This window comes from Streptomyces sp. NPDC059828 (genome assembly GCF_042731955.1).
GTDB lineage: Bacteria > Actinomycetota > Actinomycetes > Streptomycetales > Streptomycetaceae > Streptomyces.
This window is the reverse complement of sequence record NZ_JBHWIW010000009.1, coordinates 57,672-113,542: the sequence shown is the minus strand read 5'-3', so window position 1 is coordinate 113,542 and position 55,871 is coordinate 57,672. Positions and strand designations below refer to the sequence as shown.

Sequence of the window (55,871 nt, the reverse complement as noted above, 5' to 3'; positions counted from 1 at the left end):
CGGCTGGTCCGCGCGATAGACCCGGCGACGCTGCCGGATCCGCGCTGCGACGGCTTTGTGGAGCGGGCCAGGGCATTGGTGCGGGCCGCCGCCGCGCTGCGCGGCTGGCTGCTCGCGCCGAGCGCGGAGGCGGACGAGGTGTACGACCCGTACGGCGCGCCGATCACGTTCTTCCGCTCGATCGGTGACGAGATCAACCAGGCGCTGGACCCGGTGGTGACGGCGCTCACCGGCGTGCCCGCAGGCCGCTGACGGGCGTGCCGCGCGGCTGCCGTCCGGGGGAACGCCCCCCCCCGCGGAGCCGCTGAGAGGCGGCGCCCGACGTCCTGGAGGCGTCCAGGGGCCCCGTCCGTCGGGACCCGGCCTTGAGGGCTGTCCCGCAATCCGCAGCCGGCGCACGACGTCGGCTACGGCACCCCCTCTGGCTTCGCCCACGCTGCGATGTCGGGTCGCCAGGACATGCCCGGCACGAGGACGGCCTCCCTCCTCGTCCCTTCGGTGGGAGGGCCTCACCGCCTTGCGACGGTCCGGCCCCCGGAGGGCCGGGGGACCCCGTGCACCCGACGCCGCGCACTGATCCACTCGGGATGACGGGACCGCCCTCGGTCCGGACCGAAATCGCGGAACGGGCGCGCAGCCGGGCTCGTACCGGCCTACATTGGATCGCACGAGCCCTTCTGATGCCCGGAGCACACGATGCCGGTCAGCAGCACTGAAGCATCAGCCGCGTCGCACGCCTCAGCCGTGTCGCACGCGCCGGCCCCGTCGCACGGGTCGGCCTCCGCCGCCCGCTCGCCCGAGCTCGAGGCACTGCGCCGGCAGGATCCGGAGATAGCCGAGGTCATCCGTGGCGAGTCGGTGAGGCAGTCGGACAGCCTGCAGCTCATCGCCGCCGAGAACTTCGCCTCGCCCGCCGTGCTCGCCGCACTCGGCTCACGGCTCGCCAACAAGTACGCCGAGGGCTACCCGGGCACGCGCTACCACGGAGGCTGCGAGCTCGTCGACACCGCCGAGCGCATCGCCGTCGACCGTGCGAAGGCCCTGTTCGGCGCGGAGCACGCGAACGTACAGCCGCACTCCGGCTCGTCCGCGGTGCTCGCTGCCTACGCCGCCCTGCTGCGCCCCGGGGACACGGTGCTGGCGATGGGCCTGGCCTTCGGCGGACACCTGACCCATGGCTCCCCGGCCAACTTCTCCGGTCGTTGGTTCGACTTCGTCCCGTACGGCGTCGACGCCGAGTCCGGTCTGATCGACTACGAGCAGATCCGCGGGCTGGCCCGGGAGCACCGGCCCAAGGCTGTCGTCTGCGGGTCGATCTCCTATCCACGGCACCCCGACTACGCGGCGTTCCGCGAGATCGCCGACGAGGTGGGCGCGTATCTCATCGTGGACTCGGCCCATCCGATGGGCCTGATCGCCGGGGGAGTGGCGCCGAATCCCGTCCCGTACGCGGATGTCGTGTGCGCCACGACCCACAAGGTGCTGCGCGGCCCACGCGGCGGGATGGTCCTGTGCGGAAGCCATCTCGGCGAGCGCATCGACCGGGCCGTCTTCCCGTTCACCCAGGGCGGCGCCCAGATGCACACCATCGCCGCCAAGGCGGTCGGCTTCGGCGAGGCGGCCACGCCTGCCTTCGCGGAGTACGCCCGCAAGGTCGTGGCCAACGCCCAGGTGCTCGCCGGGGCCTTGGCCGAGGAGGGCTTCGCCGTCACCACGGGGGGCACGGACACGCATCTGATCACGGCGGATCCCGCGCCCCTGGATCTGGACGGGCGCATGGTCCGAGGCCGGCTCGCCGCCGCCGGGATGGTCCTGGACACGTGTGCGCTTCCTTACGGTGACGGCCGAGGGATCCGGCTGGGCACCGCGGCCGTCACCACCCAGGGCATGGGCGAGGCGGAGATGGCCCGGATAGCGATGCTTTTCGGCCTGGCGCTTCGGGCACCGGGAGGCGGCGATGATGCACGCCGCATACGCGAAGAGGTGCGGGAACTGGCCGGAGGTTTCCCGCCCTACTGAACCCTGGCCGAGCCTGGTTCGGGCCCCTGCCGAGCTGAGGTTCGAGCAAGAATCGAGCCTGGTGCAACCGACCTCACCATCCGGAAGTCCTCACTCACAGGGCCAACAAAGCTAGGGTGTGGGGCTTAGATGGCCAGCGATACCTGTGGGGCAGCCCGTGCGTGATTACCTGCTGACGCTCTGTGTCACGGCCGCGGTGACCTACCTGCTCACCGGTCCGGTGCGGAAGTTCGCCATCGCGACCGGAGCGATGCCGGAGATCCGCGCCCGCGACGTACACCGAGAACCGACTCCGCGGCTCGGTGGCATCGCCATGTTCTTCGGCCTGTGCGCGGGGCTGCTGGTCGCGGACCACCTGTCCAACCTCAACAGCGTCTTCGAGCTCTCCAACGAGCCGCGCGCTCTGCTCTCGGGCGCCGCGCTGATCTGGCTGATCGGTGTGCTTGACGACAAGTTCGAGATCGACGCGCTGATCAAGCTGGGTGCCCAGATGATCGCCGCCGGCGTGATGGTCGTCCAGGGCCTGACGATCCTGTGGCTGCCGATCCCGGGCATCGGCACGGTCGCACTCACACAGTGGCAGGGCACCCTGCTCACGGTCGCCCTGGTGGTCATCACCATCAACGCCGTGAACTTCGTGGACGGCCTCGACGGCCTCGCGGCGGGCATGGTGTGCATCGCCACCGCCGCGTTCTTCCTGTACGCGTACCGCATCTGGTACGGCTACACCATCGAGGCCGCCGCTCCCGCGACCTTGTTCGCCGCGATCCTGATGGGCATGTGCCTGGGCTTCCTCCCGCACAACATGCATCCCGCGCGGATCTTCATGGGCGACTCGGGATCCATGCTGATCGGACTGGTGCTGGCGGCGTCCGCGATCTCGGTGACGGGCCAGGTGGACCCGGACGCGCTGAAGCTCTTCGAGGGCGGTACGCGAGAGGCCACGCACGCGGCGCTGCCGGTCTTCATCCCGCTGCTGCTGCCGCTGACCATCATCGCGATCCCGCTCGCCGATCTGCTGCTGGCGATCGTCCGCCGTACCTGGAACGGGAAGTCGCCGTTCGCCGCCGACCGCGGCCACCTGCACCACCGGCTGCTCGAGATCGGGCACTCGCACAGCCGTGCCGTCCTGATCATGTACTTCTGGTCGGCGCTGATCGCCTTCGGTGTGGTGCTGTACTCGGTGCACAGCGCCTCGATGTGGATCGTGTTCGCGATCGTGGTGCTGAGCGCTCTCGGACTCGTCCTGTTGCTGCTGCCACGCTTCACTCCGCGGGCGCCGCGATGGGCTGAAGCCTTCGTACCGCCGCGCTACCGCCGTCGCCGCCCCGGGAGGGTGCGGTCCGCGACCGCGCCGCCGTACGAGGAACTGGACGGGATCACGGCGGCTCTGCTCGACGCGGAGGGCGCGAAAGACTCGGAGGAACGGGTTCCGGTTCCTGCGGGGATCAACGGGGCAACGGCCATCGGCGCCCGTTCGCGGTTCACGGATCGGCGTAAGGCCGGAACGCCAAGTTGACGGAAGGGCCGCGCGGCCGGCCCGCGCGGCCCGCAAGAGCGCGACTGCGCGGACTCGCGCAGCACATTCGCGGCTAATACCAGACAAACAACCCTTCTGTCGTGCACACACGCGCGCGGTCACTCTCATGTGTGAGAGTTGGCACATCTCTGGGTAAAGACCTATTCAAATAGTTTGTGATACGGTTCACGAGAACCGGATACAGAGCCGAAGGACCGTAGTGCGACGGTTCCCTTGGCCCCGAGACTCGCCTCGGACCGGCTCTACGCTCGTCCATGACGACACCACTGCCCCCACCACTCAGCGGAGCTGCCGCCATGCTGTCCAACGACGCCCGCACAGTCCTCCAGGCCGCCGTACCCACCACCGCCGTCGGCGTGATCGCGACGGTTGTGAGCGGGGTGGTCGCCGGGGGAAAGGGTGCCGTCGGAGCGGTCGTCGGCACCGTGGTGGTCATCGCCTTCATGGGTGCCGGGATGCTGGTGCTCCAGCGCACCGCCAAGCAATTCCCGCACCTGTTCCAGGCGATGGGGCTGCTGCTCTACACAGCCCAACTGCTGCTGCTGTTCGTGTTCATGGCGGCCTTCCGGGGCACCACGCTGTTCGACTCGAAGGCCATGGCCTTCACCCTGCTCGCGACGACCATCGTCTGGGTCGCCGCGCAGGCCCGCGCCTACATGAAGGCCAAGATCCTTTACGTCGACCCCGAGTCCTCGACGGCCGAAAGGCCCGAGAAGACTGGGTCGACGGCATGAGGGGTAGGGGCGGGATAAATGCCCGTTCACGATCCTGCTATCGTCCGGTGCCAACTGCGGCACTGCGGGCGCGGGCATCACAGCTGACGCCTGTCCCAGCGCGAGGCATGATGCCGAACTGCCGCCCCCTTACCTGCAAGACCAGTCCAGTGCCGACCCGCGGCTGTGTGCCGCGCCGACACAACGAGGTTGCCGTACCTATGCGCCACGCTGAAGGAGCCCGCGGTGAGTGCTGACCAGACGCTTGCCTTTGACGCGAGCTGCCACATCTTCTCCGGATGTGGATTCCCTGCTCCGGGCCTGCACACCTTCCTGTACGAGCCCATCTTCACCGTGGGTGGCTTCGAGTTCAGCAAGCCGATGCTGCTCGCGCTGCTGAGCTCGATCGTGGTCGTCGCGTTCTTCTGGGCCGCCTTCGGCAAGCCCAAGGTCGTCCCGGGCAAGCTCCAGATGGTCGGCGAGTCCGGATACGACTTCGTACGCCGGGGCATCGTCTACGAGATCATCGGCAAGAAGGACGGCGAGAAGTACGTCCCCTTCATGGTCTCGCTGTTCTTCTTCGTATGGATCATGAACCTCTGGTCCATCATCCCGCTCGCCCAGTTCCCCGTGACCTCGCTGATCGCCTTCCCGGCCGGTCTGGCCCTGATGGTCTACGTGCTCTGGGTCTCCCTGACCTTCAAGAAGCACGGCTTCGTGGGCGGCTGGAAGAACATCCTGGGCTACGACAAGTCGCTCGGCGCGATCCTGCCGCTGATCATGGTCCTCGAGTTCTTCTCGAACCTGATCATCCGGCCCTTCACGCACGCGGTCCGACTGTTCGCGAACATGTTCGCCGGTCACCTGCTGATCGTGATGTTCACTCTGGCCACCTGGTACCTGATGAACGGCCTCGGCTTCGTCTACGCCGGCGCCTCGTTCGTCATGGTCATCGTGATGACCGCCTTCGAGCTCTTCATCCAGGCCGTCCAGGCGTACGTCTTCGTGCTCCTGGCCTCCAGCTACGTCCAGGGCGCGCTCGCCGAGCACCACTGAGCCAGCCCGCTCACCCCGATACCAGCAATCATCGGTGGCCAACCCCCACCGGTTCGTGAAAGAGAAGGAAGTAACGGCATGTCCGCTGCTCTCGAGATGGTCAACCTCGCCGCCGGTGCCAGGGAGAACGTCGTCGGCAACGTCGCCTCCATCGGTTACGGCCTCGCCGCGATCGGCCCCGGCGTCGGCGTCGGCATCATCTTCGGTAACGGCACCCAGGCCCTCGCCCGTCAGCCCGAGGCCGCTGGTCTGATCCGCACCAACCAGATCATGGGCTTCGCTTTCTGTGAGGCGCTCGCCCTCATCGGCATCGTCATGGGCTTCGTCTACCAGTAAGCCGGACCGACAGCCCAACCCCCTTCACGGAAGGCACTGATGTGAAAGCTCTGCTTCTTGCGCAGGCTGAGGAAGCGCAGAATCCTCTGCTCCCGCATCTCGACGAGCTCGTCATCGGCCTGATCGCCTTCGCCATCGTCTTCGGCTTCCTCGCCAAGAAGCTCCTCCCGAACATCAACAAGGTTCTGGACGAGCGTCGCGAGGCCATTGAGGGCGGCATCGAGAAGGCCGAATCGGCCCAGATCGAGGCCCAGAGTGTCCTCGAGCAGTACAAGGCTCAGCTGGCTGAGGCCCGTCACGAGGCCGCTCGTCTGCGCCAGGAGGCGACAGAGCAGGGCGCCGCGATCATCACCGAGATGCGCGCGGAAGGCCAGCGGCAGCGCGAGGAGATCGTCGCCGCCGGTCACGCCCAGATCGAGGCCGACCGCAAGGCCGCGGCCACCGCGCTGCGCCAGGACGTCGGCAGGCTCGCCACCAACCTGGCCGGCAAGCTGGTGGGTGAGTCCCTCGAGGACCACGCCCGCCAGAGCCGCACCATCGACCGCTTCCTCGACGAGCTCGAGGACAAGGCGGAGTCGACTGGGGCCGCCCGATGAACGGAGCGAGCCGCGAGGCACTGGCTGCTGCGCGTGAGCGTCTCGACGCGCTGACCGACAACACGTCGGTCGACGCTGCGAAGCTCGCCGAGGAGCTGGCCGCCGTCACCGCTCTGCTCGACCGCGAGGTGTCGCTGCGTCGGGTCCTGACCGACCCGGCGCAGGCCGGCGAGGCCAAGGCCGAGCTGGCCGCGCGACTGCTGAGCGGTCAGGTGGACGGCGAGACCGTCGACCTGGTCTCCGGCATGGTCCGCTCCCGCTGGTCCCGGTCCCGGGACCTGGTGGACGCGATCGAGGAGCTGGCGAACTCCGCCGACCTCATCGCTGCCCAGCGGGCCGGGGCACTGGACGACGTCGAGGACGAGCTGTTCCGGTTCGGCCGGATCGTCGCCTCCAGCCCCGAGCTGCGGGCCGCGCTGACCGACCGGTCCGCCACGGCGGCCGCCAAGGGCGACCTGCTGCGCAGGCTGCTGGGTGGCAAGGCCAACCCGGTCACCGCGCGCCTGGTCATCCGTCTGGTGACCGCGCCCCGGGGACGTAGCCTGGAACAGGGACTCGAGTCCCTCTCCAAGCTCGCCGCGTCGCGCCGCAACCGCGTGGTCGCCGTCGTCACCTCCGCGGTGCCGCTGAGCGACCAGCAGAAGCAGCGCCTCGGAGCCGTGCTGGCGAAGCTGTACGGCCGCGAGATGCACCTGAACCTGGACGTGGACCCCGAGGTCCTCGGCGGGATCTCGGTGCAGGTCGGCGACGAGGTCATCGACGGCACGATCTCTGACCGGATCGCCGAGGCGCAGCGCCGTATCAGCGGCTGACCGGTCACCACAGGCGACCAGGCCACAACAGAAACACGCATGGCACAGCGGCCCGGTTGGGCCGCAGAGGATTCCTGGGGGTCCCGCGGCGAAGCCGCTGAGGGATACAGCCCCAGACCCCCAAAGAAACTTCGGGCCCAACAAGGAGAGCAGGGAACCCAGATGGCGGAGCTCACGATCCGGCCGGAGGAGATCCGGGACGCGCTGGAGAACTTTGTCCAGGCGTACAAGCCGGACGCGGCCTCGCGCGAGGAGGTCGGTTCGGTCAGCCTTGCCGGCGACGGCATCGCGAAGATCGAGGGTCTTCCCTCGACCATGGCCAACGAACTGCTGCGGTTCGAGGACGGCACACTCGGTCTCGCCCTCAACCTCGAGGAGCGCGAGATCGGTGCCATCGTTCTCGGCGAGTTCAGCGGTGTCGAGGAGGGCCAGCCGGTCCAGCGCACCGGCGAGGTGCTGTCCGTCGCCGTCGGCGAGGGCTACCTCGGCCGTGTGGTCGACCCGCTCGGCAACCCGATCGACGGCCTCGGCGAGATCGAGACCTCGGGCCGCCGCGCCCTTGAACTGCAGGCCCCCACGGTCATGCAGCGCAAGTCGGTGCACGAGCCCATGGAGACCGGCTACAAGGCCGTCGACGCGATGACCCCGGTCGGCCGTGGTCAGCGTCAGCTGATCATCGGTGACCGTCAGACCGGCAAGACCGCTCTGGCCATCGACACGATCATCAACCAGCGCGACAACTGGCGCTCCGGCGACGTGAACAAGCAGGTCCGCTGCATCTACGTCGCCATCGGCCAGAAGGGCTCCACCATCGCGTCCGTGCGCGGTGCCCTGGAGGAGGCCGGCGCCCTCGAGTACACGACCATCGTCGCCGCCCCGGCGTCCGACCCGGCCGGCTTCAAGTACCTGGCGCCGTACACCGGTTCGGCCATCGGCCAGCACTGGATGTACGAGGGCAAGCACGTCCTCATCATCTTCGACGACCTGTCGAAGCAGGCCGACGCCTACCGCGCCGTGTCGCTGCTGCTGCGCCGCCCGCCGGGCCGTGAGGCCTACCCGGGTGACGTCTTCTACCTGCACTCCCGTCTGCTGGAGCGCTGCGCCAAGCTCTCCGACGACATGGGTGCCGGTTCGATGACCGGTCTGCCGATCGTCGAGACCAAGGCCAACGACGTCTCGGCGTTCATCCCGACCAACGTCATCTCCATCACCGACGGCCAGTGCTTCCTGGAGTCCGACCTGTTCAACGCCGGCCAGCGCCCGGCCCTGAACGTCGGTATCTCGGTTTCCCGTGTCGGTGGCTCCGCCCAGCACAAGGCCATGAAGCAGGTCTCCGGCCGGCTCCGTGTGGACCTCGCCCAGTACCGCGAGCTGGAGGCGTTCGCCGCCTTCGGTTCCGACCTGGACGCCGCGTCCAAGTCCGCCCTGGAGCGCGGTAAGCGCATGGTCGAGCTGCTGAAGCAGGCGCAGTACGCCCCGTACTCCACCGAGGACCAGGTCGTCTCGATCTGGGCCGGCACCACCGGCAAGATGGACGATGTTCCGGTCGAGGACATCCGCCGCTTCGAGCGCGAGCTGCTGGACTACCTGCACCGCGAGCACGGTTCGCTGATGACCAGCATCCGTGAGGGCGGGAAGATGTCCGACGACACTCTCGAGAAGGTCGCGGAGGAGATCGCCGCCTTCAAGAATCAGTTCGAGACGTCGGACGGCAAGCTGCTCGGTGAGGAAGCCCCGGCCGCCGTCAACGTCTCGAAGTGACGACGGAAGGGACCTGACTCATGGGAGCCCAGCTCCGGGTCTACAAGCGTCGCATCAAGTCGGTTACTGCGACGAAGAAGATCACCAAGGCAATGGAGATGATCTCCGCCTCGCGCATCGTCAAGGCGCAGCGCAAGGTGGCGGCCTCCACGCCGTACGCGACCGAGCTGACCCGCGCGGTCACGGCGGTGGCGACCGGGTCGAACACCAAGCACCCGCTCACCACGGAGGCCGAGTCCCCGGCTCGTTCCGCGGTCCTGCTCATCACGAGCGACCGCGGTCTGGCCGGCGGCTACTCCTCCAACGCCATCAAGGCGGCTGCCCGGCTCACCGAGCGGCTGCGCGCGGAGGGCAAGGAGGTCGACACGTTCATCGTCGGGCGCAAGGGCGTGGCCTACTACGGGTTCCGTGAGCTGAAGGTCGCGGACTCGTGGACCGGATTCACCGACAACCCGTCGTACGCGAACGCCAAGGCGGTCGCGGCGCCCCTGATCGAGGCGATCGAGAAGGACACGGCCGAGGGCGGTGTGGACGAGCTCCACATCGTGTTCACCGAGTTCGTCTCGATGCTGACGCAGACCCCGGTGGACAACCGGCTGCTGCCGCTCAGCCTCGACGGGAACGGCGAAGCCGAGACGGAGGGCGGGAAGAGCGAGATCCTCCCGCTGTTCGACTTCGAGCCGTCGGCGGAGGACGTCCTCGACGCCCTTCTCCCGCGCTACGTCGAGAGCCGTATCTACAACGCCCTGCTTCAGGCCGCCGCGTCCGAGCACGCGTCCCGGCGCAAGGCGATGAAGTCGGCCACCGACAACGCCGGTGACCTGATCAACACGTACACCCGACTTGCCAATGCGGCCCGCCAGGCCGACATCACCCAGGAAATCAGCGAGATCGTCGGTGGCGCGAGCGCCCTGGCCGACGCGACCGCGGGGAGTGACTACTAATGACCACCACTGTTGAGCCGACCGCCGTGGCCACTGGCCGCGTCGCCCGGGTCATCGGCCCGGTCGTCGACGTGGAGTTCCCCGTCGACGCGATGCCGGAGATCTACAACGCCCTGAACGTCGACGTGCCGGACCCGGCGAACCCGGGCACCACCAAGACGCTCACGCTCGAGGTCGCCCAGCACCTCGGCGAGGGCGTGGTCCGCACCATCTCGATGCAGCCCACCGACGGTCTGGTCCGCCAGGCCGCGGTGACCGACACGGGCGCGGGCATCACCGTCCCGGTCGGCGACTTCACCAAGGGCAAGGTGTTCAACACCCTCGGTGAGGTGCTGAACGAGCCCGAGGCGAACGGCCAGGAGACCGAGCGCTGGGCGATCCACCGCAAGGCTCCGAAGTTCGAGGACCTCGAGTCGAAGACCGAGATGTTCGAGACCGGCCTGAAGGTCGTCGACCTTCTCACCCCGTACGTCAAGGGTGGAAAGATCGGCCTGTTCGGTGGCGCGGGTGTGGGCAAGACCGTCCTCATCCAGGAAATGATCATGCGTGTGGCCAAGCTGCACGAGGGTGTTTCCGTGTTCGCCGGTGTCGGTGAGCGCACCCGTGAGGGCAACGACCTCATCGCGGAGATGGAGGAGTCCGGCGTTCTCGACAAGACCGCGCTGGTCTTCGGTCAGATGGACGAGCCCCCGGGCACCCGTCTGCGCGTCGCCCTGGCCGGTCTGACCATGGCGGAGTACTTCCGCGATGTGCAGAAGCAGGACGTGCTGTTCTTCATCGACAACATCTTCCGCTTCACCCAGGCCGGTTCCGAGGTGTCCACCCTGCTCGGCCGTATGCCGTCCGCGGTGGGTTACCAGCCGAACCTCGCCGACGAGATGGGCCTCCTCCAGGAGCGCATCACCTCGACCCGCGGTCACTCGATCACCTCGATGCAGGCGATCTACGTCCCCGCCGACGACCTGACCGACCCGGCGCCGGCCACCACCTTCGCCCACCTCGACGCGACGACGGTTCTGTCCCGTCCGATCTCCGAGAAGGGCATCTACCCCGCGGTGGACCCGCTGGACTCCACGTCCCGCATCCTGGACCCGCGCTACATCTCGCAGGACCACTACTCCGCCGCCATGCGCGTCAAGGGGATCCTGCAGAAGTACAAGGACCTCCAGGACATCATCGCGATCCTCGGTATCGACGAGCTCGGCGAAGAGGACAAGCTCGTCGTGCACCGCGCCCGTCGTGTCGAGCGCTTCCTGTCCCAGAACACCCACGCGGCGAAGCAGTTCACCGGCGTGGACGGTTCGGACGTGCCGCTGGACGAGTCGATCGCCGCGTTCAACGCGATCTGCGACGGCGAGTTCGACCACTTCCCGGAGCAGGCGTTCTTCATGTGCGGTGGCCTCGAGGACCTCAAGGCCAACGCGAAGGACCTCGGCGTCTCCTGAGTACGCTGACGTAACGGTGAGCTGACTCTTGAAGGGGGGCGGGTGCCGTCCCGCCCCCCTTCGCACACGCCCGGGCGTTTCCCGCGCCCGAGCCCTACTAGACTTATGACCCAACACCCGGCGGAACCGCTGGGTGGTGACCCGAGGAGCCACCCTTGGCTGCTGAGCTGCACGTCGAGATGGTCGCCGCCGACCGCAAGGTCTGGTCCGGCGAGGCCACCCTGGTCGTCGCGCGCACCACGTCCGGCGACATCGGCGTCATGCCCGGCCACCAGCCGCTGCTCGGTGTGCTGGAGTCGGGCCCGGTGACCATCCGTACCAGCGAGGGAACGGTCGTCGCCGCTGTACACGGCGGCTTCATCTCCTTCGCCGACAACAAGCTGTCGCTGCTCGCGGAAATCGCCGAGCTGGCGGACGAGATCGACCAGCAGCGCGCGGAGCGTGCGCTGGAGCGCGCCAAGGCGGACGACGACGCTGCTGCCGAGCGGCGCGCCGAGGTCCGGCTGCGCGCGGTCGCGGTGCACTAGCGCTCCGAGACCATGTACCACCCTCAGCCGCGGCCAGGCTGGACTTCTCCAGACCGGGTCGCGGCTGAGGCAATGCACGTGCAGGTGTAGGGCGCAGGTCTGATACCGAATACCGCTACGGGACGAAACGAGGAGGTCGGTGGAGATGGTCCTCGCTCTGCTCGTCAGCGGTCTGGTGGTCGCGCTGGTGCTGGTCGGGCTGTTTGTCTTCGGTCTGCGCCGCAGGCTGATCCAGCGCTCGGGCGGCACCTTCGACTGCAGCCTGCGCTGGAACGTGCCGGAGAAGGACGACCACTCCGGTAAGGGCTGGGTATACGGGGTCGCCCGCTACAGCGGGGACCGGATCGAGTGGTTTCGGGTGTTCTCGTACGCACCCCGCCCCCGCCGCGTGCTGGAACGCGCCGCGATCGAGGTGCTGGCGCGCCGGCTGCCGGCGGGCGAAGAGGAGCTGGCGCTGCTCTCCGACGCCGTGATCCTGGCCTGTCTGCACCGGGGGACCCGGCTGGAGCTGGCGATGAGCGAGGATGCGCTCACCGGTTTCCTCGCCTGGCTGGAGGCGGCGCCTCCCGGCCAGCGAGTCAACGTTGCGTGAGGTTTCTGGGATGACCGCTGACATCGCGCCGGTCGGGCCGGGGGAGTGCCATGTCTGGTCCGCCGAGGCGCGCTGGGCGCCCGGACTCCTCGATCTGCTCGACGACGACGAGCGGGAACGCTGTGCCCAGTTCCGCGTGGACGGGGCGCGTGCGCTCTATCTGACCGCGCATGTGCTGGCCCGCCAGGTGGTCGGCGCGCAGCTGTCCCTCGACCCGCGTGAGGTCGTCGTCGTCCCCGTGTGCAAGCACTGCACCGATCCCGGAGACCGACCGCACGGGAAGCCGACCCTGCCGGGGACCTCGCTGGAGCTCTCGCTCTCCCACTCGGGACAGCGGGTCATGGTCGCCCTCACGGCAGCCGGTCCGGTCGGTGTCGACGTCGAGGAGATCACCGATGGCCGGGACCTGCCCCTGGACGTGCTCTCCGTACCCGAGCGGGCCGAGCTGGAGCTGCTGGCCCCGGAGGAGCGCCCCGCCGCCTTCATCCGCTACTGGGCGCGCAAAGAGGCCGTGCTCAAGGCCACCGGCGACGGACTGATGGTGGAACCCTCGGCACTGACGGTCACCGGTCCGGGCGCTCCCGCCAGGCTGCTGGAGTGGCGCGAACGCCCCGAGCCGCACCTTCCGGTGCGGCTCGAGGACCTCGACGCCGGTGCGGGCTACCGGGCGGCGGTCGCCGTCGTGGGGGACGACGACCGCGTCGATGTGGTGCACCACCCGCTGGTACGGGTCGGCTGACGCAGGAGCGCTCAGCCGAGGCCGCTGTTGATGGCGCTGACCAGTTCGCCGTTCGTGGTGTCACCGGAGAACTCCCAGAAGAACGCTCCTCCCAGGTTCTGGCCCTTCGCCCAGCTCATCTTGCCGTTGATCGTGGACGGGGTGTCGTAGCTCCACCAGTTCGAGCCGCAGTGGGCGTACGCGGTGCCCGCGATCGTGCCGTTCGCCGGGCAGGAGGCCTTGAGCACCTTGTAGTCCTCGATGCCCTGCTCGTAGGTGCCCGGCGCGGGGCCGGTCGCCGTGCCGCCGGGTGCGGACTGGGAGACGCCCGTCCAGCCGCGCCCGTAGAAGCCGATGCCGAGCAGCAGCTTCCCGGCCGGGACGCCCTGGGCCTTCAGCTTGGCGATGGCGTCGGCCGAGTTGAATCCCGCCTGCGGGATCCCGGAGTACGAGGTGAGCGGCGAGTGCGGTGCGGTGGGCCCGTCCGCGTCGAAGGCGCCGAAGAAGTCGTACGTCATCACGTTGTACCAGTCGGAGTAGGCAGAGGCGCCCGCGTAGTCGGTCTTGTCGATCTTGCCTCCGCTGCTCGCGTCAGCCGTGATGGCAGCCGTGACCAGGTTGTTCGTACCGAACTTGGCCCGCATGGCCTGCATCATCGTCTTGAACGCGGCCGGTCCGCTGCTGTCGCAGGACAGACCGCAGGCGTTCGGGTACTCCCAGTCGAGGTCGATGCCGTCGAAGACATCGGCCCAGCGTGGGTCCTCGACGAGCTGGTAGCAGGACTCGGCGAACGCGGCCGGGTTCTGGACCGCCTGCGGGAAGCCACCGGACCAGGTCCAGCCGCCGAAGGACCAGAGCACCTTGATGTGGGGGTACGCCTTCTTCAGCTTGCGGAGCTGGTTGAAGTTGCCGCGCAGCGGCTGGTCCCAGGTGTCGGCGACGCCGTCGACCGACTGGTCGGCGCCGTAGGCCTTGTCGTAGTCCGCGTAGGAGTCGCCGATGGTGCAGCGGCCGTTCTGGACGTTGCCGAAGGCGTAGTTGATGTGGGTGATCTTCGCCGCGCTACCGGAGGTCACCAGGTTCTTGACGTGGTAATTGCGCTGGTAGACGCCCCAGTTGGTGAAGTAGCCGAGCTTCACCTTGCCACCGGGGCCTGGGTCGGGTCCCGGATCCGTGCCGCCGCCCGTGGTACGCACGGCGCGGGAGCCGCTGACCGGGCCCGTCTGGTCGGCGGTGTCACGGGCCCGGACGGTGTACGAGTAGTCCGTTCCGGCCGTGAGCCCGGTGTTGGTGTACGTGAGCCCGGTGACGGTGGCGATCTTCGTACCGCCGCGGAGCACGTCGTAGTTCTTGACGCCCTTGTCGTCGGTGGCCGCGGTCCAGCTCAGTGTCACGGAGGTGTCGGTGACGGCGGTCGCCGACGGGGTGCCGGGCGCGGACGGCGGACTGTCGCCGGGGACGCTGCCGCCGTCACAGGAGCCGCCGTTGACACGGCAGTTGGACGGAGCGCCCGGTCCGGCGCCGTTGAAGCCGAAGGAGACGGACGCGCCGGGGGCGAGGCTGCCGTTCCAGCTCTTGTTCCTGGCCGTCCAGTGGGTGCCCGAGCCGGTGACATCGGCGTCCCAGGCGGTGGTCACGGAGGTGCCGGAGGGGAAGTCCCACTCGACCGCCCATGAGGTGATCGCCGTGGTGCCGGTGTTCTTCACCGTCCACTTGCCCTCGAAGCCGCTGCCCCAGTCCTGGGTCTTGGCGTAGGTGGCGGTGGTGGAGGTGGCCGCCTCGGCGGGGGTGGCGAGCCCGACCAGCGCGGCGAACGGGAGCAGCAGGGCGGTGATTCCCGCCGTGGCCCTCGATAGACACCGTGCTCGGAAGCCGCTTCTGCTGGGGGTGCCGCGCGTGCTGCGCGTTCTGCGGGGGGAACTCGTGCTCAAGGGATGCTCCTCGAGTGTGCGGACGGACCGGGGGAGGTGGTGCTCGTGTCCGTGCGGGCACACCGCGAGGCTCACGCGATGTGCGCTGTGCGGTGAGAGTAGGAAGGTCTGGACCAATCGTCAATAGGTCCAGACCACGGCCCGGAGTGGTTCCGTCCGCCCGGACGGGGCTCGGACGGGCCCGGGCGGGGCTCAGCTGGTCAGATCCCCAACTCCTGAGCCAGCACGGCGGCTTGGACCCTGCTGCGCAGCTCCAGCTTCCCCAGCAGACGGCTCACATGGGTCTTCGCGGTGGCCTCCGCCATATCGAGCCGACCGGCGATCTCGGCGTTCGACAGCCCCTGTCCGATGCAGGACAGCACCTCGCGCTCGCGCCGGGTCAGGGCGTCGAGCACCGAGGGATCGGGCGCGTCAGGCGACCGTACGGGAGTGGGGGCGCCGAACTCGGCGATCAGCCGCCGGGTGACCGCGGGGGCGATCAGCCCCTCGCCGCGCGCCACCGTCCGTACCGCCGCCAGTAGTTCACCGGCCTCTGCGTTCTTCAGGAGGAAACCCGCGGCCCCGGCCCGCAGCGCCCCGAAGACGTATTCGTCGAGGTCGAACGTGGTCAGTACCAGCACGTCCGCGAGGCGCTCCGAGACCACCTGACGGGTCGCCGACACCCCGTCGAGCCGGGGCATCTGCACATCCATCAGCACCACGTCCGGACGCAGCTCCCGGGCCAGACGTACCGCCTCCTCCCCGTCCGGGGCCTCCGCGACCACCTCGATATCGGCGGCGCTGCCGAGGATCAGGACCAGCCCGGCACGTACGGCGCTCTGGTCCTCAGCGACGACGACACGGATCACGGTGTTCACGCCGACGGCTCCTTGTCCTTCTCCATGGGCAGCAGCGCCCTCACCCGCCAGACCTTCGTTTCACCGTCGGCCGGGCCTTCGACCGGCCCCGCCTCGAATTCCCCGCCCAGCAGCGCCACCCGCTCGCGCATCCCCACCAGGCCCGCACCCGAACCAGGCGCCCGCGGCCCCGGGCGCAGCCCGAAGGGGCTGTCCACGATCACCGTCAGCGCATCCCCCGGCGCCCCCGCGAGATACACCGTGACCTCTCCGGCGCCGGCGTGCTTCAGCGCGTTGGTCAGCGACTCCTGAACGATCCGGTACGCCGCGAGCTCCACCGGCGCGGGCAGCGCCGCGTCCCCGTCGCGCTCGTCGTGCAGCGTGAACCGCAGCCCGCTCGCCTCGCCGTTCGCACCCGCCTGGGCGATCAGCGTGTCCATGGCCCCCAGGGTGGGGGCGGCGGCTGGTTCCGCGCCGCCGCTGCTGTCACGTAGCAGCCCGATCAGGCGGCGCATCTCGGCGAGCCCCGCCACGCTGTTCTCCCGGATGACCGTGAGGGCCTGCCGGGTGGTCTCCGGCCTGTCCAGGGAGAGCGCGGCGGTGGAGTGGATGGCGATCGCCGAGAGGTGGTTGGCCACCAGATCGTGCAGCTCCCGGGCCATGCGGGCCCGCTCGGCGTTCACCGCCTGTGTACGGTCCATCTCGGCGAGCAGCGCGGTCTGCTCGGCGCGCAGCCGGGCGGCATCGGCCGCATCACGGTGGTTGCGCACCAGGGCGCCGGTGGCCGCCGGGCCGAACGTCACCAGCCCGATGATCAGTCCGAGGATCAGGGCGTACGGCTCCCGGTACCAGGCGAGCAGCCCGATGGTCGCGGCGATCGCGACCAGGGCCGTCGCGTAGGGCAGTCGCCTGGCCGTCGAGGGCGATCCGTAGACGACCGCCGCGTAGACGAGGTCCGTGAACATCAGCAGAGTCACGAGGTTGCCGGGTGTGAGCAGTTCCAGGACCAGCGCGAGTGTGCCCACTGTGAGGGCCGTCCGCGGCCTGGTCCGGCGCAACAGCTCCATACCGGCCATGGTCACGAGCGGGACCAGCGTGATCCAGGCCCCGTTGAGGAGTCCGACCCCGGCGGAGTTGTGCAGCCCGAACGTCCACAACAGCAGCCCGCCGGCGAGGCCGCTCACGGCGATGAGGACGTCATCGCGGTGGGGCCGGGGGAATGCGGGCAGGCACATGGACCCATCTCAGCACGTAGAGCCTGGGGCGCGCACAGGCTGTGCCCGCGGCGCCGGAATCATGCCCCCAGCCTAGGGAGCGGGTACGGGCTGGGCCTCCGCCCGTCGGACGAAGCACGGGCCTGCCCCGGTACATCGAAGGGTGCAGCCGGGATTCCTCCAGCACGCCGACGAGACGGTCCGCCCCGGAGCCGACGATGGAACGGAGCCGAGGAGAGGGAGCACTGCCGTGGTCGTCACGTTGATCGTGATCTGTGAGGTCGGATTCTGGGTGCTGCTGGCAGCGGGCCTGGCGGCGCGTTATCTGCTGAAGCTGCCGAGGACCGGCCTCGCGATCCTGATGTGCGAGCCGGCGCTTGAGCTCCTGCTCTTCGTCGTCGCCGCGCTCGACCTCAGGAACGGTGCCGACCCGAGCCTCAAGCACGGGATCGCCGCGCTCTACATCGGCTACACCGTGGGCCACGGCCACCGCACCATCAAGTGGCTCGACGGGCACGCCGCACACCGCCTCGCCGGTGGCCCGCCGCCCGTGAAGCCGCCCCGTCACGGAATGGCGCGGGCCAGGTACGAAGGCAGGCTGTGGCTGGGCACCCTGATCGGTGCTGCCGTCGCCACCGCGTTGCTGCTGCTCGCCATCTGGTACGTCGGCGACCCGGCCAGGACCACGTCGCTGCAGCAGTGCATGTACGGCGCGTGGCGGGCGGCGGGCATCCACGGGCTGATCGCGCTGAGCTACGCGTTCTGGCCCAAGAAGGCCCCGGACAGCGGGCGTTCCCGGGGCGAGGCGGTGCGGGACGCCTCGTAGGGACCGGATGCGTACGAGCAGCGGCCCCGGAACGCACAGCCGGCACCACGGCTGTGAGGTCCGGGGCCTTTCTCTTTCCGTCGCTTCTGTTGTCCCGCTCTGTCAGCGTGCTTCAGTGCCGAAACCATCCGAACCAGCGCGCACGCGCCTTCGGCTGGGGCTGCGGTGCGGGCAGGGGCGGGGGCGGCGGAGGAACGGCGGCGGGGAGGGCGGGCCCGACGACCGAGGCGGGCGCCGCGGCCTGACGGGTCGGCTTCAGCGGGGTGAACCGGACGGGCAGGCTGGTCAGGCCCCGGGTCATCCAGCTGCCGACCACGGTGAGCTGGTCCTCGGTCACGGCGAGTTCGAGGTCGGGAAGGCGGGTCAGCAGCCGGTCGATCCCGGTGTCGGCGATGGCACGGCCGATGTCCATGCCGGGGCACTGGTGCGGTCCCGCGCCGAAGGCCAGGTGGGAGCGGTTGCCGTGCACGGACATGCTCAGGTCGGGACGGATCTCGGGGTCGACGTTGCCCGCGGCGATGCCGAGCATCACCATGTCGCCGGCCCGGATCTGCTTGCCGGCCAGGGTGGTGTCGCGCACCGCCCAGCGGGTCGGCACCACGGCCAGCGGCGGGTCGTCCCACAGGACCTGGTCCAGCGCGTCCGGCAGGGTCATGGTCCCGCCGGAGAGGTTGCCACGGAACCTGCGGTCGGTGAGCACCTTGCGCAGCGTGCCCGCGACCAGGTTGACCGTGCTCATCGCCGCCACCAGGGCCTGGCGCAGGTGCTCGGCCACCTCCTGCGGGCTGAGCCCGGAGGGATGCTTGAGCAGCCAGCTCGCGAAATCCTCCGCGGGATGCTCCATCTTGCGAGCGACCAGCTCCCGCATGGCTTCCTCGACGATCAGATTGCTCTCGAACGCCGTCGTGCTGCCGCTGATCATGTCGCGGACGGCCGTGCCGAGCCGCAGCGCCTCCTGCTCGGGTATCCCGAAGCGCTGGCACACGACCATCGCCGGGAGTATCTGGGCGAAGTCGCTCATCAGATCCGCCTGGCCCCTGTGACCGAACGAGTCGATCAACTGGTCGGCATAGCGCGTGATGTAACGGCGTGTGCCATGAGCGCTGATCTTTTCCAGGCTCTCCGTGACGGCGCTGCGCAGGCGCGCGTGCTCCGGACCGTCGGTGAAGGCCACCAGGGGCTGCCACGCGGTCAGCGGCAGCAGCGGGGAGTCCTCCGCCAACCGCCCCTCGGCGCTCACCCGCCAGTATCGGGAGTCCGATGAGAACCGCTGCGGCGACCCCATGACCTCCAGGTTCTCCCAGTGCCCCAGTACCAGCCAGGCCGGCACGTCGCCGGGGAGCAGCACGGGGGCCACCGGCCCGTATTCCGTGCGGAGTTGCCGGTACAGCGCGTACGGCTCCTCCACCTCGGGCCCGTACAGCCTGCGCAGCCCGTCCCACCCGCTGGCGTGGGCCGGGCATCCGGGTGGCGGGCTGGTGGTAGTGCCGTCGTGGTGTGGGGTGGTCACGGGGCCTCCGAAAGCAGCGGCGGGTACCGAAGTGGACTGTCGTCTATCGTCTTCAGGGGACTGTCGCCTTCGCACACAGTGACGAGTCGGCAGCGACCCGCAGCATACTTCCCGCTGCTCCCCGGCCCTCGCGGGGCCGGTGCCCGCGGTAACTGGTCTACGCTCGCGCGCACTTGGGTAGAGACGATTCCTGTCCGACCGGGTGGCGCGTGCCACCGCGGTGCCCACCACCCCCACGTACCGCCCAGGTACACCCTGTAGAGAGGACCCCCCCCGTGTCAGTTGGGCTGCGATCGGCAGAGTCAGCGGTGTCATCGGCGTCGTCAGTTCCCCGTGTTCCCGGGGCGGTTCCGCTGCTCGGGCACGCCTTGAAGCTGTGGCGCGACCCCTTCGGCTTTCTGATGTCGCTGCGTTCGCACGGGGAACTGGTGAGGGTGGACCTCGGGACGATGCCGATGTACGTGGTCACCTCGGCCGAGCTCGCTCACGAGGTGATGGTGGGCAAGGCGCGCAGCTTCGAGAAGGGACGTTTCTTCGATCGGTTGAGGCCGCTCGCGGGCAACGGCCTGGCCAACTCCGACGGTGAGGTGCACCGCAAGCACCGCAGGCTGATGCAACCGATGTTCTCGCAGGAGCGCATCACCGGGTACTCCGAGATCATGACCCGGCACGCGCAGGCCATGGCCGACTCCTGGACCCCCGGTCAGGAGATCGAAGTGGAGCACGAGATGGCCGAGTTCACCGTGGGGACCCTGGCCTCCACCCTGTTCTCCACGGACATCGGTCTGCCCGCCGTCGAGGCCGTACGGCGCGACCTGCCCGTCCTTTTGAAGAACCTGCTGATACGGGCGGCGTCACCGGCGTTCCTCGACCGGTTCCCGATCCGGGCGAACCGTGACTTCGACACGGCGGCGGCCAACCTCCGCAGTGTCATCGACGACGTGGTCGCCACCGCACGCCGCACCGGCCACAGCGAAGGCGACCTCCTGTCGCTGCTGCTCGCCGCCCAGGACGCGGAGAGCAGCGAGGGCATGACGGACACGGAGGTCCGCGACGAGCTCAGCACGATCCTGTTCGCCGGAGCCGAGACCACCACGGCCATGCTGTCCTGGACCTTCCACGAGCTCGCGGCCAGTCCCGAAACGGAGCAGCGACTCGCTGCGGAGGTACGGGAGGTCGTCGGGGACCGTCCCGTCACGATCGCGGACGTGCCGCGGCTCAGCGGTGTACGGCGTGCGCTGGAAGAGGCGTTCCGGCTGCACGGCGTCACCCTGCTGATGCGCCGTGCCACCGAGCCCGTCGAGCTGGCCGGGGTCACGTTCCCGGCGGGCACCGAGGTCGCTTTCAGCCTCTACGCCCTCAACCGCGACCCGGAGCTGTTCGCGGACCCCGACCGCTTCGACCCCGACCGGTGGCTGCCCGAGCGCCAGCGGGAGTCGGAGGTGGGCCGCAAGACGTACTTCCCGTTCGGTGCCGGGAACCGCAAGTGCATCGGCGACGCCTTCGTGTGGGCGGAGGCGGTCATCGCCGTCGCGACCGTCATCGCCAAGTGGCAGCTGGTGCCCGTGCCCGGCCACAGCCCCAAGCAGGTGCCCTCGGCGGTCCCGAAGGCCGACCGCATCCCCATGACCGTGCGACCCCGCGACTGATGCGACCGGCACACCGGTGGGGGTGGCGTGGGCCGCCCCCACCGGTGTGACGGGTCAGCGCTCGCCGCCCGGGACCCAGAGGATGTCGCCGATCTCCTTGTTCGCCGTCCGGGCGAGGATGAACAGGAGGTCCGAGAGCCGGTTGAGATACGTCGCCGTCAGCACGTTCATCGTTTCGCCGTGCACCTCCAGCGCGGCCCAGGTCGAGCGCTCGGCCCGCCGTACCACCGTGCACGCCTGGTGCAGCAGCGCCGCGCCGGGAGTGCCGCTTGGCAGGATGAACGAGCGGAGCTTCTCCAGGTCCGCGAGGAAGCGGTCGCAGTCCGCCTCCAGTTTGTCGACATAGGACTGCTCCACGCGCAGCGGCGGGTACTCGGGGTTCTCCACGACCGGCGTCGACAGGTCGGCGCCGACGTCGAAGAGATCGTTCTGGACCCGGACCAGGACCTTGACGACCTCCTCCGGAAGCTGCCCGAGCGCGATCGCCGTGCCGATGACCGCGTTGGCCTCGTTGGCGTCGGCGTACGCCGAGATCCGCAGGTCCGTCTTGGCGGTACGGCTCATGTCGCCGAGCGCCGTCGTGCCCTTGTCACCGGTGCGGGTGTAGATACGCGTCAGATTGACCATGGGGCCAGCCTAGGCCGTGTTCGCGAGAACCCGCCTGGCTCGCGAAACGCACCGCGCCTGCTCAGCCGCCCGTTCTGCGGAACACCGCGGTCCCGGCCGTCAGCGCGAGGGCCGCGAAGCCGGCCGCGACGAGCAACCCGTACAGCATCGACGCGGAGGTGTACGTGCCCACATACGCGTCGCGCATCGCGTCCACGAGATAGCGCAGCGGCATCACGTGGGACAGGGCGTCGAGCCACCCCGGCGCGAGCGCCATCGGCAGCATCAGCCCCGACAGCAGCATGGACGGCATGGCGATGGCGTTGATCACCGGTCCGAACTCCTGGGGAGTGGACAGCTTCATCGCCAGCGCGTACGAGAGGGACGCGAGCGACACGGTCAACAGCGCCACGAAGCCGAAGCCGATGAGCACGCCACCGAGCGGCGCGCGCAACCCCAGGGCCACCGCCACCAGCACCAGCAGCACCGCCTGGAAGACGAAGACCGCGGTGTCCCGCAGGGCCCGGCCGAGCAGGAGTGCCAGTCGGCTCACAGGGGTCACGCGCATGCGCTCCACCACCCCCGACTGCTTCTCGATGATCACCGCGAATCCGGCGAACGAGGCTCCGAAGAGGCTGAGTTGCAGCAGGAGTCCGGGGACCAGCACCTGCCAGGAGTCACCCGGGGAGCCGAGCGGCAGACCGGTCAGCAGCGGACCGAAGAACAGGAGGTAGAGCAGGGGCATCAGCATGCCGAAGAGCATCTGGAAGCGGGAGCGAAGGGTCTGGCGGGCATAGCGCCCGAAGACCAGCAGGATGTCATGGACGAGCATGGCGACTCCGTGAAGGGTGATCCGTGCGGGGCGTGCGGTGGGAGGCGTGCGGTGTCGACCGTGCGGTGCCGTGGGGGCCGTGCGCGGTGGGGTCCGAGGTGGCGGCTATACGGCGACGGGCGTGACGTCGGCGGGAGTGGCACCGCGCCCGGTGATGGCGAGGAAGGTGTCCTGGAGCGAGGCGTGCGCCGAGCCCGTGTGGCGCTCCTTGAGCGCAGCCGGTGTGCCCTCCGCGGCCACGACGCCCCGGTCGACGATCACCAGCCGGTCGGACAGCTCGTCCGCCTCGTCCAGGTAGTGCGTGGTGAGGAAGACCGTGGTGCCGTGGTCGTCGCGCAGCCGCCGGACCAGCCGCCACAGGGCGGCCCGGGCGCCCGGATCGAGTCCGGTGGTCGGTTCGTCGAGGAAGAGCACATCGGGCCGGTGGGTCAGTGCCATGGCGATGTCGAGCCGTCGCCGCTGCCCACCGGACAGTGCCCCGCAGGGCCGGTCCAGTAGTGCGGTCAGCTCCAGCTCGTGCGCGACTTCCTCGACGCGGGCGGCGGCCTGCGCCTTCGGCAGTCGGTACAGCCGCGCCTGGGTGACCAGTTCCTCGTGTACGCGGATCTGCGGATCGGTACCCGAGGACTGGGCGACGTAGCCGATCCTGCGCCGCACCCCGGCCGGATCACGGACGAGGTCGCAGCCGGCGACGGTGGCGGCCCCGCCGGTCGGCGGCAGCAGCGTGGTGAGCATGCGGAGCGTGGTCGTCTTCCCCGCGCCGTTGGGACCGAGGAAGCCGAGTATCTCGCCGGGCGCTACACACAGGTCGATCCCGCGTACCGCCTCCACAGGGCCGTTCGAGGTCTGGAAGGTCCGGGCGAGCCCGGCCGCACTGATGATTGCCATGACCCCAGAAAAACAGAATCCCTGCAACTTTGCAATGACCCCAAGTTTTAAGTGGGTGCAGCGAAGTTACGATGGGTGCATGGCAGAAGGGCTCAGGGAGCGCAAGAAGCGGCAGACCAGGCAGCACATCTCGGACATGGCCACCGGGCTCTTCCTGGAGCGCGGATTCGACGCCGTGACCATCGCGGAGATCGCGGAGGCTGCCGATGTGTCCGTGAACACCGTCTACAACTACTTCCCCGCCAAGGAAGACCTGTTCTTCGACCGCAGCGCGGGTGTCGTCGACCGCCTCTCGCGGTATGTGCGGGGCCGCCACAAGGGGGAGTCGGCCGGTGCCGCGGTGCTGCGCGAACTGCGCGAGGTGGTCGAGGCCGTGTCGCCGACCGTCGGGCTCTTCGAGGGGTACACCGCGTTCATGCGGGTGATCAACAACGCCCCCGCCCTGCGCTCCCGGCTCTGGCGGATCCAGCAGGAGGAGCTGGAGAAGCTGACGGAGACCCTCCGGGAGGACGCCGGCGCCACTTCTGGCGACCAGCTGCCCGGCCTGGTCGCCGGTCAGCTCGCGTGGATCCACAGCACGTTGATGGGGTGGATCGGACGCGAGATGTGCGCCGGGCGGGACGCCGTCACCGTCTCGCGCGAAGCCCTCGGCCTCCTCGACGACATGGAGGAACTGCTGGGGCGGAAGGTGCTGGAGTACGCGGTACGCCCGTTGGAGTGACCCTGTCCGATGTGATGTCCGTCATCTGAGACGTGACGCGCATCTCTTCGCGGCCACATGGCCCCTCACGAGCGCTAACCTCCGGCCGAGAGCCGAAAAATACACGTGTGTTAAGGGGTGTGGCAGTGGCCAGGAAGCTCGCCGTCATCGGGGCCGGACTCATGGGGTCCGGGATCGCGCAGGTATCCGCCCAGGCGGGCTGGGAGGTCGTGCTGCGCGATGTCACCGACGAGGCGCTGACCCGTGGCACCGACGGCATCAAGGCGTCGTTCGACCGTTTTGTCGCCAAGGGCAGGCTTGACGCGGCGGAAGCCGAAGCGGCGCTTGCGCGCATCACCACGACCACCGACCTGGACGCGGTCTCCGACGTGGACATCGTCGTGGAGGCGGTCTTCGAGAAGCTCGAGGTCAAGCACGAGATCTTCCGGGCGCTCGACAAGCTCGTACGGGACGACGCCGTGCTCGCCTCGAACACCTCCGCGATTCCGATCACGAAGATCGCCGCGGTGACGGAGCGTCCGGAGCGGGTCGTCGGTGCGCACTTCTTCTCGCCGGTGCCGATGATGCAGCTCTGCGAGCTCGTGCGCGGCTACAAGACCAGTGACGAAACCCTCGCCACCGCTCGTGAGTTCGCCGAGTCCGTGGGCAAGACCTGCATCGTCGTGAACCGGGACGTCGCCGGTTTTGTCACCACCCGACTGATTTCGGCACTCGTGGTCGAGGCTGCGAAGCTGCAGGAATCGGGCGTGGCGACCGCCGAGGACATCGACATCGCCTGCAAGCTCGGCTTCGGCCACGCCATGGGCCCGCTGGCGACCGCCGACCTGACGGGCATCGACATCCTGATGCACGCGACCAGCAACATCTACACCGAGTGCCAGGACGAGAAGTTCGCGCCGCCGGAGCAGATGCGCCGGATGGTGGACGCGGGTGACATCGGCCGCAAGAGCGGGCAAGGCTTCTACACGTACTGATCGGGCGACCGACCGCACGGTCCTGTGCGCCTTCACCCTCCTGGGTGAATTGGGTATCGGTTCGCTTACAGACGGCAACTACTCTGCCTGTACGGCAGTCAGTTATTGCAAAACAAAATCCGTGGACGGTCACTCGGCGGTCCTGCGGACGGCGACACGGCACAGGACCGTGCGGACGGCGCAGCAGCCACCGCGCGGCACGGCACAGGACAGCAGAGAGATCTGACGGACCCACGCACTCTCGGGGAGCGCATATGCACATCAGGGGCGACCATGCCGAGCTGGTCGTCGGGGGCCGCCTCGACGTCCGCAGCGCGGCGGACGCCCGTACGGTCCTGCACGCGGCGGTCGACCGCGGAGTCGGTGACCTCGTGCTCGACCTGAGCGATCTCGAATCCTGGGACGCCACCGGCCTCGGGGTCATCATGGGCGCGCACAGACGGGCGGGCCGCTGCGGCCGGCGGCTCGTGCTGCGCGGTGTGCCCCCGCAGATGCAGCGGCTTCTCGTCGCCACCCGGTTGCACCGGATCCTGGCCATCGAGGGCGGAATCGCCGCGGAGTCCCTGCCTCGCGTCTGAGCCGGTCCGGTTTCCCGCCGCCACGCGGAGCGGGGACGCACAATCCTCACTAGACCGTGACCTCCCGGCGTCCTGCGGACGTCGCTGTTCCGCGATAATTTCCGACGGTCTTGGGTTCGGCCGGCTGCCGGCGCGCAACCCCTGCGACATGTGCCGTGACCCTTCCGGGCACGGCACAAGGCACCGACAGGCACCGAACCGGAAACGAGCGGAGCACGTGCAGACAGACCGTTAGGGACTTCCGCACGAGACGCCATCTGGGGGGCTTGAACCGTGGACCCGATACACCAGAGGTCGCAGGAGCACGGCCAGCGCATCAACAGCGCCGGCAATACCGGGGACACCAGCAATCCCGACAACGCGGACAGCGGCAATCCCGACTACGCGGACAGCGTCGGCACCGACCATGTCGGCACCGGCGACGGCGGCCACGGGACCGCCGCCCCGCAGCGGCCCCCGCGCGACGCGATCGCCCCCGAGCTCGCCCAGAAGGCACCCGCCCCCGTACGGACCGTCCAGCTCGTCGCCGGCGACCTCCTGCTCACCGTCAATCCCCTCGACGGCAGCGAAATCGAACCCTGCCCACCCGGGGACCAGACCTCCCTCTCCGCCGGCTTCCACCGCGCCCCCCGGCGCAGCGACGCTGCACGCGAAGAGCAGCGCCGCGCCGCGCAGCCCCCGGAGCCCGCGGGACCCCCTGCCCCGGCCGTACCGCTGCTCGAACGCGACGAACCGCGCGAGCGGCTCGTACGACTGCTCGGCCGGGGCCGTTCGGTACGGCTCACCGGACCGGCGGGATCCGGCCGGTCCACGCTCATCGATCAGGTCGCCGAGGACTGCGCGAACCTCGCCCCCGACGGTGTCGTCCGGCTCTCCGGCCACGGCCGGACACCCACCGAGCTGCTCCATGAACTCTTCGCCGTGGTCCACGACGCGCCATTGCGCCGCCCCGACCGGACGCGACTGCTCGAACTGGTCCGCGAGATAGGCGCCGTCGTCGTCATCGACGACCTCGAATTCGGCGGCAGCGCGCTCGACGAACTGCTCGACGCCACACCCGAATGCGCCTACCTGGTCGCCGTGACACCCGAGGTCCCCGCGCCCTCGGCCGAATCGGCGCTCGAAGAGGTCTTCCTCCCGGGACTCGGCCGCGGCACCGCGCTCGAGCTGCTGGAGCGCATGGTGGAGCGTCCGCTCACCGACGAGGAGGCCAACTGGGCGGGTGACCTCTGGTTCGAGGCAGAAGGCAGGCCGCTGCGATTCGTCCAGGCCGGGGCACTGCTTCGGCAACGGGACGCCCAGAGCGTCCCCGGCCCCGACCTGGAGGACGCGGACGGCGAGGACGGCGTCAGCGACGACGACAACGTGTTCGCCGCCGTCCACCCCACCCCGCTGCCGGGCCTGGGCGACGCAGCCGCCCCCGCCCCGCTGCTCGCCTCCCGGCTCAGCGAATCCGCGCGCGAGACCCTGCGCTTCGCCGTCGCTCTCGGCGGAGAGGTGCCGCACCAGGCCCATCTGCCGGCGCTCGTCGGCGACACCCACGCGGACGCCGCCATCGGCGAACTGAAGCACTGCGGACTGCTGACACCCGTCGGCCCGCGCTACCGGCTGGCAGCGGGCGTCATCGCCCAGTTGGAGGCCGCCGGTTACGCCGAGGGCGCGGTGGACCGGGCCCGTACCGCGGCGCAGCACTATGCCTGGTGGGCCGCCCACCCCTCCGTCGTACCCGACCGGGTGGTGGCCGAAGCCGACGCCATCCTGGTGTCGATGACCCTCCTGGTGCAGCAGGGCGACGAGGCAGACGCGGCGGTGGCGGTGCTCGCCGCCCGCAGCGCCTCACCGGCCTTCGCCGCGGGGCTGCACTGGGCAGCCTGGGAACGGTCCCTGCGGGCCGGCCAGGAAGCGGCCCGTATCGCGGGCGAGGTCGCGCAAGAGGCGTACTTCCACCATGAGCTGGGTGTGCTCGCCCTCTGCTCGGGCAGTCTGGAGCGGGCACGCGCCGCACTCGAAGCGTCCATCGGGCTGCGCGGCGCGCTCGCCGACAAGAGCGGGACGGTGGCCGGGCGCCGCGCGCTGGCCCTGGTCTCGGACCGCGCCCGCAGCGCCGCGCACACGGCGGACGAGGAGACCCCCCACGCGCGTGAGGGCGAGTCCGCGGCCCCGAACCGATCCGTGGCCCTGCTGAAGCCGGGCAAGGGACAGCCGTCGGCGCCGTCGACGGAGGCGCTGGTCACCCACAGGGACCAGGCCCCCTCGGGAGCTGCCGCGGGGCGCCGCACGATTCTGTCCGGTGCCCGCCGCAACGCGCTCGCCGCGGGTGCGGGCGCGCTGCTGGTCGCGGTGCTCGGCACGGCCGTCACCCTTACCGCGGCCTCCGACGGCGACCAGCCCGCGAACCGGGTGACCAACGAGCAGCCGGCCACCGGTGACGGCACGGACGGCACCATTGAGGGTCTGATCGGGGATCAGCCGGCCGGCGACGCCACACCGAGCCCGAGCGGCACCGACGACGCGGCACAGCCGGCCGAACCCGAGCCGTCGCCGGAGACTCGCCCAGGCGGGGGTGCCTCGCCCGGCCCTACGTCGACACGGGGCAGGGAGCCCTCGTCGTCCGACGGCGGTACGACCTCGGGCGGCGGTGGCTCGACGTCGGGCGGTGGGCACACGTCCGGAGGCACGTCCGGTTCGCCGTCACCTTCGGCCACGGGCGGCAGCGGTTCGCCCTCGCCGTCCGGGAGCACGTCCGGTTCGCCGTCCCCGTCGACCGGTGGCACCGGTTCGCCGTCCCCGTCGACCGCGGGCACGACATCCGGATCGCAGTCGACGGGCGGCGTGACCACCGGCACGACCGCCGGTACGGCGAACGGGGGCTCGGCCAGTGGCGACTCCGGGAGCGACGGGGCGGCCGAGGGCTCCGCGGAGACCCCGGCCGCGTAGGACGCGGCACAGCTCCCGCGGATCGCTCCGCCTGGTTCGCCTGTTGCCAGGCCCTGTTCTCAGAACAGGCGGAGCTTGTCGTCCTCGATGCCGCGCATGGCGTTGTAGTCCAGCACCACGCACCCGATGCCCCGGTCGGTGGCGAGCACCCGGGCCTGGGGCTTGATCTCCTGGGCCGCGAAGACACCGCGGACCGGGGCCAGATGAGGGTCGCGGTTGAGCAGCTCCAGATAGCGCGTCAGCTGCTCGACCCCGTCGATCTCACCGCGCCGCTTGATCTCGACCGCCACGGTGGTGCCGTCCGAGTCGCGGCAGAGGATGTCCACCGGGCCGATGGCCGTGGGGTACTCGCGGCGGATCAGGCTGTAACCCTCGCCGAGCGTCTCGATGCGGTCGGCGAGGAGCTCCTGGAGATGCGCTTCCACGCCGTCCTTGATGAGCCCCGGGTCCACACCGAGTTCATGGGACGAGTCATGGAGGATCTCCTCCATGGTGATGATCAGTTTCTCGCCCGTTTTGTTCACCACGGTCCAGACGTGCTCCGAGCCCTCGGAGCCCTCCTTCAACGAGCAGGGAGGGGACATCCAGTTCAGCGGTTTGTACGCGCGGTCGTCGGCGTGGATGGAGACGCTGCCGTCGGCTTTGATCAGGATCAGCCGGGGTGCGGAGGGCAGATGGGCGGTGAGCCGGCCGGCGTAGTCCACGGAGCAGCGGGCGATGACGAGACGCATGGTCGGCAACGCTACTCGACGTACCGGCCCCCGCGCGATTCCGCCCCCGGGCGCCCCGGCCTCTCCGGTTTCCCCCAGCGGCCCGCCTTCCGGGTCCCGCGCCGGCCGTCCCCGGTACGCCGGAGATTTCTCTCCGGTCCTCCTCCGCTTTCGCTCCGGCCGCGCACGGTCCTCCCTGCGGCCGCCCTCTGGCCTCCCCTGAGTCACGTTCGTGCGAGTCCCTACGGGGCGCCCCTCTTGTCCCCTTACGTTATTGGCCGGTTGTGTTCCCATTCTCCTGGTGCGGACCAGGCAGCACGCCTAACGTGGAAGCAGGAGGTTGTCGGCCGCGCACTCTGCGTCGTCATGATCGGCCACATGCGGTCAATGCCGGTCAGTCCGGTCGGCAGGTCCTCCTGCTTCCCTGCCCGTAAGACCCCGGCCTCCCCGGGGTCGCGAGAGGAGAACCCATGTCGCTCGACGTCTCACCGGCGCTGTTGGAACAGGCCGAGCGAGGCGAGGTCGACGAAGCCGCCTTCGTCGACTGCGTCCGGACCTCCCTGCCCTTCGCATGGGAGATGATCAGCTCTCTGGTGGCTCAGCTGAAGGTGGACGGCGGCGACTTCGCCGACAACCAGACGCCGCCGCCGGACGAGCAGGCACGTGGTCAGCTGCTGCGCGCACTTGCGAGTGACGCCATCCGGGGGGCCCTTCAGCGGCACTTCGGGGTACGGCTCGCATTCCAGAACTGCCACCGCGTCGCGGTGTTCCCGCTGGACCCGTCCGTGGATGAGCGGCTTGCCCGCTTCACCTCCGCCCGGGCCCAGCTGCTCAATCAGTCGCCCGAACTGCGCGACTGCTGATGCCCTTTGCTGCCGCTCCGCACCACAGGAACCACCAGAACCACCAGGAACACGGAAACCGCGGAGTCCACGGGATCCACGGTTTCCGGAGCGGCAGCATTCGCCAGAAGGACGGGCTGGCGACGCGGGGAGTGCGGGCCGTATGCGACACACGGCCCGCACCCTCAGACCAGTAGTGGGAGCACCTCGGCGCCCAGCCGGCGCACGTTCTCCTCCGTCGTGGCCAGATCGCCGGAACCCTCTACGAGCAGCGCGAAGCGGCTGATGCCGGTGCGCTCCGCGGTCGCCGCCAGCCGGTCGGCGGCCAGCTTCGGGGTGCCCACGGGGTGCAGCCCGCAGAGCAGTTCGGTGTACGCCACGGGGTCCCGCATGGAGCGCTGGCGCCCGTCAACCGTGACATGGGCGTCGAGGCCCTTCTTCAGCCACCCCGGCATGGCCTTCATCAGGGTCTCCTCCGCCTCCTCGCGGCCATCGGCGATCTGGACCACCCCGGCCGACACATGCCCGGCGCGCGCGATGTGCTCCGGCGTGTGTCCGGCGGCGCGCGCGTGCCTGCGCCACAGTGCGACCATCTCCGCCTTGTCCTCGTCGCCGCAGTGCATACCGAGGAGCATCGGCAGCCCGCGCTCGGCGGCGAGCCGGACGCTGCCCGGGGACGTACAGGCCACGACGACCTCTGGTCCCTCGGCGGTCCCACCGTCACCGTCCAGCAGCTCGTCCGGGCGCGGGACGACGGGGACCTCGCGGAAGGCGAACCGCTCACCGCCGGCGGCCACACGAGGGTCGCGCAGCCAGCGCAGCAGCAGGTCGAGCGACTCGGTGAAGCCCTGCTCGTACGCCTTGAGTCCGGACCCGAACACCTCCAGATCGACCCAGGGGCCGCCCCGGCCCACACCGAGCGAGAAGCGTCCTCCTGAGGTGAGATGAAGCAGCGCCGCCTGCTCGCCGAGGGCCACCGGATGGGTGTTGGGTAGTACGCTCACCGCCGTGCCCACCCGGATCCGCTCGGTGCGGCCGAGCAGCAGCGCGGCCAGGGTCACCGCCGATGGGCACACCCCGTACGGCACGAAGTGGTGCTCGGCGAGCCACACCGCGTCGAGCCCCGCCGCTTCGGCGGCCTCCGCCGACCGCACCGCCCGGTGCAGCGCCTCCCCATGTCCCTGGCCCGGGAACTGGGCCGCCAGTACAAATGCTCCAACGCGCATCGCCTTATGCCTCCTTGCGGCCGACGCGGCATTCCCCCCACACGGGCAATAACGTCTGACACGTGCCAAAGGCACGGCCACGCGAGAAGTTGTTGCGATTTTCCGGTAACTGACCCTTGTGGGTACCGGACCTACCGCGCCGTACGGGGCGCCTACCCACCCGTATGGCCCGTAGGCTGGAAGGGCAACGTCCGGTCTGTCCCATGAGGTGTTACGTGTCCCCGCGCCGCAACCGCCCCCGTGGCGGCGAGAAGCCGACTGACCGCGCCGGTGACACAGGCACCCGCTACGGCGGGGTGCAGCAGACCGAGAGCTGGCAGGGCGAGGACTGGTGGGTGCGCCATGTGGCCGGGGCGAGTTCCGTCGGCAAGCGCTACCGCTGTCCCGGGTGCGATCAGGAGATCCCCTCGGGGGTGCCCCACGTGGTGGCCTGGCCGGAGCACGGGGGAGTGGACGACCGCCGTCACTGGCACAAGGCGTGCTGGAACGCGAAGGACCGCCGCACCTCGAGGGTGCAGCGGTCCCGTAACGCGCCTCGGTACTGAGCTCAGGGTGTGTCGTCCGCCCGGACGTCGCGAGCCAGGCGGGAGTTCTCAGACACGGCCTAGGCGTCGCGGTTGTGCAGGCTCGAGTAGGCGCCGGCCAGGGCGACGGCGGTCACCCCGAGCATGATCCACAGAGAGTCCCAGCCGTGGGGACCGCCGGGGCCGAGGTCACCGTAGAGCGCCACGATCTGGCTCGGGATGGAATAGCGCAGCAGCCAGCCCTGGAGGCCCGCCAGCCGCTCGGAGTACATGAACATGGCCGCGACCAGGGGCAGCAGCATCACGCCGATCATGACGGTGATCGCACCGGCCGAGTGGCGGATGATCGTGCCGAGCGCCAGCCCGAGCAGTCCGAGCAGCCCGACATACGCGCCGACGCCCACCGTCGAGCGCAGCCACTCGCCGGCGTCGGCCGAAGGCGCGTTCACCAGACCGGACAGAATCGCCCCGGCGAGGGCTGAGGCCAGCGTCGTGATGACGAAGACGAGCGTGAAGAGCACGATCGCCTTGGCGGACAGCACCCGTTCCCGGGTGGGGCAGGCCGTCAGGGTCGTACGGATCATGCCCGTGCCGAATTCGGACGCGATGGTGAGCACGCCCAGGGTGATGACGCAGAGCGAGCCCAGCAGCACACCGAAGAAGCCGAAGCCCAGGGCCGACGCCTCCTCCTCCACGCCGCCCTCGTTGCCCACGCCCGACGCGAGTACACCGATGGCCAGAGCCGAGCCGGTGATCAGCAGGATCATCACGCCGAGCGTCCACACGGTGGAGCGCACGGACCGGATCTTGGTCCACTCGGAGGCGAGGGCGTCACCGAGGTGGGCCCTGCGCACCGGAATGGGTGAGGCGTAGGCGGCGCCCGGCTGCTCGTACGGGGCGGGGGCGGTCATCGGGCGTCCTCGGGCTTGATCGGAGCGGTGGAGTGCTCGGCGGGCGGCGCCGGCGCTGCTGCCGCCGGTGCCTCAGCCGCGGCGGGTGCCGGTGCGGCTGAGGGTGCCGCCGGAGGTGCCGACGGCGCCGCGGGTGCGCCTGGCGCGGGCTCTGTCATATACGGGTTCTGTCCGGGCGGTGGCGGGGCGTACCAGCCCTGCTGCGGCACATCCGGAACCACCGCCGGCTCCGCGCCCGGGAGGAAGCCGGGCGGCTGGAGCTCCATCAGCCCGGCCTTCTGGTCGTCCGTCGAGCGGTAGTCCACGGCGCCCTGCGTCATCCGCATGTACGCCTCTTCCAGCGAGGCCTGGTGCGGCGACAGCTCCCACAGCCGGACGTCCGCCCCGTGCGCCAGGTCGCTGATCGAGGGGAGCGCGAGTCCCATCACCCGCAGCGCGCCGTCCTTCTCCGGCATGACCTGGGCACCGGCCTCGCTGAGCACGGCCGTGAGCTTCTCCCGCTGCTGCGGCTCGGCGTCGGGCGTACGCACCCGGGCGAAGCCGGCCGAATTCGCCGCGATGAAGTCCTTGACGCTCATGTCCGCGAGCAGCTGACCGCGCCCGATCACGATGAGCCGGTCGGCCGTGAGGGCCATCTCGCTCATCAGGTGCGAGGAGACGAAGACCGTGCGCCCCTCGGCCGCCAGCGACTTCATCAGATTGCGGACCCACAGGATGCCCTCGGGATCCAGTCCGTTGACGGGCTCGTCGAAGAGCAGCACCTGGGGATCGCCGAGCAGGGCAGCGGCGATACCGAGCCGCTGCCCCATGCCCAGCGAGAAGTCACCGGAACGCCGCTTCGCGACGTGCTGGAGGCCGACGACGCCGAGCACCTCGTCCACCCGGCGGGCCGGGATTCCGGCGAGCTGGGCGAGCGACAGCAGATGGCTGCGCGCGCTCCGTCCCCCGTGCACGGCTTTGGCGTCCAGCAGCGCGCCGACCTGCCGGGGCGCGTTCGGCAGCTGCCGGAAGGGATGGCCGCCGATCGTGACCTGGCCGGACGTCGGCTTGTCCAGGCCGACGATCATGCGCATCGTCGTCGACTTGCCCGAGCCGTTGGGGCCGAGGAAACCGGTCACGGCACCGGGCCGCACCTGGAAGGACAGGTTGTGCACGGCCGTCTTGGCGCCGTAGCGCTTCGTCAGGCCGATCGCCTCGATCATTCTCCAGCCCCATCGACAGGTCAGGTCGTCGGGGCCCGGGCCGGAGCAGGCCGCACGACCCCCGTAAGAGTTAGGAGGATATCCAGCCCTTGACGGTTCCGGCCAAGGCTTACGGTTCGGTCACGCGTCGCGTGTCTTCAGCACCGCGTAACCGCCGAGCAGTACCGCCACCACCCACAGCACCATGATGCCGAGACCGCCCCAGGGCCCGTACGGCGCCGGATCGCTGTTCATCGCGTCCGGCAGCACCTGCATGATCTTGGAGCCGGCCTGGTCGGGGAAGTACTTGGCCACGTCCTTCGCATACGGCACAAGCGTCAGGACCCCGGAGAGCAGGAAGAAGAAGAGCATCAGGATGACGAGCGACAGGACCGAGCTGCGCAGCATCGCCGCCACGCCCATCGAGAACACCGCCATCAGGGCCATGTAGAGTCCGGCGCCCACCACCGCCCGCAGCACGTGCTCCTCGCCGAGGCTGGTGCCGTGCTCGCCCAGCAGAGCCTGCCCGAGCCAGAAGGCGAGGAAGCTCGTCGCCAGGCCCACCACCAGTGCCAGCAGTCCCGCCACGGCGATCTTGCTGAACAGGAAGGTGGCACGCTGCGGCACCGCCGCGAGCGAGGTGCGGATCATCCCCGAGCTGTATTCGGTGCTCACCACCAGCACGCCGAAGGCGACCATCGCGAGCTGCCCGAGCACCATCCCGGAGAAGCTCACCAGCGTCGGGTCGAAGGTGGCCCGTTCGGCCTGGGACTGGTCCTCCATGCTTCCGGCCATCAGCGCGCAGATCCCGGCGCTCATGGCGACCGTCACCAGGAACGCTGCTGCCAGGGTCCAGGTGGTGGAGGCCACCGTGCGAATCTTGGTCCATTCGGACTGGAGGACGGCGGATGCCGCTGCCATGGTCAGGCTCCCTTGTCGCGCGGGGCCCACTGCGGGGCACCGGTTCCCGTTACGGTCGGCTGCGCGTGGTACTCCACGGCGCTCGCCGTCATCTGCATGAACGCCTCCTCCAGCGAAGCCCGCTGGGCGCTCAGCTCATGCAGCACGATGCGGTGCTCCGCGGCCAGCTCACCGAGCTTCTCGGCGGTGGCGCCGTCGATCTCCAGCGTGCCGTTGCCCGCCTCGATCGCGGTGAGGCCCCGCTCATGGAGCACATCCCGCAGCTGTTCCTGCTGCGGCGAGCGCATCCGCACAAAACTCCGGGAGTTCTGCTGAATGAAATCGGCCATCGACGTATCCGCGAGCAGCTTGCCCTGCCCGATGACGATCAGATGGTCCGCGGTGAGGGCCATTTCGCTCATCAGATGCGAGGACACGAAGATCGTCCGGCCTTCGGACGCGAGCAGCTTCATCAGATTGCGGATCCAGTGAATTCCCTCGGGATCCAGCCCATTGACAGGCTCGTCGAAGAGCAGCACCCGGGGATCACCGAGCAGTGCCGAGGCGATTCCCAGCCGTTGCCCCATACCCAGGGAGAATCCCTTGGACTTCTTCTTGGCGACCGCGGTCAGACCGACGAGATCGAGGACTTCGGACACCCGGCTGCCCGGGATCCGGTTCGCCTGGGCGAGACAGAGCAGATTGTTGTAAGCGGTGCGCCCGCCGTGCATCGCCTTGGCGTCGAGCAGTGCGCCGATGTACTTGAGCGGTTCCTGAAGGTCCCGGTAGTGCTTGCCGTCGATCCGGACCGTCCCACTGGTGGGGTTGTCCAGATCCAGCATCATGCGCATCGTCGTCGACTTCCCCGCCCCGTTGGGCCCGAGGAAGCCGGTGACGACCCCCGGCCGGACCTGGAACGAGAGATGGTCCACGGCGACCTTGGCGCCGAAGCGCTTGGTGAGGCCCTCGATCTCGATCATGTGTTCACGCTAAAGGTGCGCGAAGGCATACGCCACCGGGTTTGGCTAACGAAACGGTACGATTCCCCGCCCCCAGAATGGCCGGAAAGCGCCTGGACGGCTTGCGGGCGCTCTGAGGACGCAAACGCCCGTGCCCGGCACCCCTCCTGGGGCGCCGGGCACGGGCGAAACGTACGGCCGGGCGTCAGCGGGTCTGCTGGGCCGGGACGCCGCGCGAGACCGGCTCGTCGTCCGGCGCACCGGTCGCCGCGACGGCCGCACCGGTCAGCGTGGCCAGCATCTCCCGGACGTTGGTGAGCTGGGCGTTGATGGAGTCGCGACGGTTCGTCAGCGCCGCCAGCTCACGCTCCGATTCGCTGCGGATACGGTCGGCCTTCGCATTGGCGTCCGCCACGATGTCCTCGGCCTGCCGCTGCGCGGTCTCCACCGTCTGGCGGGCGCGGCGCTCCGCGTCCGTACGCAGCTTCTCCGCCTCCAGACGCAGCTGCTCGGCACGGTGCTCGATCTCCGCGAGGCGCTTCTCCGCCTTCGCCTGACGCGACGCCAGGTCACGCTCGGACTGCTCACGGCGCTTTGCGAGGTTCGTCTCGAAGTCCGCGGCGGCCTGGGCGGCCTTCGCGCGGGTCTCCTCGAAGAGCGCGTCGGCCTCCTCGCGCTTGGACTGCGCGTCCTTCTGCGCGTCGGCGCGCAGCGAGTTGGCCTCGCTCTGGGCCTTCTCGACGATCCTTACGCCCTCGTCCTCGGCCTTCTGCTTGCGCTCGGACGCGAACGCCTCCGCGTCATTGCGCACCTGCTGTGCGGCGGACTCGGCGAGCTCCCGGTGCTGCTCGGCGGCGCGACGGGCCTCCTCACGCAGGTCCTTCGCCTCCTCCTCGGCCAGCCGCAGGATCTTCTCGACACGCGCACCCAGTCCTGCGTACGACGGTTCCGCGTCATTGACCTGGGACTGGGCATTCTGCGTCTCGAGGTGCAGCTCCTCGATGCGCTTTTCCAGAGAGGTGATCCGCGCGAGAGCGCTGTCACGATCGGCGACGAGTTTGGTAATGCGGTCGTCCACCTGACCGCGGTCGTACCCACGCCGCACGAGCTCGAAGCCGAAGGGGGAGGATGTGTCGCTCATGGGGTTCCTGTCGAATGAGACCGGTGAGGTGTTAGAGGGAATCCTAGGGGCCCGAGCGGCGTGTCACCGGGCAGATGCCCGTTTGGTATGGAGAATGTCCAGCCTTTTGAGTGGATACTGCCTTGACCGGAAGGGTTTGCCGATGCGCGCGGCGTCCGATGCGTGGGATCCCTCCCGGCTCCCGGGGACTGCGGCCCGATCCGCCCAGGCCGCGGGGCCCTCGCAAGGCGGGGGGAGGCACCCCTGCCGAAGGCCGAGGGGACGCCGCGACAGCGAACACCCGGCCGCACCGCGACGTCGCCGGGTGCCGTCCGGCAGTGCCCGGAGAGACGCGGTGGACTGCGCGACCAGCCACGAAGGACTTCCCTGGACCATGCCCGAGGAAACCCCGGGCGCCGCCGGGCTTCCAGCGGCGGCTCGTGCGTCCGGCGCCGTCGGCTGATCATCGAACATCGGCCGGAAAGGGCCTAGCACCGTGACCGGAAAGGTTCACCGGCTCGCCACGTCCGGCACGGCACTCCCCCTGGCTTCGCCGGGTGGTACCCCCACGCTGCGTTGTCGCATCACCCAAGTACATCCAGTACGAGGGCGATCTCCCCCTGCCTCCGGTGGGGGATCCCCCACGCCTTGCGATCCTTCCCCTCGGCCCCTGGGGCCGGGGGAGACCCCACCCCCTCGGCCCCTGGGGCCGGGGGAGACCCCACCCCCTCGGCCCCAGAGGGCCGGGGGATACCCCAGGCACCGGACGCCGCGAGCCCACGGCAAACCTTTCCGGTCACGGCACTAGCTCTCGGAGGACTTCCCGTTCGCACGCGTGCCCGCCGACGCGCCCGCCTTGACCACGCCGTCCTTACCCCCGGACGGTGTCTCGAACGACTCCAGCGCCTCCAGCACGTCCTGCACCCGGGAGATCTCGGCCTGGATGTCCTCGCGCCGGCGCACCAGGACTTCGAGCTCCCGCTTGCCGTCCCCGACCAGGCGGTCGGCCTCGCGGTCGGCCTCGGCCTTGACCGCCTCGGCCGCGCGAACCAGCTCCGCCTTCTTCTGTTCGGCCTCCTTGAGCAGCGCCTCGGCCTTCTTCACCGCGGCGATCCGCACCTTGCCGGCCTCTGAATTGGCCTCCGAGACCAGCTCCTTGGCCTTCGCCGCGGCCTCTTCCTGCTGCTCGATCGCGGCCTTGACCAGCTGGTCGGCCCGCTCGCCCGCGGCCTTCAGCTGCTCGGCGGCCTCCCTGCGGGCCCGCTCGTGCAGCTCCTCGACCTCGCCCTCGACACGGGTACGGAGTTCCTCCGCACGCTCCCGGATCGCGGTCGAGTCGCGGCGGGCACCCACGAGCAGTTCGTCGGCGTCGGTGCGGGACTTCTCCACCAGGCCGTTGCCCTCGACCCTGGCCGCGGCCACCAGCCGGTCGGCCTCCTTGCGGGCGGCACCCACCATGGTGTCGGCCTGCTCCTCGGCCTCGGTGGTGGCGCGCAGCGCCTCCTCCTGGGCCTTGCCGATGAGCTGATCGGCCTGCTCGGCGGCGTCCGCGCGGCGCTTCGCCGCGTCCCTGCGCGCCTCGTCGAGGCTGCGGTCCGCGTCCTCCTGGGCCTTCGCCCGCAGCTGCTCGGCCGCGTTCTCGGCCTCCGCGCGCAACTGCTTCGCCTCGGCCCGGACACGGTCGGCTGCCTGCTGGGCCGAGCCCACGGTCTCCGCGGCCTCGGCCCGGATCCGCTCCGCTTCCGCGGTCGCCTCCGCGATGAGCTGGTCGGCCTGCTCGGCGGCCCCGGTACGGCGCTTGTCCGCGGCCTTGCGGGCCTCGTCGAGCACCTTCTCCCCGTCCGCCCGCGCCGCGGCGCGCAGCTCCTCGGCCTGCGCCTCGCCCTCGGCCCTGACCTGCTCCGCCTCGCTGCGCAGCCGTACCGCGTCCTCCTCGGAGACCGACAGCAGCTCGGCAGCCTCGGTGGTGAGCCGGTCGGCCTCGCTCGTCGCCTCGCCGATCAGACGGTCGGCCTGGGTCGCGGCCTCGGAGCGGATGCGGTTGGCGTCCTCGCGGGCATCGGCGCGCGTCCGCGAGGCGTCCTGCTCGGCCGATGCCAGCGCGTCCGACGCCTCCGTACGCATCCGCTGCGCGTACTCCGAGGTGTCCGCGCGCAGCCGGTCGCTCTCCGTGATCGCGTCGGCCATGGTCCGCTCGGCGAGTGCCTTCGCGGCCTCCGCCTCCTCGTCGGCGCGGGTCCGGATGCGGTTGGCGTCCTCGGTGGCCCGCTCCCGCTCCGCGTACGCGTCCGCGCGGACCCGGTCCGCCTCTTCCTGCGCCTCGGTCCTCGTACGCTCGGCCGCGTGCTCGGCTGCGCTGCGCAGCCCCGCGACCTCCTGCTCGGCCTGCTCCTGGAGACCGGACACGGAGTCCCGTACCTGCTGAGCGGTCTGCTCGGCCGCCGTGACCATCTCGGTGGCCCGCCGGTCCGCGTCCTCGACCAGCCGTTGCGCCTCTGCCTGCGCCTCCTCGACCCGCTTGCGGGCGGCGGCGAGCAGCTCCTCGCTCTGCTCGCGGGCCAGCTCCCGCTCCTGGTCCGCCTCGGAACGGGCCCCGGAGAGGATCTCCTCGGCCTCCCTGCGGCGCCGGGACGCCTCCTCCTGCGCCGCGGCCAGCGCCTCCGTGGCCTCCTGACCGACGCGCTCGGCGGCGGCGGCCGCCTCGGTCCGCAGCCGGTCGGCGGTCTCCTGCGCCTCCGTCGTCAGCCGCTCCGCCTCGGTGACGGCCTCGGTGCGCAGCCGCACCGCCACCGACTCGCCCTCGGCACGTGAAGCGGACGCGTCGGACGCGGCCTCGTCACGCAGCCGTTCGGCCTCCTGCTCTGCCTGCTCCTGGAGCGTCCGGATCCGCTCGGCGGCCTCGGTGCGCAGCCGCTCCGACTCCTCCGCCGTCTCCCGGCGCAGCTGCTCGGCCTCCACACGGGCCTCGGACAGCGCCTGCTCGGCCGCGTCGCTGCGGGTCTGCGCCTCGGAGTGCAGCCGGGTCAGCTCCTCGTCCGCCTCCCGGCGGCGGGCGACCGCGGCGCGAGCCGCTTCCTCGCGCACCTCGGCCGCGGCGCGCTCGGCGGCGGCCTTCATCTCGTCGGCCTGCTCCTCGGCCTCTGTGCGCAGCCGGTCCGCCTCCGCGCGAGTGCGCTCCAGCGTCTCCTCCGCCTGCCGGCGCAGGGTCGTGGCGCGCTCGATGGCCTCCGTGCGGACCCGCTCGCTGTCCGTGGTCGCCCCGGAGCGCAACTCGTCCGCGTCCGCCTTCGCCTTGGTCAGCAGCTCCTCCGCCGACCTGGCCGCCTCCTCGATCTGCTGGACGGCGTCACGGCGCGCCTCGCCGCGGATCTGCTCGCCCTCGGCCACCGCCTCCGACCGCAGCTGCTCGGCCTCGCCGCGCAGCCGCCGCGCCTCCTCCTGGAGCTCGACCGTCTTGGCGCGGTACTCCTTGGTGTCGTCCTTCGCGGCGCCCTTGAGCTCCTCGACGGTGTCATTGGCCTCGTGGCGCAGCCGTTCGGCCTCGGACTCCGCCTCACGTCGGATCCGCTCGGCCTCTTCCGCGGCCTTGCGCGTGGTCGCCTTGGCCTCCTCGGAGGCCTTGTTCAGGACCTCCTCGGCGGTACGGGCGGCCTTCGCGAGCTGGGCCGCCGAGTCCTCGGCGGCGACGGTGCGTGCCTTGTCGGATGCCTCCGCGAGGACCTTCTCCGCCTCCGCGCGGGCATCCGCGAGGGCCTGCTCGGCGTCGCTCTTGAGGGCCTCGGCCTCCTTGGTGGCCTCGGCCACCAGGCGGGCGACCTCCGACTTGGCCGTACGGGTCCGCTGCTCGCTGGCCGACTCGGCGCTCGCCAGCGATTTGGCCGCCGACTCCTTGGCCTCCGCGACGAGCTTCTCGCCCTCGGCGCGCGCCTCGCGCAGCTTCTCCTCGGCCTCCTGCATCCGCTGCTCTGCCGCCCGGCCGAGCTCGGTGGCCTGCTGGCGGACCTGGTCCGACTCGGCCGAGCTGGACGAGCGCAGCCGCTCGGCGTGACTGGTGGCCTCCTGGGCCTGGGTGGAGGCGGCGTTCAGCAGTCGCTCGGCGTCCTTGCGGGCCCGCAGCAGGATCGCCTCGGCCTCACTGCGGGCCGTGTCGGCCTGGGAGGAGACCCGCTGCCGGGTCTCCTCGGCGACCCGGGTGGCCTCGGTGCGAGCGGCGGCCAGCTTCTGTTCGGCCTCGGCACGGGACTCGTCGAGCAGCCGGCGGGCCTGGGCCTCGCTGCGGGCACGCAGCTGCTCGGCCCACGCCACGTTCTCGTTGACATGCGCCTCGACGGTCTGACGGCGCTCGGCCAGTTCCTGGTCAAGACGCTGGCGGCGCTGGTTGGCCTCGGCGTGCAGCTCGGCCTGGAGCCGTGCCTGGTGCTCGGCGTGCTCCTGGAGGATTCGCTGGGTCTGCGCCCGGGCATCCCTCAGCTCCCGCTCGGCGTCCGAGCGCAGCTGGTCGGCCTGGATCTGGGCGTTACGGAGGAGCTGCTCGGCCTGGTAGCCCATGTCCGCGCTGTCGTACGCGGGGCGCGTCGCGAGCGTACGGCGCGCTTCGTGCAGCTTGGCTCGGAGCACCTCGACCTGGTAACCGAGGTCCTCGGCGTGCTGGACGGCCTTCTCCCGCTCGGTCCGCAGCCGCTCCATCTCGGCTTCGAACCGCGAGAGATGGTCGTCGTCAGCTCGGTGGCTCTCCTGGCGTTCGTAGCCCCGCACTGCGCCGTCCCATCCGTCCCCTGGTCGCAACTCTGTACAGACGAGCACCGTTCCCCGGCGAACGGCCCCCCGGGGACATGGTGGCAGATCGAACATCGCCCTCGGACAGCGCTGTGTCGCGGCTCCGATCCGGCCCCGGCCCGGAGCCGCCCACTCTACCGGGCCGGGAATCCGGAGGTCAGTGCTCCGCCGATGACGGGTCGGCCGAGGTGACGAGTTCGGTCAGGACTCCATGGCAGTCCTTGGGGTGCAGGAAGGTGATACGGGATCCCATCGAGCCGATGCGCGGCTCGTCGTACAGCACGCGTACGCCCTTGCTCCGGATGTCGTCGGCGGCACCGTCCACGTCACCGGTGCCGAAGGCGATGTGGTGCACACCCTCGCCGTTCTTGGCCAGCCATTTCCCGACCGCGGAGTCCTCCCGGGTGGGCTCGAGGAGCTGGAGGTACGAGGCTCCGCCGTCCGAGGTCTCGTTGATCTTGAGCATGGCCTCGCGGACGCCCTGCTCCTCGTTGACCTCGGTGTGGAAGACCTCGAAACCGTAGGTGGCCTTGTAGAACTCAACGGTCTTGTCGAGGTCGAAACAGGCGATCCCGATGTGGTCGATTCGCGTCAGCATGGCTCCAGTGGAGCGCCCGTGTGATGGTTACGCAACGTGCGCGCCATCACACCGGCTGGCCGGTGACCGGGATGCGAACCCCTCAGTACAGTTCAAGTAAACCCTCGTTCACTCCTCAGCCGCTGCGCTGGAAGGGGATCCCCATCTCATGTCTGGTACGAACAGCACCACCTCTGTGATCGTCGCCGGCGCCCGTACCCCCATGGGGCGGTTGCTCGGTTCCCTCAAGTCCTTTTCCGGCGCCGATCTGGGCGGTTTCGCGATCAAGGCGGCGCTGGACCGGGCCGGGATCGGTGGCGACCAGGTCCAGTACGTGATCATGGGTCAGGTGCTCCAGGCGGGCGCGGGCCAGATCCCGGCCCGTCAGGCGGCCGTCAAGGCCGGCATCCCGATGAACGTCCCGGCGCTCACCGTCAACAAGGTGTGTCTGTCCGGACTCGACGCGATCGCCCTCGCCGACCAGCTGATCCGCGCCGGTGAGTTCGACGTGATCGTCGCCGGTGGCCAGGAGTCCATGACCAACGCCCCGCACCTGCTGCCGAAGTCCCGCGACGGCTTCAAGTACGGCGCGGTCGAGATGCTCGACGCGATGGCGTTCGACGGCCTCACCGACGCTTTCGAGGGCATCGCGATGGGCGAGTCCACGGAGAAGCACAACACCCGCCTCGGCCTCGCCCGCCCCGAGCAGGACGAGGTCGCCGCGCTGTCCCACCAGCGGGCCGCCGCCGCGCAGAAGAACGGTCTCTTCGAGGCCGAGATCACCCCGGTGGAGATCCCGCAGCGCAAGGGCGAGCCGGTGCTCTTCAGCAAGGACGAGGGCATCCGGGCCGAGACGACCGTGGAGTCCCTCGGCAAGCTGCGCCCCGCCTTCGCCAAGGACGGCACGATCACCGCGGGCACCTCCTCGCAGATCTCCGACGGCGCCGCGGCGGTCGTGGTGATGAGCAAGGCGAAGGCCCTGGAGCTCGGCCTGGAGTGGATCGCCGAGATCGGTGCCCACGGCAATGTGGCGGGCCCGGACAACTCGCTCCAGTCCCAGCCGTCCAACGCGATCAAGCACGCGCTGAAGAAGGACGGCCTGGAGGTCTCCGACCTCGACCTGATCGAGATCAACGAGGCGTTCGCCGCGGTCTCCGTGCAGTCGATGAAGGACCTCGGGGTTTCCCCGGAAAAGGTGAACGTCAACGGCGGCGCGATCGCGCTCGGCCACCCGATCGGCATGTCCGGTGCCCGGATCGTGCTCCACCTGGCCCTGGAGCTGAAGCGGCGCGGCGGCGGTGTCGGTGCGGCGGCGCTGTGCGGTGGCGGCGGTCAGGGCGACGCGCTGATCGTCCGTGTCCCGGCCAAGTGACCGTCGAGTCGGCCACGTAACCATCGGGTCATCGAGATCATCGAGTCCCAACCGTTGAACGGAGCAGCGTGATGGTGGACGTCCCCGAGCTGGTCGCCCAGGCGCGGGAAGGCCGGCCGCGGGCCGTGGCCCGGCTGATCTCCCTCGTCGAGGGGGCGGCCCCCCAGCTCCGCGAGGTCATGGCGGAGCTCGCTCCGCTGACCGGCGGCGCGTATGTGGTGGGGCTGACCGGTTCGCCGGGTGTCGGCAAGTCGACGTCCACCTCCGCGCTGGTGACGGCGTACCGCAAGGCGGGGAAGCGGGTCGGCGTGCTCGCCGTCGACCCGTCGTCGCCGTTCAGCGGGGGAGCGCTGCTGGGCGACCGGGTCCGGATGTCGGATCACGCCTCGGACCCGGGCGTCTACATCCGTTCGATGGCCACTCGCGGCCATCTCGGCGGCCTTGCGTGGGCCGCACCGCAGGCGATCCGGGTGCTGGATGCCGCGGGCTGCGATGTCGTCCTGGTCGAGACCGTCGGCGTCGGCCAGTCGGAGGTGGAGATCGCCTCGCAGGCCGACACGTCGGTGGTGCTGCTCGCGCCCGGCATGGGCGACGGGATCCAGGCGGCGAAGGCGGGCATCCTGGAGATCGGCGATGTCTACGTCGTCAACAAGGCGGATCGTGACGGCGCCGACGCCACCGCCCGCGAGCTCAACCACATGCTCGGCCTCGGCGAGTCGAGGGCTCCGGGCGACTGGCGGCCGCCGATCGTGAAGACGGTCGCGGCACGGGCCGAAGGCATCGACGAGCTCGTCGAGGCCCTGGAGAAGCACCGTGCCTGGATGGAGGAGCACGGCGTCCTCACCGAGCGCCGCACCCGCCGCGCGGCCCACGAGGTCGAGACCATCGCCGTCACCCGTCTGCGCGAACGTATCGGCGATCTGCATGGCGACCGCCGCCTGGAAACCCTGGCCGCCCGCATCGTCGCAGGCGAGACGGACCCGTACGCGGCGGCGGACGAGCTGGTTGCCGGGCTGATCGACTCCTAGGCCGGGAGGTGCTTCTGCGGCCCGGGCCGGACTGTGGGGCCCGGGCACGGTCTGGCTAGACCTTGCCGCGGCGCCCGCGCAGGTGTTCCGCGACCGGGGTCAGTGACGCCCGGAGGTCGACCAGGGCCTCGGGTGACAGCAGGTCGATGAAGTGCTGGCGGACGGACTCGACGTGGTGCGGGGCCACCTTGCGCATGGTTTCCATGCCGTGGTCGGTGAGCACGGCGAACAAACCGCGCCGGTCGGACTCGCAGTTCTCCCTGCGGACCAGGCCCGCGTTCTCCATGCGGGTGATCTGGTGGGAGAGCCGGCTCTTGGACTGGAGCGTGGCCGAGGCCAGATCACTCATCCGCATGCGCAGGTCCGCCGACTCCGAGAGGTTCACGAGGATCTCGTAGTCGTTGATGGTCAGGCCGAACGGCTGAAGGTCCCTCTCCAGCTGGTAGGTCAACAGCCTGGTGACATCCAGGTAGGTGCGCCAGGCGCACTGCTCCGCGTCGGTCAGCCAGCGGGTGGCAGTTTCGGTCTCCATATATGGATACTACCCTAAGAAGTTGAAATCCGTACGAAGTCTGGGAATGTGACCTCGGACACCCGGGTCCCCCGAATACGGGTGCAGACGTTCGACGTCACACTCCGCAGACTACCGCTCACAGTCCGAAGCGACGCTGGAGGTCCCCAAGCTGGCCGGGAAGGCGCGGCGACGAACCGTGGTGGCCAGACGCCCCATGGCCGCCGTGGCCCCCACCGGGCACACCGTCGGCGTACGGGACCGTGCCGGTGGCTTGTTCCGGCATCAGCGCCTCCGTCGACTGGAGCAGCACCGTGCCCGCACCGGCGAACTCGAACTGGTGCTCCTCGCCCGACACCCCGCCGATCCCGGTCAGTTGCCGCAGCCCGCCCATGACCCCGCTCATATAGCCGTGGTCGTAGTGGTGGCAGGGGGACGGGCAGTCCGCCCAGCCCACCAGGGCCTGCGGGTCCACCCTGATGGGCGGCTCCACGAACACCACGGGACCGTTCGACGCGGCGACGAACTTGCCGGTGCCGATCAGGGTCAGGAAGCCCGGCACGATCGACTGCTTGAGCGCCAGCGAGGGCTGGTACGCCAGCAGGTTCCCGGACCGGATGGTCAGATTGCCGTCGTCGAGGTCGAAGGAGTTGACGTCGAACGCCCGGTCCGCGAGCAGCATCTTGCCGCTGCCCTCGGCCACCACCCAGTCGCTCGCGTGCAACGGCGAGTGGAAGCTGGTCCGCATCAGCCGGTCCAGCCTGCCGTGGCCGATCCCGTTGAACTCGATCTGCCCGTAGTAGGCGATCATCTTGCCCTTCTGGAGGAACCACTGGGAGCTCTTGAGCTCCACACAGAAGGTGTACGCGTTGACGTTGTCATCGCTCGGCAGGGTCATCGGGTCGAAGGTCCCCTGGGGCCCAGGGGACCCGGGTGTGCCCCATGCAGGTGCGCTCACAGCTTCTCCTCCGACGCCTGGACGTAGACCACACCGCTGCCGCTCAGCTCCAGCTGGAACGCCTCACCGGAGCCGCGCCCCACCATGTCGCGCCAGCCCAGCGCGGTGGAGAGCTTGTTGCGCACATCGCCGTGGTGGGCGACATACGCCTGCGGGTCGACATGGACGGGGCGGTTGGGGGTGATCGGCAGTTCGATCACTCCGCCGTGCGCCATCACCGCGACCGCTCCGTGGCCCTTCAGGGTCGTGGTGAACAGCCCCTGCCCCGTGACCTGGCCGCGGACCATGCCCATGACCCCGCCCTGCGAGCCCATGAACATCGTGCCCTGCTGGAGGGTGCCGTCGAAGGCGAGCAGCCGGTCGGCCTCCACGTACAGGGTGTCCCCGGTCAGGCCGATCACCTGCACGTGATGCCCGCCGTGGCCGAACATCACGGTCCCCGATCCCTCGACCGTCATCAGCGGGGTCGCCTCGTCGGCCACCCGCCGCCCGATCATCGACATCAGGCCACCCTGGCCGCCGGCGATGTTCGGAGTGAACGACACCTGGCCCTTGTACGCGAGCATCGCGCCGCGCTGGCTGTACATCTTCTGGCCGGGGACGATCGTCGCCTCGACCATCTTGGAGTTGATCTCACGGAACGGCATCAGACGTCCCCTCCGATGGTGTTCCGCTCGCTCGGCTGCACGTACACGAGCCCGTCGCCCTCGAACCGGATCTGGAACGCCTCGCCGCCGCCCTCGCCCAGCAGGGTGCGGAAGGTGACCCCCGACTGGAAGCTCTGCCGTACGTTGCCCTGGTGGGCGATGTACGCGCCCGGGTCGACCGACAGCGGGTACTGCGGGCTCACCCTCAGCACCACCGCCGGGCCGTCCGACATGATCGCGGCCTGGCCCGTGCCCTCGACGGTGGTCGTGAACAGTCCGTTCCCGGTCGCGCCGCCGCGGAGCCCGGTGAAGCTGGTGCCGGTGCGCAGCCCGCCGTCCGTGCAGAGCAGATTGCTCGACTCGACGTACAGCTTGTCGCCGTGCAGCGCGACGAGATTGATCTCGGACGCGCGGTCGGCGAAGTAGCAGGTGCCCTGGCCCTTCACCTCCATCATCGTCATCTGCTCGCCGGTGAGCCGGCGGGTCACCATGCCGCGGATGCCCTCACCGCCGCCGGACAGTTTCTTGAAGGCCATCTGGCCGTCGTACGCGACCATCGACCCGTTCTTGGCCTTGACGGCGTCCCCGGTCATGTCGACGGCCAGCACCTTGCTGCCTTGAAGTCGGAACATTGCCACGGGGTGAAGGTACTCGGCGGGGTACGTTCCCGGACAGGCCCCCCGGAATGAACCCGACCCTGAGCCGTCCCTGAGTCCACCCGGGTAAAGGGCAGGAAAAGAGCGATGCCACAATGGAGCCGCTTGTGCACCCGTTCACAAGACTGTCGGGACGCCCGACCCCTCGACTCCCTCGACCGAAGGTGCCTCACGTGGACATCAAGACCGCCTCCTCCCTCCACCGCCTCCGGCTCGTCTCCGCCCCGGAGGCCGTGTCGTTCCTGCTGCTGCTCGTCTGCTCGGTGCTCAAGCGCACGACCGAGTTCAACGCGGTCCCGGTCATGGGCGCGATCCACGGCCTGCTGTTCGTCGTCTACGTACTCTTCTGGCTGGACGCCTGGAACCGCACCAAGTGGAGCTTCGGCCCGGCCGCCCTCTACTTCGTCCTGTCGGTGCTCCCCTTCGGCGGCTTCGTCGCCGAACGCAAGCTGAAGCGCGAGGCCGAGGCGGCTGTGATCGCCTCCCGCGCCCGCCGCGAAGGCGTGGTCAACGCATGATCGTCGCCTTCTCCGTGACCCCGCTGGGCGTCGGCGAGGACGTCGGCGAGTATGTCGCCGACGCGGTCCGCGTCGTCCGCGCGTCCGGGCTGCCCCACCGCACCGACGCGATGTTCACCTCGGTCGAGGGCGAGTGGGACGAGGTGATGGACGTCGTCAAGCGCGCGGTCGCCGCGGTCGAGGAGCGTGCGCCCCGGGTGTCGCTGGTCCTCAAGGCGGACATCCGCCCCGGCGTGACCGACGGGCTGACGTCCAAGGTCGAGACGGTGGAGCGGCACCTGTCCGCCTGACCGGCCGTATGCGTGACGAAGCCCCCGGCCTGCGCCGGGGGCTTCGTCACGTTCGAGGGGGTGAGGCGGCCTGCGCCGCAGCCAGCGCGATGCCCAGCGGCGTGCGCTCGTAGAGCACCTGGTGGCCGTAGCGGCGCGAGCGCAGCAGGTCCGCGTCCCTCAGGACCGACAGGTGTGCCGAGACGCTCGACGGTGCGAGGCCCAGGCGGTGCGCCAGGGCTGTGGTGCTCGCGGGTTCGTCCAGGGCGCACAGGACCTCCGCGCGTACCCGGCCGAGGAGGCGGGACAGGGCTTCGGGGGTGCGGGTGGAGGGGGTTGACCAGAGGCCGGCGATGCCACGGGCGGGGTAGACGAGGGTCGGTTGCCATGGGGGGTCGAAGCCGCTGACCACGTCCGGCCAGGAGAACACGCTGGGCATCAGCACCAGGCCCGCGCCGTCCAGATCGCGGTGGTGGCTGCTCGCGTTGTCGAGGGTCAGGGTCGAGGTCCCGTCCCACTCCAGCCGGGGATGGAGCTCCCGCAGCAGTCCTTCGAGGCCCACCTCCGCCAGCCGCCGCGAGTGGTACGCGATGTCCGCCTCCAGCAGGGCACGGAGCCGGGGCCAGTCCGGGGCGATCAGGGTCCGCCAGGCGCGCTCGATCAGTGCGGCCAGTTCCCGCAACGCACGTGCCGGGTCCGCGAGCATCGCCCGTGCCTCGGGCCGGTCCGTCGTGCCCGCGTCCGCCAGGGCGCGCGCCAGATCGTCCCGTGCCAGCTCCGGATCCGTGGTCCTGACCCGGGCGATCTCCTCCTCGAAGGTGGCGGCGGGGCCGATGGGCGGCGGGTAGAGGCAGTCCGGGTTGTGGCCCCGGCGCGGCATCAGCAGCAGGAGCGGAGTGAAATCGAGGCCGTCATCGGCGGCCAGCGCTCCGCGCAGTCGGCGCAGCCACGGCAGGTGGTAACCGTGGCGCTCGGGCCGGGCGAGGGTACGCACCGCCTCGTGGGTCTCCCAGAGCGGTGACAGCGCGAACCGGCAGCGGAGCAGATCGGCCTCGCCGAAGTGGAGTGTGAACGGCACCCCGCCCCCTGTGGGTGAGCCAGCCAGGATTCGTACCCAGCCGAAAGTCTAGGGGCAGGTTGGGTGCGACGGCAGGCTGCGATCATGACCGATCAGCTCGTAGCCCCGGCAGCCCCGGCAGCCCCGGCTGGATACACCGGTGTCTTCGCCGTCGGCGAGTTCCGGGCCGTATTCGCCGCGCACACCCTCTCGTTGCTCGGGGTCGTGGTCAGCGAGATCGCCCTGACCGTGCTCGTCTACGACCTCACCGGGTCGCCGCTGCTGAGCGCCCTCACCTTCGCCCTCGGCTTCCTCCCCTATCTCATCGGCGGAACGCTGCTCGCGGGCGTCGCCGACCGCTACCCCGCCCGGCGCGTGCTGGTGCTCTGCGACCTCGTCTGCGCGGGGTGCGTCGCTCTGATGGTGCTGCCCATGACCCCGGTCGCGGGGCTGCTCGTGCTGCGCTGTGCCGTCGCCGCCGTGGCCCCCGTGTTCAACGGCACGCGGATGGCGACCCTGGCCGACATCCTCGGGCAAGGAGAGCGCTTCGTGCTCGGGCGTTCGCTGCTGCGGATCGTGGCGCAGAGCGCCCAGCTCCTCGGGTTCGGCGTCGGGGGAGTGCTGCTGACCCTGGTGCCCGCACGCGGCGCCGTCGCGATCACCGCCGTGACCTTTCTCTGTTCGGCGGCGCTGCTGCGGTTCGGGACGGTCCGCAGGCCCGCCCGGGCAGGTGGGAACGGGGCGCTGCTCCGCGAATCCCTTCAGGGCGCCCGCCTGGTGTTCCGGGACCGCCGGATGCGGCTGCTCACTCTGCTGTTCTGGGTGCCGCCGATGTTCGCCGTGGCGCCGGAGGCGCTGGCAGCCCCGTACGTCGACCGGATCGGCGCCGGAAGTGTCGCGCTCGGGGTGCTGATGTGCGCGATGCCGGTGGGTCATGTCGCCGGTGAGCTGTTCGCCGGCTCCGTCCTGAGCGCGGCGGCCCGCTCCCGGGCCGTGCTGCCCCTCGCTGTCTGCTCACTGCTGCCGCTGCTGGCGTACGCGGTACGCCCGGGGCTGTCGCTCGCCGTGCTCGTCCTGCTGCTGGCGGGGCTGGCCTCCGCGTACGGCCTCGGCCTCGACCAGTGGTACGTGGCCGCCGTGCCCGACGAGCTGCGCGGCCGGGCGATGACGCTGCTGACGGCCGGCATGATGACGCTCCAGGGCCTCGGTATGGCGGCGGCGGGCCTCGCTGCGGAGTTCGTTCCGGTGCACCACGCGATCGCCTGCCTCGGGGCGCTCGGTGCCGTCTGCGTGCTCGTGCTCGCCATCAGGCTGAGGAAAGATCGGGTACCGAAGTCCGAGACGGGGCTGACCACCATATGACCAGTGGGTATGGTCGTTGCCGTGCCGAAGCCGCTCAGCCTCCCCTTCGACCCCATCGCCCGAGCCGACGAGCTCTGGCAGCAGCGCTGGGGCCCCGTGCCCTCGATGGCCGCGATCACCTCGATCATGCGCGCGCACCAGATCCTGCTGGCCGAGGTGGACTCCGTCGTCAAGCCGTACGGGCTGACCTTCGCCCGTTACGAGGCGCTGGTGCTGCTCACCTTCTCCAAGTCGGGCGAGCTGCCGATGTCGAAGATCGGGGAGCGGCTGATGGTGCACCCGACCTCCGTGACCAACACCGTCGACCGCCTGGTCAGGTCCGGTCTGGTCGCCAAGCGGCCCAACCCCAACGACGGCCGGGGCACCCTCGCCTCCATCACGGAGAAGGGCCGCGAGGTGGTCGAGGCGGCGACCCGTGAGCTGATGGAGATGGATTTCGGGCTCGGGGCGTATGACGCCGAGGAGTGCGCGGAGATCTTCGCGCTGCTGCGCCCGCTGAGGGTCGCCGCGAGCGACTTCGACGAGAAGTGAGCCCCCTGGGGGCGTGACGCTGGTCTCCGATCTCCCGGGCGCCGTGACACAGGTCTCCCGACCCCGCGGAAGATCCCCCAAAGCGGGCGGATACCCTCGGCGCCATGAAGAAGAGCGTGCTGACCCGCTACCGGGTGATGGCCTACGTCACTGCCGTCATGCTGCTTGTGCTGTGCACCTGCATGGTGTTCAAGTACGGCTTCGACATGGGTGAGGACGTCACCTTCGCGGTCTCCCAGATCCACGGCATCCTCTACATCATCTATCTGATCTTCGCCTTCGACCTGGGCTCCAAGGCCAAGTGGCCTTTCGGCAAGCTGCTGTGGGTGCTGATCTCGGGCACGATCCCGACGGCCGCCTTCTTCGTGGAGCGCAACGTCGTCCGCGAGGTCGAGCCGCTGATCACGGACGCGGCTCCCGCCCCCGTCAAGGCGTAGCCGAGCGGGCCGCCGGCAGGCGACGAGCGGCCCGCCACCACCGCCGTACACACGTGCGGCGGTCTGCCATCGACATTTACTAGGACGTCCTAGTAAATTCGAAGGCATGGACGCTGACGCCATCGACGAGGGCCGCCGCCGCTGGCAGGCCCGCTATGACACCGCGAAGAAGCGGAACGCCGACTTCACCACGCTTTCAGGTGATCCGGTCGAGCCGGCCTACGGGCCCCGGCCCGGCGACACCTATGACGGCTTCGAGCGGATCGGGTGGCCGGGCGAGTACCCCTTCACACGCGGTCTGTATCCGACCGGTTACCGTGGGCGGACCTGGACCATCCGCCAGTTCGCCGGGTTCGGCAACGCCGAGCAGACCAACGAGCGGTACAAGATGATCCTGGCCGCTGGCGGCGGCGGGCTCAGTGTCGCCTTCGACATGCCCACGCTGATGGGCCGCGACTCCGACGACTCCCGCTCACTCGGCGAGGTCGGCCACTGCGGAGTCGCCATCGACTCCGCAGCCGACATGGAGGTCCTCTTCAAGGACATCCCCCTCGGCGACGTCACGACCTCGATGACGATCAGTGGCCCCGCCGTCCCGGCCTTCTGCATGTACCTCGTCGCCGCCGAGCGTCAGGGTGTCGACCCGGGTGTGCTCAACGGCACGCTCCAGACCGACATCTTCAAGGAGTACATCGCCCAGAAGGAGTGGCTCTTCGAGCCCGAGCCGCATCTGCGCCTGATCGGCGACCTGATGGAGTACTGCGCCCGCGGCATCCCCGCGTACAAGCCGCTCTCCGTCTCCGGCTACCACATCCGCGAGGCGGGCGCCACGGCTGCGCAGGAGCTCGCGTACACCCTCGCGGACGGCTTCGGATACGTCGAGCTCGGCCTCAGCCGGGGCTTGGACGTCGATGTCTTCGCCCCCGGGCTCTCCTTCTTCTTCGACGCGCATCTCGACTTCTTCGAGGAGATCGCGAAATTCCGCGCCGCCCGCCGCATCTGGGCGCGCTGGATGAAGGAGGTCTACGGAGCCAAGACCGACAAGGCGCAGTGGCTGCGCTTCCACACCCAGACCGCCGGTGTCTCGCTGACCGCCCAGCAGCCGTACAACAACGTCGTCCGCACCGCCGTCGAGGCGCTCGCGGCCGTGCTCGGCGGCACCAACTCGCTGCACACCAACGCCCTGGACGAGACCCTCGCACTGCCGTCCGAGCAGGCCGCCGAGATCGCCCTGCGCACCCAGCAGGTGCTGATGGAGGAGACCGGCGTCGCCAACGTCGCCGACCCGCTCGGCGGTGCCTGGTACGTGGAGCAGCTCACCGACCGTATCGAGGCCGACGCCGAGAAGATCTTCGACCAGATCAAGGAGCGCGGACTGCGCGCCCACCCGGACGGCAAGCACCCCATCGGGCCCATCACGTCCGGCATCCTGCGCGGGATCGAGGACGGCTGGTTCACCGGTGAGATCGCCGAGTCCGCCTTCCGCTACCAGCAGTCGCTGGAGAAGGGCGACAAGCGCGTGGTCGGCGTCAACGTCCACCACGGCTCGGTCACCGGCGACCTGGAGATCCTCCGCGTCAGCCACGAGGTCGAGCAGGAGCAGGTCCGCATCCTCGGCGACCGCAAGGCGAAGCGCGACGACGCCCGCGTCAAGCTCGCGCTGGAGGCCATGCTGACCGCCGCCCGCGACGGCTCCAACATGATCGAGCCCATGCTCGACGCGGTGCGCGCCGAGGCCACACTCGGCGAGATCTGCAACGTGCTGCGGGACGAGTGGGGGACGTACACGGAGCCCCCGGGCTTCTGACCCCCTCTGGGATCCCTGGCCCAAAATCCCTGGAGCGACCGGCCATCACGCCTCTACCGTGGCGCGATGGCCGGTCTTCCCATTCCCGTACGCGACATACGCGTCCGCTTCCACTACGTCGGCGGCTGCGGCCCCTTCGCGGACATCACCGCCACCTTCGAGCCACCCGGCGACGCCGGTGAGCCGGACTTCGTGAACCTCGTGCCCGATGAGGACCTTCCGGACGAGTACGTGGCCGCGTACCGGGCGGGCGTGGCGCAGGGACTCGGAGGAGACGTCGATGGTGGCGACGGCATCGTGGCAGACGTGCTGATCACCGCCGGACGGCATCACATCGTGGACTCGTCCGAGTACGGCTTCAAGATCGCCGGTCAGATGGCCGCCCGCGCCGTGCTGATCACCGCCGGGATCCTGCCGCCCGTGGAAGCCCACAAGCTCACCAAGGTGACCTGGCCGGAAAAGTCCCGGCTCATCGGGGAGCGCGGCCCGCTGTCTCCGTGAAAACGGCTGGAGCGACCGGTCATCGCGGCTCTACCGTGGCGCGATGACCGGTCTTCCCGTCCCCGTGCGCGACCTTCGCGTGCACTACCACCGCGTCAACTGCGCCGGCCGCTTCGCCCACTTCACCGCCGACTTCGAGCCGCCTGTGGCGGGCGGGGTGGGGGAGTTCCTCAGCACGGCACCGCAGGAGGAACTGCCCGATGAGTTCGCCGGTCCGCTGTGGACGGGCATCCGGCAGGGCCTCGACGGGGTCAGTGCCCGGGTCACCGTCACCCGGGGCCGCCGGCACCCGGCGGACTCCTGCCGCCACAGCTACCTGATCGCCGGGTACCTGGCTGGCCGGGCCGCGCTGGTCGTCGCCGGTCTGCTGCCGCCCGAACAGGCCCCGCCCGCGCGGGACGTGACCTGGCCAGGACAGCCCGTGCCCTGAGGGCCGTCCCAAGCTCCGCTCACCGGGGACCGCGGTCTGCGGCGTCCGTGAAGGTGAGACGGAACAGCGCGCCGCCGCCCGGGGCGTGCTCCGCCGTCAGCTCGGCGTCGTGCGCCCGTGCGATCTGCCGGGCCATCGCCAGGCCGAGACCCGAACCGGGCAGCGCACGTGCCGACTCCGCCCGGTAGAAGCGGTCGAAGACATAGGGCAGGTCTTCCGGCGCGATCCCCGGACCGTGGTCGCGGACCGTCAGATCGGCTGAGGTCAGGGCCACCTCGACCGCCGCGCCGGGCGGGCTGAACTTGGCCGCGTTGTCCAGCAGATTGGTCAGCAGCCGCGACAGCCGGGCCGGAACGCCCGGCAGGGTCAGGTCCGTCGTCGCCTCATCCGCCCAGAACGTGAACGCGGTCCCCGGCCAGTGGGCCCGTGCCGTGTCCACCGCGTGTGCGGTGAGCTGCCGCAGCCGCACGGACTCCAGCAGCGGATGCGGCTCCTCGTCCCTGGCCAGCTCGATCAGATCGTTCACCAGACCGGTGACCTCACGCAGCTGCCGCGCCAGCGCCCCGGACGCCCGCTCGCGCTGGGCGTCCGTGAGCCGGTCCGCGCGGGCCAGCAGTTCCGCATTGGTACGCAGCGCGGTGAGCGGGGTGCGCAGCTCGTGCGATGCGTCGGCCACCAGCCGGCGCTGGGCACTGACCGACTGCTCCAGCTCGCCCAGCATGGTGTTGAACGTGGCGGCCAGCCGGGTCACCTCGTCCTCGCGCCCCGGAGGGCCCTCGGGCAGCTCGATCCGGTGCCGGGGATCGCGGGTCGCGGCGATACGCTCCGCGGTCGCCGTCAGCCTGGCCACCGGAGCCAGACCCGTACGCGAGACCGCGTAGCCCAGCGCCCCGGCCAGCAGCACCCCGGTGGCCCCCACCAGGGACAGCAGCCAGGCCGCCTGCCGCACCCCTTTCTCCACCGTGTCCGCGCGCAGCGCCACCTGAAGCGCCTTGCCCTTGCCGAACGGCGTGGTGAGCATCCTGGCCGGATGACCGGACAGCGTGAACTCGGAGAAGTACGGTGCGCGCACGCCCGCCGCGACCTCCCGGACCGGTGTGGAGACCGGGAGCACATACGGGGGCGCGGAAGGATCGTCCGCCGGATCGGCCGGGACGACCTGAGCGCAGGCGGGGGCCGAGAGGAAGCGGCACTCGCCCGCCAGGACGTCCGGACCCGAGTCGCGGTTCTGCTGGGTCACCACGGTGGCCGACTGGGTCAGATTCAGATCCAGCTGGTGGTACAGCGCGTAGTCCAGAACGAAGAACGCGGCCGTGCACACCCCGACGGCGACCAGCGCCACCGCGGCCGACGCGGCCAGCGCCAGCCGTGTCCGCACCGGGCGGCGGCGCCGCCAGCGCGCGCCCAGCCTGCGCCCGCCGCTCACGCCGCGTCCAGCCGGTAGCCCACCCCGTGGACCGTGTGGACGAGTCGCGGCTCACCGCCTGCCTCCAGCTTGCG

General features: G+C 70.1%; 55 protein-coding genes (2 of these 55 cut by a window edge). 32 read left to right on the top strand and 23 right to left on the bottom strand.

Annotation, left to right across the window (positions count from 1 at the left end; all coding sequences use genetic code 11):
* From ACFV6V_RS08270 to ACFV6V_RS08205, 14 genes are all read left to right on the top strand, one after another.
* Positions 1-252 carry the 3' portion of a protein-tyrosine-phosphatase gene (locus tag ACFV6V_RS08270; protein WP_385560877.1) on the top strand. It extends 396 nt beyond the left edge of the window, so 252 of the gene's 648 nt are visible here — the last part of the coding sequence; the start codon falls outside the window, past its left edge; the stop codon is at positions 250-252.
* Between the two features lie 444 nt (positions 253-696).
* Positions 697-2,019 (top strand): serine hydroxymethyltransferase, encoded by a 1,323-nt coding sequence (gene glyA / locus ACFV6V_RS08265; protein ID WP_385560874.1) that lies wholly within the window; start codon positions 697-699, stop codon positions 2,017-2,019.
* A 157-nt stretch (positions 2,020-2,176) separates the two neighbouring features.
* The gene (locus ACFV6V_RS08260) at positions 2,177-3,538 is read left to right on the top strand and encodes an MraY family glycosyltransferase (RefSeq protein WP_385560871.1); all 1,362 of its coding nucleotides are present in this window, start codon (positions 2,177-2,179) and stop codon (positions 3,536-3,538) included.
* A gap of 317 nt (positions 3,539-3,855) precedes the next feature.
* A complete protein-coding gene (locus ACFV6V_RS08255) occupies positions 3,856-4,293 on the top strand; it encodes a hypothetical protein (RefSeq protein ID WP_385561050.1) in 438 nt (145 codons plus the stop codon).
* Between the two features lie 225 nt (positions 4,294-4,518).
* Positions 4,519-5,328, top strand: coding sequence for a F0F1 ATP synthase subunit A (gene atpB / locus ACFV6V_RS08250; RefSeq protein WP_361279265.1), 810 nt, complete (start codon positions 4,519-4,521; stop codon positions 5,326-5,328).
* A gap of 78 nt (positions 5,329-5,406) precedes the next feature.
* Positions 5,407-5,664 carry an ATP synthase F0 subunit C gene (atpE, locus tag ACFV6V_RS08245; protein ID WP_361279267.1) on the top strand — a complete coding sequence of 86 codons (258 nt, stop codon included), beginning with the start codon at positions 5,407-5,409 and terminating at the stop codon, positions 5,662-5,664.
* A gap of 41 nt (positions 5,665-5,705) precedes the next feature.
* A complete protein-coding gene (locus ACFV6V_RS08240) occupies positions 5,706-6,260 on the top strand; it encodes a F0F1 ATP synthase subunit B (protein ID WP_385560868.1) in 555 nt (184 codons plus the stop codon).
* Positions 6,257-7,072 (top strand): F0F1 ATP synthase subunit delta, encoded by an 816-nt coding sequence (locus ACFV6V_RS08235; RefSeq protein ID WP_361279271.1) that lies wholly within the window; start codon positions 6,257-6,259, stop codon positions 7,070-7,072. The genes ACFV6V_RS08240 and ACFV6V_RS08235 overlap by 4 nt, the downstream gene beginning before the upstream one ends.
* A 162-nt stretch (positions 7,073-7,234) precedes the next feature.
* Positions 7,235-8,833: a F0F1 ATP synthase subunit alpha gene (gene atpA / locus ACFV6V_RS08230; RefSeq protein WP_385560865.1), complete on the top strand. Its 1,599-nt coding sequence runs from the start codon at positions 7,235-7,237 to the stop codon at positions 8,831-8,833.
* Between the two features lie 20 nt (positions 8,834-8,853).
* Positions 8,854-9,777 carry a F0F1 ATP synthase subunit gamma gene (locus tag ACFV6V_RS08225; RefSeq protein ID WP_385560862.1) on the top strand — a complete coding sequence of 308 codons (924 nt, stop codon included), beginning with the start codon at positions 8,854-8,856 and terminating at the stop codon, positions 9,775-9,777.
* Positions 9,777-11,222 (top strand): F0F1 ATP synthase subunit beta, encoded by a 1,446-nt coding sequence (gene atpD, locus ACFV6V_RS08220; RefSeq protein ID WP_361279277.1) that lies wholly within the window; start codon positions 9,777-9,779, stop codon positions 11,220-11,222. Before ACFV6V_RS08225 ends, atpD begins: the two co-directional genes overlap by 1 nt.
* Before the next feature lie 155 nt (positions 11,223-11,377).
* Positions 11,378-11,749 (top strand): F0F1 ATP synthase subunit epsilon, encoded by a 372-nt coding sequence (locus ACFV6V_RS08215; protein ID WP_361279280.1) that lies wholly within the window; start codon positions 11,378-11,380, stop codon positions 11,747-11,749.
* A 145-nt stretch (positions 11,750-11,894) separates the two neighbouring features.
* Positions 11,895-12,341 (top strand): DUF2550 domain-containing protein, encoded by a 447-nt coding sequence (locus tag ACFV6V_RS08210; protein ID WP_385560857.1) that lies wholly within the window; start codon positions 11,895-11,897, stop codon positions 12,339-12,341.
* 10 nt (positions 12,342-12,351) lie between these two features.
* The gene (locus ACFV6V_RS08205) at positions 12,352-13,080 is read left to right on the top strand and encodes a 4'-phosphopantetheinyl transferase family protein (protein WP_385560854.1); all 729 of its coding nucleotides are present in this window, start codon (positions 12,352-12,354) and stop codon (positions 13,078-13,080) included.
* Positions 13,081-13,091: 11 nt separating this feature from the next.
* On the opposite strand, the gene ACFV6V_RS08200 is transcribed toward ACFV6V_RS08205, so the two are convergent.
* The 3 genes from ACFV6V_RS08200 to ACFV6V_RS08190 form a co-directional block, all read right to left on the bottom strand.
* Positions 13,092-14,990: a glycosyl hydrolase family 18 protein gene (locus tag ACFV6V_RS08200; RefSeq protein WP_385560850.1), complete on the bottom strand. Its 1,899-nt coding sequence runs from the start codon at positions 14,988-14,990 to the stop codon at positions 13,092-13,094.
* A gap of 200 nt (positions 14,991-15,190) precedes the next feature.
* A complete protein-coding gene (locus ACFV6V_RS08195; protein WP_385560847.1) occupies positions 15,191-15,847 on the bottom strand; it encodes a response regulator in 657 nt (218 codons plus the stop codon).
* Complete coding sequence (locus tag ACFV6V_RS08190) at positions 15,844-17,061, bottom strand: sensor histidine kinase (protein WP_385560844.1); 1,218 nt, start codon at positions 17,059-17,061, stop codon at positions 15,844-15,846. Before ACFV6V_RS08190 ends, ACFV6V_RS08195 begins: the two co-directional genes overlap by 4 nt.
* Positions 17,062-17,290: 229 nt before the next feature.
* Here ACFV6V_RS08190 and ACFV6V_RS08185 point away from each other — a divergent pair, with 229 nt between their 5' ends.
* Positions 17,291-17,866 (top strand): hypothetical protein, encoded by a 576-nt coding sequence (locus tag ACFV6V_RS08185; protein ID WP_385560841.1) that lies wholly within the window; start codon positions 17,291-17,293, stop codon positions 17,864-17,866.
* Positions 17,867-17,978: 112 nt separating this feature from the next.
* Here ACFV6V_RS08185 and ACFV6V_RS08180 read toward each other — a convergent pair whose 3' ends face one another.
* A complete protein-coding gene (locus ACFV6V_RS08180) occupies positions 17,979-19,376 on the bottom strand; it encodes a cytochrome P450 (RefSeq protein ID WP_385560838.1) in 1,398 nt (465 codons plus the stop codon).
* Positions 19,377-19,651: 275 nt separating this feature from the next.
* On the opposite strand from ACFV6V_RS08180, the gene ACFV6V_RS08175 reads away from it, so the two are divergent.
* Complete coding sequence (locus ACFV6V_RS08175) at positions 19,652-21,025, top strand: cytochrome P450 (protein ID WP_385560835.1); 1,374 nt, start codon at positions 19,652-19,654, stop codon at positions 21,023-21,025.
* A 54-nt stretch (positions 21,026-21,079) separates the two neighbouring features.
* Here the strand turns inward: ACFV6V_RS08175 and ACFV6V_RS08170 are convergent, their stop codons facing one another.
* From ACFV6V_RS08170 to ACFV6V_RS08160, 3 genes are all read right to left on the bottom strand, one after another.
* Entirely contained in the window at positions 21,080-21,652 is a 573-nt protein-coding gene (locus ACFV6V_RS08170) for a cob(I)yrinic acid a,c-diamide adenosyltransferase (protein WP_385560832.1), read from the bottom strand.
* A gap of 61 nt (positions 21,653-21,713) precedes the next feature.
* On the bottom strand, positions 21,714-22,463 hold the full coding sequence (locus ACFV6V_RS08165; protein ID WP_385560830.1) for an ABC transporter permease: 750 nt from the start codon (positions 22,461-22,463) through the stop codon (positions 21,714-21,716).
* A 105-nt stretch (positions 22,464-22,568) separates the two neighbouring features.
* On the bottom strand, positions 22,569-23,351 hold the full coding sequence (locus ACFV6V_RS08160) for an ABC transporter ATP-binding protein (protein ID WP_385560827.1): 783 nt from the start codon (positions 23,349-23,351) through the stop codon (positions 22,569-22,571).
* 79 nt (positions 23,352-23,430) lie between these two features.
* Between ACFV6V_RS08160 and ACFV6V_RS08155 the strand changes: the two genes are divergently transcribed.
* The 4 genes from ACFV6V_RS08155 to ACFV6V_RS08140 all read left to right on the top strand — a co-directional run bounded on the left by ACFV6V_RS08155 (position 23,431) and on the right by ACFV6V_RS08140 (position 28,561).
* On the top strand, positions 23,431-24,072 hold the full coding sequence (locus ACFV6V_RS08155) for a TetR/AcrR family transcriptional regulator (protein WP_385560824.1): 642 nt from the start codon (positions 23,431-23,433) through the stop codon (positions 24,070-24,072).
* Between the two features lie 125 nt (positions 24,073-24,197).
* A complete protein-coding gene (locus ACFV6V_RS08150) occupies positions 24,198-25,046 on the top strand; it encodes a 3-hydroxyacyl-CoA dehydrogenase family protein (RefSeq protein ID WP_385560821.1) in 849 nt (282 codons plus the stop codon).
* 254 nt (positions 25,047-25,300) lie between these two features.
* Complete coding sequence (locus ACFV6V_RS08145) at positions 25,301-25,624, top strand: STAS domain-containing protein (protein ID WP_361279307.1); 324 nt, start codon at positions 25,301-25,303, stop codon at positions 25,622-25,624.
* Positions 25,625-25,897: 273 nt separating this feature from the next.
* On the top strand, positions 25,898-28,561 hold the full coding sequence (locus ACFV6V_RS08140) for an ATP-binding protein (RefSeq protein WP_385560818.1): 2,664 nt from the start codon (positions 25,898-25,900) through the stop codon (positions 28,559-28,561).
* Positions 28,562-28,620: 59 nt separating this feature from the next.
* Here ACFV6V_RS08140 and nucS read toward each other — a convergent pair whose 3' ends face one another.
* Complete coding sequence (gene nucS, locus ACFV6V_RS08135; RefSeq protein ID WP_385560815.1) at positions 28,621-29,292, bottom strand: endonuclease NucS; 672 nt, start codon at positions 29,290-29,292, stop codon at positions 28,621-28,623.
* Between the two features lie 449 nt (positions 29,293-29,741).
* Between nucS and ACFV6V_RS08130 the strand changes: the two genes are divergently transcribed.
* The gene (locus ACFV6V_RS08130; protein ID WP_351579769.1) at positions 29,742-30,134 is read left to right on the top strand and encodes an SCO5389 family protein; all 393 of its coding nucleotides are present in this window, start codon (positions 29,742-29,744) and stop codon (positions 30,132-30,134) included.
* 164 nt (positions 30,135-30,298) lie between these two features.
* On the opposite strand, the gene ACFV6V_RS08125 is transcribed toward ACFV6V_RS08130, so the two are convergent.
* Positions 30,299-31,339, bottom strand: coding sequence for an LLM class flavin-dependent oxidoreductase (locus ACFV6V_RS08125; RefSeq protein ID WP_385560811.1), 1,041 nt, complete (start codon positions 31,337-31,339; stop codon positions 30,299-30,301).
* Between the two features lie 215 nt (positions 31,340-31,554).
* Between ACFV6V_RS08125 and ACFV6V_RS08120 the strand changes: the two genes are divergently transcribed.
* Positions 31,555-31,884, top strand: coding sequence for an ATP/GTP-binding protein (locus ACFV6V_RS08120; RefSeq protein WP_385560809.1), 330 nt, complete (start codon positions 31,555-31,557; stop codon positions 31,882-31,884).
* A gap of 59 nt (positions 31,885-31,943) precedes the next feature.
* On the opposite strand, the gene ACFV6V_RS08115 is transcribed toward ACFV6V_RS08120, so the two are convergent.
* The 7 genes from ACFV6V_RS08115 to mce form a co-directional block, all read right to left on the bottom strand.
* The gene (locus tag ACFV6V_RS08115) at positions 31,944-32,774 is read right to left on the bottom strand and encodes an ABC transporter permease subunit (protein ID WP_385560806.1); all 831 of its coding nucleotides are present in this window, start codon (positions 32,772-32,774) and stop codon (positions 31,944-31,946) included.
* Positions 32,771-33,976 carry an ABC transporter ATP-binding protein gene (locus ACFV6V_RS08110; RefSeq protein WP_385560803.1) on the bottom strand — a complete coding sequence of 402 codons (1,206 nt, stop codon included), beginning with the start codon at positions 33,974-33,976 and terminating at the stop codon, positions 32,771-32,773. Before ACFV6V_RS08110 ends, ACFV6V_RS08115 begins: the two co-directional genes overlap by 4 nt.
* 120 nt (positions 33,977-34,096) lie before the next feature.
* Positions 34,097-34,876 (bottom strand): ABC transporter permease, encoded by a 780-nt coding sequence (locus ACFV6V_RS08105; RefSeq protein ID WP_385560800.1) that lies wholly within the window; start codon positions 34,874-34,876, stop codon positions 34,097-34,099.
* 2 nt (positions 34,877-34,878) lie between these two features.
* A complete protein-coding gene (locus ACFV6V_RS08100) occupies positions 34,879-35,835 on the bottom strand; it encodes an ABC transporter ATP-binding protein (protein WP_385560797.1) in 957 nt (318 codons plus the stop codon).
* Positions 35,836-36,019: 184 nt separating this feature from the next.
* Entirely contained in the window at positions 36,020-36,955 is a 936-nt protein-coding gene (locus tag ACFV6V_RS08095; protein WP_385560794.1) for a cellulose-binding protein, read from the bottom strand.
* Positions 36,956-37,738: 783 nt separating this feature from the next.
* The gene (gene scy / locus ACFV6V_RS08090) at positions 37,739-41,689 is read right to left on the bottom strand and encodes a polarized growth protein Scy (protein WP_385560791.1); all 3,951 of its coding nucleotides are present in this window, start codon (positions 41,687-41,689) and stop codon (positions 37,739-37,741) included.
* Between the two features lie 178 nt (positions 41,690-41,867).
* Positions 41,868-42,308, bottom strand: a complete 441-nt coding sequence (gene mce, locus ACFV6V_RS08085) for a methylmalonyl-CoA epimerase (RefSeq protein ID WP_385560789.1) — start codon at positions 42,306-42,308, stop codon at positions 41,868-41,870.
* 148 nt (positions 42,309-42,456) lie between these two features.
* Here mce and ACFV6V_RS08080 point away from each other — a divergent pair, with 148 nt between their 5' ends.
* On the top strand, positions 42,457-43,659 hold the full coding sequence (locus ACFV6V_RS08080) for an acetyl-CoA C-acetyltransferase (RefSeq protein ID WP_385560786.1): 1,203 nt from the start codon (positions 42,457-42,459) through the stop codon (positions 43,657-43,659).
* A gap of 71 nt (positions 43,660-43,730) precedes the next feature.
* Entirely contained in the window at positions 43,731-44,687 is a 957-nt protein-coding gene (gene meaB / locus ACFV6V_RS08075; RefSeq protein ID WP_385560783.1) for a methylmalonyl Co-A mutase-associated GTPase MeaB, read from the top strand.
* A 55-nt stretch (positions 44,688-44,742) separates the two neighbouring features.
* On the opposite strand, the gene ACFV6V_RS08070 is transcribed toward meaB, so the two are convergent.
* The 4 genes from ACFV6V_RS08070 to ACFV6V_RS08055 all read right to left on the bottom strand — a co-directional run bounded on the left by ACFV6V_RS08070 (position 44,743) and on the right by ACFV6V_RS08055 (position 47,435).
* Positions 44,743-45,219: a MarR family winged helix-turn-helix transcriptional regulator gene (locus ACFV6V_RS08070; protein WP_385560780.1), complete on the bottom strand. Its 477-nt coding sequence runs from the start codon at positions 45,217-45,219 to the stop codon at positions 44,743-44,745.
* A gap of 118 nt (positions 45,220-45,337) precedes the next feature.
* The gene (locus ACFV6V_RS08065) at positions 45,338-46,096 is read right to left on the bottom strand and encodes an AIM24 family protein (protein WP_385561047.1); all 759 of its coding nucleotides are present in this window, start codon (positions 46,094-46,096) and stop codon (positions 45,338-45,340) included.
* Positions 46,097-46,152: 56 nt separating this feature from the next.
* Positions 46,153-46,803: an AIM24 family protein gene (locus ACFV6V_RS08060; RefSeq protein ID WP_385560777.1), complete on the bottom strand. Its 651-nt coding sequence runs from the start codon at positions 46,801-46,803 to the stop codon at positions 46,153-46,155.
* Positions 46,803-47,435 carry an AIM24 family protein gene (locus ACFV6V_RS08055; RefSeq protein WP_385561044.1) on the bottom strand — a complete coding sequence of 211 codons (633 nt, stop codon included), beginning with the start codon at positions 47,433-47,435 and terminating at the stop codon, positions 46,803-46,805. Before ACFV6V_RS08055 ends, ACFV6V_RS08060 begins: the two co-directional genes overlap by 1 nt.
* Positions 47,436-47,632: 197 nt before the next feature.
* On the opposite strand from ACFV6V_RS08055, the gene ACFV6V_RS08050 reads away from it, so the two are divergent.
* On the top strand, positions 47,633-47,977 hold the full coding sequence (locus ACFV6V_RS08050) for a DUF3817 domain-containing protein (protein ID WP_385560774.1): 345 nt from the start codon (positions 47,633-47,635) through the stop codon (positions 47,975-47,977).
* Positions 47,974-48,267, top strand: coding sequence for an MTH1187 family thiamine-binding protein (locus tag ACFV6V_RS08045; RefSeq protein WP_385560771.1), 294 nt, complete (start codon positions 47,974-47,976; stop codon positions 48,265-48,267). Before ACFV6V_RS08050 ends, ACFV6V_RS08045 begins: the two co-directional genes overlap by 4 nt.
* Before the next feature lie 46 nt (positions 48,268-48,313).
* On the opposite strand, the gene ACFV6V_RS08040 is transcribed toward ACFV6V_RS08045, so the two are convergent.
* On the bottom strand, positions 48,314-49,324 hold the full coding sequence (locus ACFV6V_RS08040) for a DUF5937 family protein (RefSeq protein ID WP_385560768.1): 1,011 nt from the start codon (positions 49,322-49,324) through the stop codon (positions 48,314-48,316).
* A gap of 84 nt (positions 49,325-49,408) precedes the next feature.
* Here ACFV6V_RS08040 and ACFV6V_RS08035 point away from each other — a divergent pair, with 84 nt between their 5' ends.
* From ACFV6V_RS08035 to ACFV6V_RS08010, 6 genes are all read left to right on the top strand, one after another.
* Complete coding sequence (locus tag ACFV6V_RS08035; RefSeq protein WP_385560765.1) at positions 49,409-50,665, top strand: MFS transporter; 1,257 nt, start codon at positions 49,409-49,411, stop codon at positions 50,663-50,665.
* A 21-nt stretch (positions 50,666-50,686) separates the two neighbouring features.
* The gene (locus ACFV6V_RS08030; protein WP_385560762.1) at positions 50,687-51,196 is read left to right on the top strand and encodes a MarR family winged helix-turn-helix transcriptional regulator; all 510 of its coding nucleotides are present in this window, start codon (positions 50,687-50,689) and stop codon (positions 51,194-51,196) included.
* Positions 51,197-51,300: 104 nt separating this feature from the next.
* Complete coding sequence (locus ACFV6V_RS08025) at positions 51,301-51,633, top strand: DUF3817 domain-containing protein (protein ID WP_385560759.1); 333 nt, start codon at positions 51,301-51,303, stop codon at positions 51,631-51,633.
* A gap of 106 nt (positions 51,634-51,739) precedes the next feature.
* The gene (locus ACFV6V_RS08020; protein ID WP_385560756.1) at positions 51,740-53,440 is read left to right on the top strand and encodes a methylmalonyl-CoA mutase; all 1,701 of its coding nucleotides are present in this window, start codon (positions 51,740-51,742) and stop codon (positions 53,438-53,440) included.
* A 66-nt stretch (positions 53,441-53,506) separates the two neighbouring features.
* Complete coding sequence (locus ACFV6V_RS08015) at positions 53,507-53,941, top strand: hypothetical protein (protein ID WP_385560753.1); 435 nt, start codon at positions 53,507-53,509, stop codon at positions 53,939-53,941.
* 43 nt (positions 53,942-53,984) lie between these two features.
* Positions 53,985-54,371 carry a hypothetical protein gene (locus ACFV6V_RS08010; protein ID WP_385560750.1) on the top strand — a complete coding sequence of 129 codons (387 nt, stop codon included), beginning with the start codon at positions 53,985-53,987 and terminating at the stop codon, positions 54,369-54,371.
* A 19-nt stretch (positions 54,372-54,390) separates the two neighbouring features.
* On the opposite strand, the gene ACFV6V_RS08005 is transcribed toward ACFV6V_RS08010, so the two are convergent.
* On the bottom strand, positions 54,391-55,797 hold the full coding sequence (locus tag ACFV6V_RS08005) for a sensor histidine kinase (protein ID WP_385560747.1): 1,407 nt from the start codon (positions 55,795-55,797) through the stop codon (positions 54,391-54,393).
* A protein-coding gene (locus tag ACFV6V_RS08000; protein ID WP_385560744.1) for a response regulator transcription factor crosses the window boundary here: on the bottom strand, positions 55,794-55,871 show its 3' end. Its footprint extends 705 nt past the window's final position; only the last 78 of its 783 coding nucleotides appear in the window; its start codon lies beyond the right edge, outside the window; it ends in the stop codon at positions 55,794-55,796. The genes ACFV6V_RS08005 and ACFV6V_RS08000 overlap by 4 nt, the downstream gene beginning before the upstream one ends.

Excerpts from the sequence above, each read along its gene's own strand:
- glyA (WP_385560874.1), top strand. The coding sequence starts at position 697 with ATGCCGGTCAGCAGCACTGAAGCATCAGCCGCGTCGCACGCCTCAGCC.
- ACFV6V_RS08255 (WP_385561050.1), top strand. The coding sequence starts at position 3,856 with ATGCTGTCCAACGACGCCCGCACAGTCCTCCAGGCCGCCGTACCCACC.
- atpE (WP_361279267.1), top strand. The coding sequence starts at position 5,407 with ATGTCCGCTGCTCTCGAGATGGTCAACCTCGCCGCCGGTGCCAGGGAG.
- ACFV6V_RS08235 (WP_361279271.1), top strand. The coding sequence starts at position 6,257 with ATGAACGGAGCGAGCCGCGAGGCACTGGCTGCTGCGCGTGAGCGTCTC.
- atpA (WP_385560865.1), top strand. The coding sequence starts at position 7,235 with ATGGCGGAGCTCACGATCCGGCCGGAGGAGATCCGGGACGCGCTGGAG.
- ACFV6V_RS08225 (WP_385560862.1), top strand. The coding sequence starts at position 8,854 with ATGGGAGCCCAGCTCCGGGTCTACAAGCGTCGCATCAAGTCGGTTACT.
- atpD (WP_361279277.1), top strand. The coding sequence starts at position 9,777 with ATGACCACCACTGTTGAGCCGACCGCCGTGGCCACTGGCCGCGTCGCC.
- ACFV6V_RS08210 (WP_385560857.1), top strand. The coding sequence starts at position 11,895 with ATGGTCCTCGCTCTGCTCGTCAGCGGTCTGGTGGTCGCGCTGGTGCTG.
- ACFV6V_RS08205 (WP_385560854.1), top strand. The coding sequence starts at position 12,352 with ATGACCGCTGACATCGCGCCGGTCGGGCCGGGGGAGTGCCATGTCTGG.
- ACFV6V_RS08190 (WP_385560844.1), bottom strand. The coding sequence starts at position 17,061 with ATGTGCCTGCCCGCATTCCCCCGGCCCCACCGCGATGACGTCCTCATC.
- ACFV6V_RS08170 (WP_385560832.1), bottom strand. The coding sequence starts at position 21,652 with ATGGTCAATCTGACGCGTATCTACACCCGCACCGGTGACAAGGGCACG.
- ACFV6V_RS08165 (WP_385560830.1), bottom strand. The coding sequence starts at position 22,463 with ATGCTCGTCCATGACATCCTGCTGGTCTTCGGGCGCTATGCCCGCCAG.
- ACFV6V_RS08160 (WP_385560827.1), bottom strand. The coding sequence starts at position 23,351 with ATGGCAATCATCAGTGCGGCCGGGCTCGCCCGGACCTTCCAGACCTCG.
- ACFV6V_RS08155 (WP_385560824.1), top strand. The coding sequence starts at position 23,431 with ATGGCAGAAGGGCTCAGGGAGCGCAAGAAGCGGCAGACCAGGCAGCAC.
- ACFV6V_RS08145 (WP_361279307.1), top strand. The coding sequence starts at position 25,301 with ATGCACATCAGGGGCGACCATGCCGAGCTGGTCGTCGGGGGCCGCCTC.
- nucS (WP_385560815.1), bottom strand. The coding sequence starts at position 29,292 with ATGCGTCTCGTCATCGCCCGCTGCTCCGTGGACTACGCCGGCCGGCTC.
- ACFV6V_RS08130 (WP_351579769.1), top strand. The coding sequence starts at position 29,742 with ATGTCGCTCGACGTCTCACCGGCGCTGTTGGAACAGGCCGAGCGAGGC.
- ACFV6V_RS08125 (WP_385560811.1), bottom strand. The coding sequence starts at position 31,339 with ATGCGCGTTGGAGCATTTGTACTGGCGGCCCAGTTCCCGGGCCAGGGA.
- ACFV6V_RS08115 (WP_385560806.1), bottom strand. The coding sequence starts at position 32,774 with ATGACCGCCCCCGCCCCGTACGAGCAGCCGGGCGCCGCCTACGCCTCA.
- ACFV6V_RS08110 (WP_385560803.1), bottom strand. The coding sequence starts at position 33,976 with ATGATCGAGGCGATCGGCCTGACGAAGCGCTACGGCGCCAAGACGGCC.
- ACFV6V_RS08105 (WP_385560800.1), bottom strand. The coding sequence starts at position 34,876 with ATGGCAGCGGCATCCGCCGTCCTCCAGTCCGAATGGACCAAGATTCGC.
- ACFV6V_RS08100 (WP_385560797.1), bottom strand. The coding sequence starts at position 35,835 with ATGATCGAGATCGAGGGCCTCACCAAGCGCTTCGGCGCCAAGGTCGCC.
- ACFV6V_RS08095 (WP_385560794.1), bottom strand. The coding sequence starts at position 36,955 with ATGAGCGACACATCCTCCCCCTTCGGCTTCGAGCTCGTGCGGCGTGGG.
- mce (WP_385560789.1), bottom strand. The coding sequence starts at position 42,308 with ATGCTGACGCGAATCGACCACATCGGGATCGCCTGTTTCGACCTCGAC.
- ACFV6V_RS08080 (WP_385560786.1), top strand. The coding sequence starts at position 42,457 with ATGTCTGGTACGAACAGCACCACCTCTGTGATCGTCGCCGGCGCCCGT.
- meaB (WP_385560783.1), top strand. The coding sequence starts at position 43,731 with ATGGTGGACGTCCCCGAGCTGGTCGCCCAGGCGCGGGAAGGCCGGCCG.
- ACFV6V_RS08070 (WP_385560780.1), bottom strand. The coding sequence starts at position 45,219 with ATGGAGACCGAAACTGCCACCCGCTGGCTGACCGACGCGGAGCAGTGC.
- ACFV6V_RS08065 (WP_385561047.1), bottom strand. The coding sequence starts at position 46,096 with ATGACCCTGCCGAGCGATGACAACGTCAACGCGTACACCTTCTGTGTG.
- ACFV6V_RS08060 (WP_385560777.1), bottom strand. The coding sequence starts at position 46,803 with ATGCCGTTCCGTGAGATCAACTCCAAGATGGTCGAGGCGACGATCGTC.
- ACFV6V_RS08055 (WP_385561044.1), bottom strand. The coding sequence starts at position 47,435 with ATGTTCCGACTTCAAGGCAGCAAGGTGCTGGCCGTCGACATGACCGGG.
- ACFV6V_RS08045 (WP_385560771.1), top strand. The coding sequence starts at position 47,974 with ATGATCGTCGCCTTCTCCGTGACCCCGCTGGGCGTCGGCGAGGACGTC.
- ACFV6V_RS08035 (WP_385560765.1), top strand. The coding sequence starts at position 49,409 with ATGACCGATCAGCTCGTAGCCCCGGCAGCCCCGGCAGCCCCGGCTGGA.
- ACFV6V_RS08025 (WP_385560759.1), top strand. The coding sequence starts at position 51,301 with ATGAAGAAGAGCGTGCTGACCCGCTACCGGGTGATGGCCTACGTCACT.
- ACFV6V_RS08020 (WP_385560756.1), top strand. The coding sequence starts at position 51,740 with ATGGACGCTGACGCCATCGACGAGGGCCGCCGCCGCTGGCAGGCCCGC.
- ACFV6V_RS08015 (WP_385560753.1), top strand. The coding sequence starts at position 53,507 with ATGGCCGGTCTTCCCATTCCCGTACGCGACATACGCGTCCGCTTCCAC.
- ACFV6V_RS08010 (WP_385560750.1), top strand. The coding sequence starts at position 53,985 with ATGACCGGTCTTCCCGTCCCCGTGCGCGACCTTCGCGTGCACTACCAC.